Source organism: Marichromatium sp. AB31 (assembly GCF_003718685.1).
GTDB classification, from domain to species: Bacteria; Pseudomonadota; Gammaproteobacteria; order Chromatiales; family Chromatiaceae; genus Marichromatium; species Marichromatium gracile.
Window position 1 is genome coordinate 113,814 of the sequence record NZ_RHFI01000007.1, and the last position, 50,486, is coordinate 164,299.

Below are 50,486 nucleotides of genomic sequence, written 5' to 3' on the forward strand. Positions count from 1 at the left end.
CGGGCGCCCTCGGGGCGTGCTCGCGCAGCCCGAGCAGTCGGGCGAGTCGCTGTTCGAGCGCGAGCGGGGACGACCAATGCACGTGGACCCGGGCGAGGGTGGCGCGATCGAGTCCGCCGTAGCAGCTGCGCCAATAGTCCTCGACGGCCTGACGCAGCAGCGGCGCGGCATCGTTCTCCAGTTCCAGCTCGAACATGTTGCCGCTGTCGAAGGCGTGCTCGCGCAGCATCCGGTGACACCAGGCGTGGATGGTCGAGATCGCCGCCTCGTCCATCCACTCGGCGGCCTGTTCGAGATGACGGGCGCAGAGGTTGGGGTCGGTGTGCGCGCTCATCTCCGTACGCAGCCGGGCGAGCAACGGATCGCCGCTGTCCGTCTCCGGACAGCGGAAGGCGGCGGCGGCCTCGACCAGCCGGGCGCGGATGCGCCCGCGCAGCTCGTCGGTGGCGGCGTTGGTGAAGGTCACCACCAGGATCTCGGGTGGCTGCAGCCGGGTGCGTGCGCCGAGCGCGACACCGTGACCGAGCACCAGACGGAGATAGAGCATCGCCAGGGTGAAGGTCTTGCCGGTGCCGGCGCTGGCCTCGATCAGACGGGCGCCGCAAAGCGGGATGGCGAGTGGGTCGAGACGATTGGGTTCAGCTGTCATCCCAGGTGGCCTGGTCGGGGTTCTTGATGTCGGTGTGCAGGTCGGTATAGAGCCGCTCGGCCCAGTCGGTGAACTCGGGATGTCGCTGGAGGCTTGAGGCGTCGGGATAGCAGCGAGCGAGATAACCGCTGTGCTCCAGGGCCGCGGTGAAAGACGGTTCGAGGTCCGGGGCGTCGTCGCGGCGTCCGAGCCAGGCGATGCCGGTCTCCAGGGTCGCCGGCAGCGGCGCGCGCATCCCCGCCCACCAGGCCGCGAGCAGTCGTTGGAGACGGGTACGCGAGAGTTCGGGATCGAGCGGACGCAGGTGCAGCCGACCCGCCGGGGTGAGCACCCAGGTGGCGACCGGCTCACCGTTGAGCTGGGCGGCGAGATGGTGCAACCAGTGCTCGACGATCTGGTGCCAGCGGTAGTGCTTGTCCTTGACGATGCTGCTGGCGCTGAGCCGGAGCTGGATGCGTGTGTCCTGGTGCTCGGCGCCGAGCCGGGGGGCGAGCTGGTCCTCGAGACGCAGCGCCACATCGCCGTCGGTGCGGTGTTCGAGGCTGAGCGGTGAGGGGTGCCCGAGATCGCGTGGATACTCGCGACGCAGTGTCTGCCAGCGCTGGTGGAGCGGCAGCAGTCGCTCGCCGATGCCGGCGGCGAGCAACTCGCCCTGGGCGCCCGCGGGCAGTTCGCCCCGGGCCTGCAGCCGTTCGAGCGCGGCCTCCAGCCGGGGGGCGAGTGCGAGTTCGACGTCGGCGGGATCGAACAGTTCGGTGATCAGCTGGTCGCTGAGCTGCCAGTTGAGCAGGCCGTCGAGGGCGAAGGTCTCGACATCGGATGGCCGCTCGCTGGCGCGCGGGCGGTCGACTTGGAGACGCTGACGGAACAGCGCATCGACCGGGGCGCGGAGGAACTGGGCGAGTCGACGCAGGTCGAGCGGTCCTTCCGGGCTCCAGGTGGGGAGATCGCTGTCGTCGTCGGTGCCGGGTGTGTCGTGGATTGCGCGCCACTCGCTGGCATAGGTGAACAGCCGGGGGTCGCGACCGGGGCGGAAGTAGGCGCGACTGAAGGGCTGCAGCGGGTGCTCGGTGGTGAGCGCGGCGAGCAGCGTCTGACCGTCGCCGTCGGGGTTGGCGCAGCGCCAACCGGCGGCGAGGTGGTCGCGCAGCTGACCGACCAGGACCGAGGGGGTCTTGGGGGTGTTGTCGCGGATGTCGCGCCCGATCCAGCTGATCGACAGCCGCTCGCGTGCCGAGAGCAGCGCCTCGAGGAAGAGATAGCGGTCGTCCTCGCGGCGCGAGCGATCGCCCGGGCGGTAGTCGTCGGCCATCAGGTCGAAGTCGGGGGGGCGATGGTTGCGCGGATAGTCGCCGTCGTTCATCCCCAGCAGCCAGATCTGGCGGAAGGGGATGGCGCGCATCGGCATCAGCGTGGCGAAGTTGATCGCGCCGCCGAGAAAGCGCTGGGTGAGGCTGGGTGCGTCGAGCCCGCGCAGCAGGGTGTCGCGCAGCACCTCCAGCGGCAGGGGCTCGGCGCCGGCGTCGGCCTGACGACAGTCCTCGTCCCACTGCTCGAGGCTCTCGCGTACGCGCGCCAGGGCCAGCTCGTCGCTCTCGCCGCAGGGGCTGAAACAATCCTCGAGCAGTTGCTCGATGGTCGTGACCCAGTCGCCCGGGGTGCGCGGCTGGTCGAGTCGTTCCCAGTAGCGCTCCAGGGTCTCCAGCAGGTCGATCAACGGGCCGAGCAGTGTCGCCTCCAGGCCGCCGACCTCGGCGTGCGGCTCGATCCCGCGCCAGGCGCAGGTCGCGCCGGCGGCGAAGCCGAGCAGCATCCGCCGCAGTCCGAAGCGCCAGGTGTTGCGCTCGGCCGCGGCGGGCAGTCCGAGGTGTTCGCGCTGGCGCCCGTCGAGTCCCCAGCGCACGTTGGCGCCGATGATCCAGCTGCGCAGCCGGGGCAGCTCGCCCTCGGTGAGACCGAAACGCGCGCGCAGCGCGGCGATGTCGAGCAGATCGAGCAACTCGGTGACGGTGAAGCGCGCTCGCGGCAGGTCGAGCAGCGTGGCGACCCCGATCAGCAGCGGATTGCGGTGGCGCTCGCCCTGGTCGGCGATGTGGAAGGGCAGATGACGCGGATCCCGGCGCGGGATGCGGCCGAACACCGCAGCGATGTGCGGCGCATAGAGGTCGATGTCGGGGACCATCACCAGGATCTCGCGCGGGGCGAGTGGGCGGCCCTCGGCCTCGGCGGTGACGAATGCGGCGAGCAGCTGGTCGTGGAGGATCTCGACCTCACGCTGGGCGCTGTGGGCGATGGTGAAGCCCAGGCTGTGGTCGTCGGTGGGATCGATCGCCGTGTTCTGCTGCTGGCGCTCGCCGAGCGGTCGCAGGTCGAGGATGTCGTCCTGGAGCTGGGCGAGCAGATGGTGCTCGGTGGCGGACTCGAACAGGTCGATGTCGAGCGACTGCTGGCGGAACACGCCTTCGTAGTGCTCGCGCCGGTCGTGCTCGTCGAGCAGACGGATGTAGTCGCGCCCCTGCCGACCCCAGGCGGCGAGCAGCGGGTGACCGTGGAGATGGAGGGCGGTCTCGTCGACGTCCTCGGGGACCTTGCGCGCGTGGTTGCGCCCATAGGCGCGGGCGAAGAGTGCGCGACCCTCGATGATGTCGCCCCAGTAGTGTCGGCTGGGATTGTGGACGAAGAGCATCACCTGACTGTGGGCGGCGATGCCCTCGAGTACCTCGAGGGTCTGGCGCGGTAGCGAGGAGATGCCGAAGACGATCACCCGCCGCGGCAGCCGGGCCGGGGCGGCGTCCTCGACCGTGGCGAGGAAGCGACGGTGGATCTCGGCGCGGCTGGCCTGGGCGAGCGGGTCGTCGGTGGTCGTCCCGGCGAGGTCCTGGTGGAGCAGTCGCCACAGCAGCGGTTGCCAGCGCTGCTGCTCGGGCACGGGCTGTTGCGTGGCGTCGGCGCGGATCAGGACGTCCTTGCCGCATCCCCAGGCCTCGAGCCAGTCGGCGCGATAGACCTGGTACTGGTCGAAGAGGTCGGCGAGTCGTTCGGCGAGTTGATGACGTCGGCGCGCGCTCTCCTCGCCGTGCATGAAGGCGTGTAGCGGCGCGAGCACCGGATCGGCGGGGCGTTGCAGCAGCTCGCCGAGCAGCCGGTGGATGCGCCAGGTGAGTGGCGCCTTGTCATAGGGGGAGCTTGGCGGCAATGCGCCGAGCACGCCGCGGTAGGCCTCCCAGACGAAGCGTCCCGGCAGCATCACCCGCAGCGCGGCGGAGATGCCGCAGCCGCCACCGAGTTCGCCCCCCGCCGGTTCGGCGAGGGCGAGTTTGATCCACTGGGCGATGCCGTTGCTCTGCACCAGCACCACCTCGTCCTCGAGCGGGTGGAGCGGGTAGCGTGCCACCCAGGTGGTCAGCAGGTCGCGCAGTGACTCCAGCCGGTTGCCCTGGATCAGCATGAACCCGGTGGGCCAGTCCCCAGATCTCGTCACCCCGTGCGACTCCTCTCGTGTATCCGCTCGCCCTCGTCGGGCTTCGATGTTCCCGTCCCATCCTGCATCAGGAGCCGGGGGCGATCAATCCGCGGCTGCCGAGTCGCCGTGATCGCGATGGGACGATGACCGGCCGGGATGTCGTGGCAATCACGAAAAACTTTTCACACGATCGTTTGACAAGCTAGTTTTTGGGGTGATAGCGTCATTGCCGAATCGCAATCAGGCAGGCGCAGGCTTCCGGCTGAAAATCAGGGAAGCGGTTCTCAACACCATCGGAGTTACAGGAACGTATGTCCGAGCCAGTCGTTGATCTCTACGAGCAGGACCTCGAGCCGAGAGCGGCCAACCACGAGCCGCTCAGTCCGCTGAACTTCATCGAGCACACCGCGGCGATCCATCCTCGCAAACTGGCCATGGTGCATGGCACGATCAGGCGCGACTGGGCCGAGACCTATCGTCGCTGTCGCCAGCTCGCCAGCGCGCTCGAACGGCGCGGGATCGGCCGCGGCGACACCGTCTCCATCGTCGCCCCCAATATTCCGGCACACTTCGAGGCGCATTTCGGCGTGCCCATGGCCGGGGCGGTGCTCAACTCCATCAATACCCGACTCGATGCCCCGGCGATCGCCTTCATCCTCGAACACGCCGAGGCGAGGGCGGTACTGGTCGACTGCGAGTGCGCCGAGGTCGTCGGTCGGGCGCTGGCGCGCATCGAGCGCGAGATCCTGGTGATCGACATTGCCGACCCGGACTTCGCCGATGCCCAGGCGCCGATCGGCGAGATCGACTACGAGTCCTTCCTCGCCGAGGGCGATCCCGATCATCAGTGGTCGGTGCCCGACGACGAGTGGCGGGCGATCACCCTCAACTACACCTCGGGCACCACGGGTGATCCCAAGGGGGTGGTCTATCACCATCGCGGGGCCTATCTCGGCGCGATCAACAACGTGCTGAGCTGGGGACTGCCCAACCACGCGGTCTATCTCTGGACCCTGCCGATGTTCCACTGCAACGGCTGGTGCTTCCCCTGGACCATGGCGGCGATGGCCGGGGTCAATGTCTGTCTGCGTCATGTACGGGCACACACCATCGTCGAGACCATCGCCCGTGAGGGCGTGACCCATCTGTGCGGCGCGCCGATCGTGCTGAAGATGATCAACGAGGTGCCGGCCGAGGCGAAGGCCGCGATCACCCAGTCGGTGCGGGTGATGACCGCCGGTGCGCCGCCGCCCTCGTCGGTGATCGCCGGGATGGAGGCGATGGGCTTCGAGGTCACCCATGTCTACGGACTGACCGAGACCTATGGTCCCTGTGTGGCCTGTGCCTGGAACGACGAGTGGGACGGGCTGGCGCTGGAGGAGCGGGCACGGCTCAAGGCGCGCCAGGGGGTACGGATGCCGATGCAGGCGGCGATCATGGTCGCCGATCCCGCCACCCTGCAGCCGATCCGCCAGGACGGCGTGACCCTGGGCGAGATCATGATCCGCGGCAACCTGGTGATGAAGGGGTATCTGAAGAACCCGGACACCACCCGACGCGCCTTCGATCGCGGCTGGTTCCACAGTGGCGATCTCGCCGTCTGGCACCCGGACGGCTATGTCGAGATCAAGGACCGCTCCAAGGACATCATCATCTCGGGTGGCGAGAACATCTCCTCGATCGAGGTCGAGGAGGTGCTCTTCGGCCATCCGCTGGTGCAGGACGTCGCCGTGGTCGCCAAGCGCGACGAGAAGTGGGGCGAGGTGCCCTGTGCCTTCATCACCCTGGTCGCCGACGCCGAGCTTAGCGAGCAGGCGGTGATCGACTATTGCCGCGCCCGCATGGCCCATTTCAAGGCGCCCAAGTATGTGGTCTTCGCCACCCTGCCACGCACCCCCACCGGCAAGCTGCAGAAGTATCTCCTGCGCCAGTGGGCGAACGATGCCCAGAGCGAGGTCGCGACGGCCTGAACGCCGTATCGACCGAGATCGAGTGATGGAGAGAGACGAGGCGACGACCGTCGTCGTACCGGCCCCTGTCGATGACTGGGGCCCGAGGAGGAGCGTCATGAAGATACTGGTCCCGATCAAGCGGGTCATCGACTACAACGTCAGGGTCAGGGTCAAGTCCGATCACTCGGACGTCGACCTGGCCAACGTCAAGATGGCCATCAATCCCTTCTGCGAGATCGCCGTCGAGGCGGCCGTCCGGTTGCGCGAGGACGGCAAGGCCGATGAGGTGGTGGCCGTCTCGGTCGGTCCCAAGGCGGTGCAGGAACAGCTGCGGACCGCGTTGGCGATGGGGGCCGATCGCGCCATCTGGGTCGAGACGGCCGAGGATGCCGATCTCGGCCCGCTGGGGATCGCCCAGTTGCTCGCGGCGCTGGTGCGCGAGGAGCAGCCGGGGCTGGTGCTGCTCGGCAAGCAGTCGATCGACGGTGACAACAACCAGGTCGGGCAGATGCTCGCCGGTCTGCTCGGTTATCCCCAGGGCACCTTCGTCTCCGGACTCGAGGTGGTGGACGAGGGCATCGAGGTCGTCCGCGAGGTCGACGGTGGTCTGCAGACCCTGGCGTTGCGACTGCCGGCGGTGATCACCACCGACCTGCGACTCAACACCCCGCGTTTCATCCGTGCCCCCGACATCATGAAGTCCCGGCGCAAGCCGATCGCGCACACCGGAGCCGAGCAGCTCGGGGTCTCTCCGGCAGCGGGGCCGCGCCTGCTGGCGGTACATCCGCCCGAGCCGCGCGCCGGCGGGATCCGGGTCGAGTCGGTCGGCGAGCTGCTCGAGCGGCTGAGACAGGCACAGGTGATCTGAATGGAGGAGGGGATGATGCGCACTCTGGTGATCGCGGAACAGGACAGGGGCCGGCTGGCGCCGGCGACACTCAACGTCCTGGGCGCCGCCGGCGAACTCGATGGACCCTGCGACCTGCTGGTGGTCGGGCATGACTGTGCGGCGGCGATCGAGTCCGCCCGCGTGCTTCCTGGCGTCGAGCGCGTGCTGGTGGCCGATGCCCCGGTCTATGCCGATCGGCTCGCCGAGAATCTCGCCGAGCTGGTGGTGGCGGTCGCGCCCGGCTACAGCCATCTGCTGGCTGCGGCCAGCACCTCGGGCAAGGATCTGATGCCGCGGGCAGCGGCGCTGCTCGGGGTCAATCAGGTCTCCGAGGTGATTGCGGTCGAGTCCCCGGCGCGGTTTCGCCGACCGATCTATGCCGGTAACGCCATCGCCACGGTGGAGAGCGACGACCCGGTGAAGGTGCTGACGGTGCGTCAGACCGCCTTCGCCGCGGTCGAGCCCGCTGGCGGCACGGCCGAGGTGGTCGAGCTCGAGCAGGTGATCGAGGCGGTCGCGACTCGGCTGGTCGGCGAGCAGCTGGCCGAGTCCGAGCGCCCGGAGCTGACCAGCGCGCGGGTGGTGGTCAGCGGTGGTCGCGGACTCGGCAGTCGCGAGGGCTTCGAGCTGGTCTATCGGCTCGCCGATCGGCTCGACGCCGCCGTCGGCGCCTCGCGTGCGGCGGTGGACGCCGGCTTCGTCGCCAACGACCTGCAGGTCGGCCAGACCGGCAAGGTGGTCGCGCCCGAGCTCTATATCGCGCTCGGCGTCTCGGGGGCGATCCAGCACCTGGCGGGGATGAAGGATTCGAAGGTGGTGGTGGCGATCAACAAGGACCCGGACGCGCCGATCTTTGAGGTTGCCGACTACGGGCTGATCGCCGATCTGTTCGAGGCCGTGCCCGAACTTATCGAAGCACTCTGACTCCCTTGGTATAACCATGAGCAGCTATCAGCATTGCTATCGCGAGAGTGATTTCGTCCTTCGCCATCTGATCGATTTCGACGGACTCTGTGTCGAGAACGGCTTCGAGGGCGTGGATCTGGACCTTGCCAACAGCCTGATCGACGAGGCCGCGCGCTTCGGCGCCGAGGTGTTGGCGCCGCTCAATGTCGTCGGTGACCGTGAGGGTGCCCGGATGGGTGAGGGGGGCGTGGTGGAGACGCCCGGTTTCGCCGCTGCCTATCGGCAGTTCGCCGAGGGGGGCTGGCAGTCGCTCAAGGTCGACGAAGGCCATGGCGGACAGGGGTTGCCCGATGTGCTCAATGCCGCGGTCAGCGAGATCTGGCACGCGGCCAACCTGTCGCTGGCGCTCTGCCCGATGCTCACCGAAGGCGCGATCGAGGCCCTTGCCGAGCACGGCGACGAGACCCTGCGCGCGCGTTATCTGCCGCGTCTGAGCAGTGGCGAGTGGACCGGCACGATGAACCTCACCGAGCCCGACGCCGGCTCGGATCTGGCGGCGATCAAGACCCGCGCGGTGCCGGATGGAGAGGGTTACCGCATCAGCGGTCAGAAGATCTTCATCACCTGGGGCGATCACCGGATGACCGACAACATCGTCCACCTGGTGCTCGCGCGACTGCCCGATGCGCCGCCCGGGGTGAAGGGGATCTCGCTGTTCGTGGTCCCCAAGTATCGGCTGGACGCGCATGGCGACCCGGCCGAGGCCAATGGGGTGCGCTGTCTCTCACTCGAACACAAGCTCGGCATCCATGGCAGCCCGACCTGTGTGATGGCGTTCGACGACGCCTGGGGCGAGTTGGTCGGCGAGCCGCATCGCGGGCTCGCCTATATGTTCACCATGATGAACCGTGAGCGCCAGGTCGTCGGCCTGCAGGGCTTGGCGATTGCCGAGCGCGCCTATCAGCAGGCGCGTCTGTATGCGATGGAGCGGTTGCAGGGCACGCGTCGTGACGGCACGCGGGTGGCGATCATCGCGCACCCGGACGTGCGGCGGATGCTGATGACGATGAAGAGTGGCATCGAGGCGATGCGCGCCCTGGTGCTGGAGACCGCGGCCGAAGCCGACCGGGCGCGGGGCGCGAATGAGGGTGCGCGTCGGGCGCATCATCAGGCCAGGCTCGAACTCTTCACCCCGATCGTCAAGGGCTGGATCACCGAGTTCGCCCAGGAACTGACCTCGCTGGCGATCCAGGTCCACGGCGGCATGGGCTTCGTCGAGGAGACCGGGGTGGCGCAGCACTATCGCGACGCACGCATCCTCACCATCTACGAGGGGACGACCGGGATCCAGGCGCTCGATCTGATCTCGCGCAAGCTGCTCGCCGACGAGGGGCGGGCGATCGGGGTGTTGTTCGATGAGATGGAGGAAACGCTCGGCGTGCTCCGGCAGGCCGAGGAGGCGTCTCTGGTCGTACTCGTCGCCCCCTTCGCCGATGGGCTCGCCGCGGCACGACGGGCGTGCGACTGGGTGCTGCGCGAGGCGCCAGACGATCGCCAGTTGGCCGGTGCCGTCAGCGTCGAGTTGCTGATGCTGCTGGGCTATCTCTGTGGTGGCTGGATGCAGGTGCGCAGCGCACTGGCTGCGCATCGCGCGATCGAGGACGGGGAGGGCGATGCGCTCTTTTTCGATGCCAAGCTCAAGACGGCCCGTTTCTATTGCGAGCACGTGCTGGCACGGACCCAGGCGGCGCTGACCTCGGTGCTGGCCGGATCGACGACCCTGATGGCGCTCGATGCAGGGCAATTCTGAGGAGTCGTCGATGAGCGAACGCGATCTGATGGAGTTCGACGTGGTGATCGTCGGCGCCGGACCGGCCGGGCTGGCGACCGCGATCCGGCTGGCGCAGGCCGACCCGGCGCCGAGCGTGTGCGTGGTGGAGAAGGGGGCCGAGGTCGGTGCTCATATCCTCTCGGGCGCGGTGATCGAGACCCGGGGTCTTGATGAGCTGATCCCGGACTGGCGTGAACGCGGCGCGCCTTTGGAGACCCCGGTCGAGCGCGAGGAGCTGTATCTGCTGCGCGATGCGCAACGCAGCTGGCGGATCCCCGAGGCGATCTCGCCCCCGAGTTTACATAATGCAGGCAATTATCTGGTCAGTCTCGGCAACCTGTGTCGCTGGTTGGCCGCTGAGGCCGAGGGTCTGGGCGTCGAGATCTTCCCTGGGTTCGCCGCCACCGAGGTGCTGTTCGGCGAGCACGGTGAGGTGATCGGTGTCGCCACCGGCGACATGGGGATCGGCGCCGATGGCCGTCCCAAGGACAATCATGCCCCCGGGGTCGAGTTGAGGGCGCGCCAGACCGTCTTCGCCGAGGGGTGTCGGGGCCATCTCGGCAAGCAACTCTACCAGCGCTTCGGCCTGGATGCCGAGTCGACTCCTCAGCATCATGCCTTGGGCATCAAGGAGTTGTGGGAGATCGCGGCGGATCGGCACGAGCTCGGGCTGGTGCAGCACGGTACCGGCTGGCCCTTGCCAGAGGGAACCCATGGTGGCTTCTTCCTCTATCACCTGAGCAGGTGTCAGGTCGCCGTCGGGTTGATCGTCGATCTCGATTATCCCAATCCCTGGCTCAGTCCCTTCGACGAGTTCCAGCGGATGAAGCACCACCCGCTGTTCGCCGCCACCCTTGAGGGGGGAAGACGGATCGCCTATGGCGCACGCGCGCTGGCCAAGGGTGGTTTCGATGCCTTGCCCAGACAGCACTTCCCCGGGGGCTGTCTGGCCGGGTGCGAGGGCGGTACGCTCGACAACGCCAAGCTCAAGGGGGTTCATACCGCGCTCAAGAGCGGGATGTTGGTCGCCGAGGAGATCCTTGCGGCCTTCGCCGTCGGTGATCCCGGTGGGCGCGAGCTGACGGGTCTCGAGGCGCGGTTGCGTGCATCCTGGCTGTACGAGGACCTGCGTGTCGGTCGCAACTTCGGCCGATCGCTGCACCGTTTCGGGACCCTGCTCGGTGGGGCTGTCAACAGCCTGGATCAGCGCCTGCTCGGCGGCAGACGACCGATCCGGCGTCCGGGCGATGCGCCGGACCATACCTGGCTGGAACCTGCCGCACTGAGCGAGCCGCTCAGCTATCCCGGGCCCGATGGGGTGCTCAGCTTCGATCGGCTCTCCTCGGTCTATCTCGCCAATACGGCACACGAGGAGGATCAACCCTGTCATCTGCATCTGGCCGACCCGTCGATCCCGACCGGCTCGAATCTGGCCGAGTATGCGGAACCCGCGCAGCGCTACTGTCCGGCCGGGGTCTACGAGCTGGTGGGCGAGGGCGGTGATGACCCGCGTCTGCAGATCAATGCAGCCAACTGTGTGCACTGCAAGACCTGCGACATCAAGGACCCGGCGGCCAATATCACCTGGGTCGCCCCCGAGGGCGGTAGTGGCCCGAACTATCCGAACATGTGAATGAGGAACCAAGGATGCCGACCCTCGAAATCGGTCAGCGCGCAACCCTGACCCGGGCCTTCAGCGAGGCCGATGTGCGTTTCTTTGCCGAACTCTCGGGCGACTGTAATCCCGTGCATCTCGACCCCGTCTATGCAGCCGAGACGCGATTCGGTGAGCGGATCGTTCACGGGATCCTGGTCTCGAGTCTGTTGTCGGCCTTGCTTGGCCATCATCTGCCGGGCGACGGTGCGATCTATCTCGGCCAGGAGCTCAATTTCAAGGCGCCGGTCTATCTCGACATGCCGGTCACCGCCTCGGTCGAGATCACCGCAATCCGTACCGACAAGCCGATCGTCACCCTGGAGACGCGCTGTGTGGACGCCGAGACGGATCGGCTCCTGATCTCTGGTGAGGCGCGAATGTACGTACCCTGGTTGCAAGCCTGACCGCTCCGATTGGAGCGATATCGAGTACGGGAGATGCCGGTCAGGTGTCTCCCGTGTTCGTTTGTGTCAGATGATGCGTCGACTGCACGCCCTGGCGTACCATATCGAGCATGATGTCGGCGATCTCCTCAGGGGAGCGGATGCCGCGGCGGTACCACAGGCATGCCCAGTTCATCCCGCCGAGCAGGAACAGGCGCAACAGCGAACGATCGGTGTCCGGGGCGACCGGAAGATCCTCGATCAACTCCCTGAACAGATTCTCGTAGGTCTTGCGAAAGGGCGTGATGCGCTTGAGCAGGTTGTGCTTTCCCACCAGCGCCAGGTTGCGTCCGGTGATCCTGTCCACCGGTGATCCCTCGACGATTCCGGCGACATGGACCTCGCAAGCGACGCGCAATCGCTCCCAGGGGTCGTCTAGATCCGCGATGGCGGCCTTGATCCTGGCCTCGACCCTGGTGATTCCGGTGCGATGTACGGCGAGATAGAGTTCCTCCTTCGAAGGGAAATAGTGATAGACGGAGCCTGGCAACAGGCCCACCTTTCCGGCGATATCGCGGATGGAGGTGCCGTCGTAGCCGAGGTCGAAGAAGAGCTCTGCGGCCGCATCGAGGATACGGGTCTTGCGATCTCGTGGCGGAGCGTCCTCGGCGGGTTCGTCCTCGGACAGCGCGCCACGAGCGAGCAGGGCGCGTTGACGTTGGTCGAGTGATTCCATTCCTTTTGGTGAACTGCGTACCAGCGCCCTGAGACGCTTTACCTGGGTCTCGAGTCCGTGGCGTTGGAGGACATAGCGGACGCCGGATGGTGAGATTCTGAGCCCTGAGGCGCAGAGCAGACGTGAGATCGACGCCTGTCCGAGCTCAGGACGCTCGCGTGCCAACCTTAGGATTGCTTCTTCTCGAGCTGGGTCTGTTGGTGGGTTTGGTCTCATTCTGGATCGCTGCCGTTATGGGATGTTGATCGAGAGTAGCATGTTGCTTTTTACTTATAAACTATCTAAACGAATATTTGACAAGTCTAACTTATATGACTGGTTTCCGTCCTTTAGGTAGGCTTTTGAGGAAAGTCCAAAAAGAAACCAATGGGAATATCTTGCCCAAGAGTTAACATAATATATGTTATGCGCAATCAAGGGTGAGGGCCGCTCAGGCCCCGCTCCGCGTGGCGACTGGGCCGAACACGAAGCCATCGTCTTCTGCCGCCAGCAGAATGCCCGGCGCGGCGAACCAACCCCTCAGCGTCACGCCTGATCCACCTGCATGTAGCCCAACACGCATCAGCGCCAGCTCATCCAAGTCCGTAACCAGCGCCACATAGCAACCGAAGCGTGTTGCGTCTCCGTTTGCCCCGACGTTTGACAATCCTCTCACCCATGAAGAAGCTATCGAACGTTACCCGGACCAACCGGCCCCATGCTCCGCCCGCTGCCGGTTCGATCACTCACTCAGTCCATTATCGACTGCATTCATGGACGTACCTCAATATGTCGATCATCGAAGTCGAGCATCTGACCAAGGAGTTCAAGCTCGGTCAGCTACATAGTCTGAAGAGCTCACTCGTCAATCAGGCGCGCCGCATTCTTGGCCAAGCACCGACCGAGACCCCGCCCTTCAAGGCACTCGACGATGTCGGTTTCAGCATCGAGGAAGGTGAAGTCGTCGGTATCATCGGACACAACGGCGCCGGCAAGAGTACCTTGCTGAAGCTGCTTGCGAACATCACCAGCCCGACCTCGGGAACGATCAGAGTGGATGGCCGGATTGCGCCGCTGATCGAGGTCGGCGCCGGTTTCGTCCCGGACCTGACCGGACGCGAGAACGTCTATCTCAACGGCGCCATTCTGGGCATGTCGCGTCAGCGGATCGAGGAAAAATTCGACGAAATCGTCGATTTCGCCGAGATGTCGGCCTTCATCGACACCCCGGTCAAGCGTTACAGCTCGGGGATGAAGGTCAAGCTCGCCTTCGCCGTCGCCACCAGCATCGACTCGGAGATCCTCATCGTCGACGAGGTCCTCGCCGTCGGTGATCTCGCCTTCCAGCGCAAGTGTTTCGATCGTATGGAAGACCTGATCCGGCGGCGCGGCAAGACCGTTCTGCTGGTCAGTCACAACATTCGTCAGGTCTCGCGCATCTGCTCGCGGGTGATGCTGTTCGAACGCGGGCGCGTGCTGATGGATGATGCCCCTCAACCAGTCGTTGACCTTTACTACCAGAAGAGCAACGAGAAGGTCCTGGCCGATCACTCGGAAGCGATCCTCAAGCACGCCCGTATCGACACCTCCGGCGAGGCGGAGGTCCTCAGCGTAACCCTGCTCGACGACCAGGACAGCCCGACCGATGCCGTCGAGTCCGGCGGGCCGCTCAAGGTCCGGGTGCGCTTCAAGCTCCATGTCGCGCTCGAACAACCCGAGATCGTGATCGGCACCCATACCACGGACTTCGTTTATCTCGACTCGGGTTCGACCGCCGGGATCGCCGAACGGCCCGACCTCGCAGCCGGCGAACACGAGGTCGAATACCGGATCGATACCTATCCCCTCGCCCCCGGGACCTACAACATCCGTTTTGCCCTGCTCGATCGCAACCGACGGATGGTCTACATCGGCGAGGCGCTGAAGGTGTTCATGGTGAAGTCACAGGGTAACGAGGCCAATGAGGCCTCGGCGCGCATGCTCTCGTTGCCTGCTTCCTGGGTACTCGACGGTCGAGCCTATGTCGGCGCATAAGATGAGACGCATTATCAATTTCCATCGTGATGATCCGAATATCGGCGATCAGATGAGCGCGCCGACGCGCTATTTCGACTTCCCCGACCACGAGGTGGTGCGCGCGGATCTGATCGACGAGACGTCACTCGACCTCGACGAGGCCATCGTCATCCTCGGTGGCGGCGGTCTGCTCGACACCTTCTTCCTGCCCGCCATCGAGCGGATCAGGACCGCCACCAGGACGGGGCGGCTCATCGCCTGGGGGGTCGGCCAGCAACTCGATACCGGCCCCTGGTGGCAACGTTATCCCGAGTTCCCCTACGCTCGCTTCCTCGAGGGGTTCGACCTCGTCGGAATCCGCGACGACGGCTTTGCCCACCCCTGGGTGCCTTGCGCCAGCTGCATGCACCCGATCTTCGACGCCCCGCCGGCGCCGCATCACGAATTCGTGGTCTTCTCTCACCGTTCACGCCCACTGCCGATCCTGGAGTGGCCCAACCTGCGCAACGATCAGGCCGATTTCGAGGAGACCATCGCCTTTCTCGCCTCGGGCGAGACCATCATCACCAGCTCCTACCACGGCCTGTACTGGGGCATGCTGCTCGGGCGGCGGGTGCTCGCCTTCCCGTTCAACTCCAAGTTTCTCACCCTGCGTCATCCCCCAACCCTGTACCCGGCGATCTGGGAGCGCCCGGGGCGACTGCAGCGACTGCTCGGGCGGCTGCGTGCACGCACCCCCTCCCCCTATGTCTGTCGCGATGTCGAGGGCTGGCGGCTACTTGCGGGCGCCAGCCGCGCCCAACCAGAGATGCTGGAGGCCTGTCGGGCAAGCAATCGCGCCTTCCATCAACGGGTTCTGGAGCTGATCGACCAGGGTGACTGACCCCCTGCTCAACCGCCTTGGTCCAGGGCATGGATGAAGATCCGCCGCCCCTCCGGATCGACCTCTCGCGCCAGCTCGAGCAGGTGTCGGTGATGGGTGAAGAGGATCACCTGGGTCTGTGCGGAGAAGACGGCCAGGGTCTCGAGGGTGGCGCGGGCACGGGCGTCATCGAACTGCACCAGGATGTCGTCGACCACGAAGGGCAAGGGCTCGGCCTGGCGCAGATGGTGCTCCAGCCCCGCCAGACGCAGTGCGAGATAAAGCTGATCGCGCGTCCCGGTGCTCATCGCCTCGACCCGCACGCGTTCACCGTTGGCGCGAACCCCCACCAGCACCGCTTGATCGTCCTCGCCGAAATCGCTCTCCACCCCGCTGAAGGCGCCACAGGTCAGCCGCGCGAAGGCCTCGGCGGTGCGCGCCAGGATCGGGTCGCGATGGCTGCGCCGAAAGCCCTCGATGGTCTCGCGCAGCACCATCGCCGCCAGTCGGTAGCGTAGATAGCGACCGCACTGATCGCGCAGCTGCGCATCGATGCGCTCGATCTCCTCGGCCTCGGTGGCGGCGGCATCGGCGCCATTCATGGTCGCCAGACGATGCTCGGCCTCGACCCGTACGGCAAGCAGACGTTCGCGCTCGGGATCGAGCGTCTCGTCGAGACGGCGCTCGAGTCGGGCGAGCGCCTCGAGCAGCGCCTCCCCGGCGATCTCGGCGGCACCGGCCTCGGTCTCGAGCTGCTCGAGCGCGAGACCGTCGCCCGTCTCCATCAATCGCCCCTCGACGGCGATCAGCTGCTGTTCGAGCTCGCGTTGCAGTCGCGCACGTTCCTCGATCCCGGCCAGGGCATCGAGGCCCTCACAGCCGGCCAGGCGACAGAGTTCGGCGATCCTGGTCTCGGCGCTACTCGAGGCGCTACCGGCCTCCTCGAGTTGACGCCGCGCCTCGTCACGCTGGCGCAACAGCTCGTCGCGCCGCTCCTGCCGGGCGCGCATCCCCTCGAGCCGAGCATCCAGGGTATGGAGCGCCAGCTCCGCTGGCTCCTCGGCGAGATCCGGGGCGATCCGCGCGATCCGCTCGCGCAGCTGCGCGAGAAAGCCCCGGGCATCGGCATCGATATCATCGATGCGGGTCTGAAAACCGGCCGCCTCGCGAGCATCCTGCAACGCCTCGGCCAGTTCGGCGAGATGCTCCTGGGCCTCGCTCGGCAGGCTGTGGACGGCGAGGCCGACCCGCGCCATCGCCTCACCCCAGTCGCGTTCCCAGGCCGACCAGTCACGTTCGGCCTGCTCACAGGCGCTCCCAGCCCCCTCACGGCGCTGCCGGGCCCGCTCCAGCTCGGCGAGCAGGGTCTCATGCGTCCGGGCATGTCGTTGCAAGGCCTCGAGCACGGACGCCGCCTCACTCATCCAGACATCCATGCCCTCCCCATCCGGCCCCTGTCGATCGAGCGCCAGCAACGCCCTGCGCAAGGCGTCGACACCGTGCATCTGACGCTGCTCGAGCAGCTGACGTTGCTCGCGCACCGCGGTGAGCCGCTCGCCCTGCTCGCGCAGCCGCCGCGCCTGTCCCAGCCAGCCGCGCATCTGTCGCGGCGAGCGCGGCTCCTGCATCGAGCAGGCTTGCCAGAGCGCGCGCCAGGCGGCGTCGAACTCGCACTCGGCGCTCTCCAGCTCACGCCAGGCCAGATCGCAGGCCGCGCGCTCGCGCTCGCACGCCTCGCGCCGTATGCACAACGACTGATAACGCTGTACCCGGTCACTCTCGCGCCTGAGCCGGTCGGCCAGGACATCGGCCTCGTGCAGCGCCGTCTCGAATCGTCGCGCCAGCGCCGCCCCGGCCTCCAGTCGCAGTGATGCATCGTGCGCCTTGAGTGCTTGCCAGTGACGCTCACGCGTCTCACGCGCGGCGGTCAATGCCGTTTCGCTGGGAACCTCTCCAGCGATCCCGAGGGTGCGCGCCTCGGTGTCGATCTCGACCATCTCCCGTTCGCAGCCTTGCCGCCGCTCGCGCAGACGTTGGCGCTCCAGCGCCAAGGCATCGGCGCGCAGCATCCAGTGCTCCAGGGCGTCGAACTCCGGCAGCGGCGCACACAGCAAGGACTCCAGCCCCTGACTCCAGCCACTCAAGCGAGAGAGTTCGGCCGCGCACTGTTGCCCGAGGGCACGTTCCTGCGCCTCGAGCTCGGCCAGATCGGCGTCCAGCGCGCCGGCGCCACGCGCCTGCTCGAGCGCCAGCTCCAGGGCCGCGACCGAACGTGGCGGTGTACGCGCGGCAAGTTGACGCTCGCAATCCTCCACCGCCCGTGCGGCCTCGTCGCGCGCCAGCCGGGCGCGTTGCAACTCGCTCCACAGCGCCTCGCGCCGCTCCCCCAGGGCGTTGATCCGACGACGCGCATCGAGCCAGTCACGCAATGCCTCGGTCGGTGCCTGCGCAGCCCCGGCATCGACTCGGGCGACCCGTTCGACGACCCGGGCGTGCAGGGCGTCGCGTCTGGCGATCAGCATGGGGCGATCCGCCGCGGCCTTGCGATGGCTGCCGAGTCGTTCACGCAGCTCGACCAGTTCGGCGCCAGCGGCAAGCAACCGGGGTTCGATGACGATACCCGCCAGCTCTTGTTCGAGCGCCGTGAGCCGCGTCGAGACCAGTTCGCCCAACTCGATGGCGCGGATACGCTGGGCCTCGGCCTGCTGGCGACGCGCGCCGAAGTCCTCCGGCAGATGCAACCGCTCGCCCAACCCGTCCAATCGCGCCAGCAACCCCCGGCGCACCTCCAAGTCGGCGCGGGTGCGACGGATGCGCTCGAGCCGGGCCCGCTCGCGCAATACCCGGTCACGTTCGGCATCGAGTTCGGCGAGCGCCCGGCAAGCCGTCTCATGAGCGGCACGCGCCCGTTCCCAGTCCACTGCGCCGAGTTCGAGGTCGCGCTGACGACGCTGTCGCTCGGCCCGCTCGGCGAGCGCCATGTTGATCTGCTGCTTGCGCCCGCGGGGACGAAACAGCGCATCGGCCGAGGCGTCCAACCCCTCGAGCACGCGATGGACCGCCACCCGGCCGAGCCCGGAGCCGAACAATGCCTCGGCCTCGCGCCCCCGTTCCTCGAGCAGGGTACGCCCCCCGCTGACCAGGGTCTCGTGATCGATCCCGAACAGCCGCTCGAACAACGCCGCATCGACCCCGCCGAGCAGACGTTGCAAGCGCTGTTCGTCGAGCGCTTCGCCAGCGGCATCGAGCAGGGTGTGCTTGCGTCCCTTGCGGCGGACACAGTGGAGTTGCTCACCCGTGGCGCCGAGCAACAGCGCACCGACCCTCAGCTCGCGCGCAGGATGGAGAAAATCGTCACTGGTGCGTTCGGGGATACCGTAGAAGAGTCCGTGCAACGCACGCAGCGCCGAACTCTTGCCCGCCTCGTTGGGACCATGGATCAGGTGCACGCCGGCATCACCCGCGCTGAGATCCAGCACCCGATCGGTGAAGGGACCGAATGCGCGCAACTCCAGTCTCAGCACCCTCATCGCGGATCGCTCTCGAGCAGGCGTGCGCGTAACAGTGCGCGCACATCATCGAGACAGGCGCGCAGCACCGCCGGGTCGGTGGGGTCGTCCTCGCCTCGCCGGAGACCGGCCGGGAGACGTGCGGCGAGCGGTTCGAAGCCCTCGGCCAGACGCGCCAGCGCCTCAGGGTCGAGTTCGAGCGTCTCGATCGCCGCGAGCAGACCACCGAGGGTCTCGTCGGCCTCGCCCCTCCTCACCTGCGGACGGGTCTGCAGACGGACCTGCTCGAGCCAGAGCCGGTCGCCGTGGACGCTGGCGAGCCCGCGACAATCGTTGACCAGCTGTTCGTGTTCGGCACGCAGCCAGGCATCGAGCGCAGTCGCACCACTCAGCGCCAGCCGCACGGCAAGCAGCCGTCCCTCGGCCTGGTCGATGACACGCTCCAGCGCACACCCGATGCGGGCATGGACGGCATCGAGATCGGTACAGCCCTCGATCTCGACAGCGAGCAGGTGCCAGCGCACCACGTCCAGCGCACGATGCTCCAGACAGACCCCTCCTGCGCGATCGATCTCCACCAGGGTCGCACCCTTGGCGCCGCACTCGCGGATATGGCGCCCCTGCAGATTGCCGGGAAAGACGATCCAGGGGGATTCGGCGAGGACCTCGCGAGCATGGACGTGTCCCAGGGCCCAGTAGTCATAGCCGTGACTGCGCAGCGCCTCGAGCCTGCAGGGCGCATAGGGGGCATGACCGGGACGCCCGTCGAGCGAGGTGTGCAGCAGACCGATGTTGAACAGACCGGAGACCGGCGGTGGATAGGCCCGACTGAGATCGGTGGTGACCGCCCGGGTGGCGAACCCCTGACCATGCACGGCCACGCCGAGCGTCTCGAAGAGCCGGGTCTCGGGGCACTCGGTGGCGAAGACATGGACGTTGTCGGGCAGACGCAGGGTCCGGGTGATCTGGCTGGCGGCATCGTGATTGCCAGCGATCAGACAGACCGGAATGCCGGCGGCATGCAGGCGCTGTATCTGAGCGATGAAGAACAGCCCGGTGTTGTAGTCCTTCCAATCGCCGTCGTAGAGATCGCCGGCGAGCAGCAGCAGGTCAACCGACTCGGCAAGCGCCAGCTCCACCAGGTTGACGAAGGCGCGTCGGGTAGCGCCGCGCAGCGCCTCGAGCGGTGCGCCGGGATAACGCTCGAGCCCCTGTAACGGGCTGTCGAGATGAATATCGGCGGCGTGCAGGAATCTCACGCGTCCATCCCCTCCATGCGGGTACGAGTCCATCGATTTCGGGCATTCTCGCCCTGCTCCGCGAGCAGTGTCCAACACCGTTGTCATGTTCCCCGCGATCGCGCCGTTATTCGAGGTCGGCGGATGCCCTCGAAACTTCGCCACGTTATCCTAACCATATTGAGAAAGCGCAACAGCACCGACACAACCACCCGGGGAATCCCATGATGAGCAATCCCACGCCCACCCTTCGCACCCTGGCACGCCCCCGGACCCTCTGGTTATGCGCCCTGGCCCTGACTACCCTGAGCGGTTGCACCGAATGGCCACGACTTGCCGCCAAGCCGGAACCACAGCCGGCCCCGCCTGAGCCGGCGGAGCAACAGCCGCCACAGCCACAATCGACGCCCGTGATCCCCAAGGAACCCTCGCTCTACGAGTGGCGTGGCGAGGGACGACGGGTCTCGCACATCGTCGTCGACACCGACGACCAGAAGGCCAGGTTCTATGACGGCGACGTGGAGGTCGGTTGGGCGACCGTGGCCACCGGGGTGTCGCGTCACCCCACACCGACCGGCAGCTTCACGGTGATGGAGAAGGTCGAGAACAAGCGCTCCAACCTCTACGGTCGCTACTACGGCTCCGGGGGCAAGTTGATCCAGTCGAACGTCAAGGTCGGGCGCGACCCACTGCCCGACGGCGCCCGCTTCGTCGGCGCCAAGATGCCCTATTTCATGCGTCTGACCTATGACGGCATCGGCCTGCACGCCGGCCCCATCCCGCGTCCGGGCAGACCCGCCTCGCACGGCTGTATCCGCATGCCCGCCGAGGTTGCCCCGCTGCTGTTCGCCAAGGTCGACCAGGGCACAGCGGTGACCATCGTCGGGCGAGGCCCCAGCTACGGCAACTATGCCAAGCGCCAGCGTCAACTCGCCGCAGAGCGCGCGGCCAGCGCCCGGCGCGAACAGGCCGCCCGGGCGCAGAGCGCACCCGAGCCGTCGCCGCCGCAACCGGCACCGATCACCACGACGACGCCCAGGGTCACGGACACCACCGCGCCGACACCGCTCGCCCCCGCCCAGCAGCAGCCGGCCCAGTCGACCGCGCTCGACGACGCCCCGGCCACGGTGACGGACACGCCACAGACCGTCGCCCGTGACGAGCCGGCCCCCGCCACCGTGCAGGACGTCCGTCAACCGCTCGGCAGCTCGGCGTTGCGTCTGCCCGAATCGGGCATGGTCCAGCGCCTCTCGCCCGAACCCTCGACACCGACGCCGGAGGCCAACGAGGGATGAGCCTGCGCCAGCACCCACTCGCCGAGGAGTTCCCACTGGTCCCCGAGCTGTGCCACCTCAATCACGCCGCCGTCGGCCCCTGGCCGCGACGCAGCGTCGAGGTGGTGCGCCGCTTCGCCGAGGACAATGCCGCGCACGGCTCGCTGGCCTATCTCGACTGGCTGCAGGTCGAGACACGTCTGCGCGAGCGGCTCGCGCGACTCGTCGGCAGCGCCGACACGGGCAGCATCGCACTGCTCAAGAACACCTCCGAGGCGCTCTCGGTGATCGCCCACGGCCTGCCCTGGAGCGCCGGGGACAATATCGTCGGAATCGCTCAGGAGTTTCCCTCCAACCGGATCGTCTGGGAGTCACTGGCACCACGCGGGGTGGATTGGCGGGCGCTCGATCTGGAGCAGAGCAGCGATCCGGAGAGCGATCTCTGCGCCCTGTGCGACGAGCGCACCCGTCTGATCGCGGTGAGCTGGGTACAGTACGCCCGCGGCCTGCGGCTCGACCTGGCACGGATCGGTGCCTTCTGTCGCGAGCGTGACATCCTCTTCTGTGTCGATGCCATCCAGGGACTCGGCGCGCTGCCCTTCTCGCTCGCTGATAGTGGCGCCGATTTCGTCGTCGCCGACGGCCACAAGTGGATGCTCGGCCCGGAGGGGCTGGCGCTGCTCCATATCGGCCCGACCCAACTCGAGCGCCTCGCGCTGCACCAGTTCGGCTGGCACATGGTCGCCAACCCGGGGGACTTCGAACAGCGCGACTGGAGTCCGGCGCCCGACGCCAGACGCTTCGAATGCGGCAGCCCCAACCTGCTCGCCGCGCACGCGCTGGAGTCGAGTCTGTCGCTGCTCGAGGAGGTCGGCACGACAACGGTCGAGACCCTGATCAGACAGCGGACCGATTGGCTGATCGCGGCGATCGATCGTCACGGCCTCGAACTCTTGACCCCCCGCCCCCCCGAACGGCGCGCCGGGATCGTCACCTTCCGGGTCCCCGGCGTGGCGAGCGAGCATCTCTACCCGGCACTGATGCGCCATCAGGTGCTCTGTGCCCAGCGCGGCGGCGGGATCCGCTTCTCGCCACACTTCCACACCACCGAGGAGACGCTCGAGCGCGCCATCGACGCGGTCGTACGGCTCTCAGGCACCCTGTAATCGCCATCGCCCTTGCCCGCTCCGGCGGGCTCGGCGCACAATGTCGCACATTCGGTCCAACCCCGCTCAACCCCAGGAGTCGCAACGGCGTGAAGTGGTACGGAATCCTGCTGGGCGCCCTGCTCGGAACCCTCTTCGGGACCATCATCGGCTATCTGCTCGTGCCCGCCATGCTGCCCTGACTCGCCCCCGGCGTGCTGCCGTCCCCGGCGAGCGGCAACAAAGCGTGATCGACTTGCGCTTGCTCAAGGCGCAGGGTTCGGCTTTCGTGTTTATTTACCAGCCCTAAGCGGGCAATCCTCATCGGCTCGATCAGGTCCGCGAACGCCTTCCCCATCCAATCCGAGGTGCGAGATGTTCATCACCACCACACGACTGGTCGCCGTGGGCCTGATGCTGGTCGCCTGCTCGTCGTCGGCATCGCCCCACACGACGCCGCAGGAGACGACAGCGCAGGACACGCCGAGTCAGCAACGCCCCCAACGCTCCGGTCCACTCACCGGCGGCACTGCCGATCATGCCAAGTTCGAGGTGCTGCAGCAGGCCTTTGAGTCCGGCCCCGAGGTCACCGAAGCGTGTCTGAGCTGTCACACCGAGACCGGTGAGCACTTCATGCGCAACGTCCACTGGACCTGGGACTATGTCGACCCGGATACCGGTCAGCAGCTCGGCAAGCGTCACCTGATCAACAACTTCTGTACCAACGCCCGTGGCAACGAGGGGATGTGCGCCCAGTGTCACGCCGGCTACGGCTGGAAGGACGAGGATTTCGACTTCACCGACGAGACCAGGATCGACTGTCTGGTCTGTCACGACGGCACCGGTACCTATTACAAGACCCCGAACAACGAGGGCCACTCGGCCTGTTCGGTGATGTTCGAGGACATGGCCCCGCTCGATCTCGGCGAGATCGCGCGCAACGTCGCGCTACCGAGTCGGGAAAACTGCGGGACCTGTCACTTCAACGGCGGTGGCGGCGACAACGTCAAGCACGGCGATCTCTCCACCGCACTGATCGATCCTCCCCACGATCTCGACGTGCATATGGACGCTGCGGGACTCAACTTCTCCTGCACCGCCTGTCACATCACCAAGCAGCACGTCTGGGCGGGCAGCCGCTACAAGGTCGTCTCGCGCGACACCGAGGGCACCGGCCAGCCCGGCGAGCGCCGCGACGTCGCCACCTGCGAGTCCTGCCACGGCCTCTCGCCCCACCCGATCGACTCGATCCGCGCCTTCAAGCTCAACGACCATGTCTCGAGCGTGGCCTGTCAGACCTGCCACATCCCCGAGTTCGCCCGCGGCGGCGTGGCCACCATCACCGATTGGGACTGGCGCACCGCCGGCAGGACGCGCGACGGCGAGGGCTATCACGAGCACGGCTATACCCAGGGCAACGGCGAGCATCGCTACACCTACAAGTCGATCAAGGGCGATTTCGTCTATGACGAGGACATCGTGCCCGAGTACGCCTGGTTCGATGGCCAGATGCACTACACCACCATCGATACCAAGTTCGACGACAGCCAGCAGCCGATCGAGATCAACGGCTTCGACGGCTCGCGCGAGGACGCCGATTCACGCATCTGGCCGTTCAAGCGGATGCGCACCTGGATGCCCTACGACGCCGGCAACGCCACCCTGGTCTACACCCATCTCTGGGGCGTCGATGACGCCGCCTACTGGGGCAATTACGACATGGGACGGGCCATCGCCCGCGGCATGGCCGATTTCGGGCTCGACTACTCGGGCGAGTTCGGCTTCGTCGAGACCCTCTCCTGGTGGCCGATCACCCACATGGTCGCCCCCAAGGAAGATGCTCTCGCCTGTCGCGACTGCCATGCCGCCGAGGGCCGGCTCGCCGGACTCGAAGGGGTCTATCTGCCCGGCCGCGACCACAGCCGCTGGCTCGACATCATCGGCATCATCGCCGTCGGCGCAACCCTGCTCGGCATCCTCATCCACGCCCTGATCCGGCTCTTCTCGAAGGGGGAACAACACTGATGGCCATGCGCAAGGTTCTGATCTTCGGACGCTTCGAGCGCTTCTGGCACTGGAGCCAGATGGCGCTGATCGTGATCCTGATGCTCACCGGCTTCGGTCTGCACGGTTTCCACGACCTGTTCGACTTCGAGGTCGCGGTGACCATCCACATGTATGCCGCGAGCGCCCTGCTGATCCTCTGGATGTTCAGCGTGTTCTGGCTCTTCACCACCGAGACCTGGCGCCACTTCCTGCCGACCGGACACGGGCTCTGGCAGGTGCTGCGCTTCTACAGCTTCGGCATCTTCAGGGGGGAGCGCCACCCCTACCGCAAGGCCTTCTGGCGCAAGCACAACCCCCTGCAGGCGCTGGCCTATCTGATGCTCAAGGTGGTGCTCTTCCCGCTGATCTGGGTCACCGGGCTGCTCTATATCTTCTACTTCCTGTGGCGCGACATCCCCCACGCCACCGGCTGGCTGGAGGCCGTGGCGATGATCCACACCGGCGCGGCCTTCGCGATCCTCGCCTTCGCCTTCATCCATGTCTACATGCTCACCACCGGACATTCCTTCCGCGAGCATGTCACCCCGATGATCACCGGCTTCGACCTGGTCGAACTCACCCCCGAGGAAGAGGCCTATCTGGAGAAGGATCAGCCGGCGATGATCCGCTGACCCGATGACGGCCAGGGATGGCCACCAATAACGCACTGATGAGGATCAGCACGACACCGCCCCACTGCGTCGGCGAGAACCGCTCGCCGAGACAGAGCACGGCACCGAGCACCGCCACCACCGGCTCGACGGTAGCCAACACCGCCGCGCGCGAGGCGTTGACCCGTCTCAGTCCACGGGTGAACAGGGCATAGGCGAGCAGGGTCCCGAGCAGGCCCATCGCCAGCAAGGCGCCCCAGATCGCCCACTCCCCCCGGTGAACAGCCACTCCTCCGAGCGCCTGCCAGGTCACGGGCAACAGGATCAGGATCAGGGCGCTGAGGATGAATCCACTGGCCATCACCGGATCCGGCCCGAGCCGTGCAATCAGGCCGCGTCCGAGCACCGGATAGAGCGCATAGCACAGGCCCGCGGCGAGCCCGAACAACACCCCGGAGAGCGCCCCCGTTCCGGTCGACAGGGTCTGGCCGAGCAACACCACCACCCCGCACAGGGCGCCGAGCGCGGCGGCGACCCCGCGTACCGTCACCGACTCGCCATCGAACAACACCGCAAAGACCAGCGCCCAGAGCGGTGCGGTATAGAGCAGCACCACCGCCACACCGACCCCGACCTTATCGATCGCCTGGAAGTAGCAGAGGTTGTAGCCGAGCACCCCGATCAGGCCATGGACCACCAACCGCGGGGACTGCGCCGCCAACACCCGCAGATCGACGCCACGCAGCAGCCAGCGCGCGCCGACGACGAGCAGCAGTGCGGCACAGAGGATCCTCAGGATGGCGACCTGCTGACCGTCGAACCCGGCGGCATTGAGGGTCACGGCGAACAGGCCGAGGAGGCCCCAGAGCGCCGCGGCGGCAAGGATCATCGACATCGCGAATCCTGGTCGTTGACGATAAAGCGCGACAGCCTAGTGCAGCAGCGCCCGCGGTGTCGTTCGGCAAACCGCGCAAAGGATTCGGAAATCGCTCACCCTGCTCCAGTTGCTGCGCGTCGGTAATCGCTCGGGGTCATCCCGAGATGCTCTTTGAACAGGCTGCAGAAGGAAGACGGATTGCGATAGCCGAGCAGGTGGGCGATGGTCGCGACCGAGTGATCGGTCTCGCGCAGCAGCCGAGTGGCGCGTGCGAGTCGCTCGGCGATCTGAGCCTGCTTGGGAGAGCGTCCATGACGGGCCCGATACAGCCGATTGAGCTGACTGACCGAGAGTCCGACGCTGGCTGCAATCTCGGCCACATTCGGCCCATCGGCACCCTCTCCGGCGAGCAGGCGTTCAGCGCGCAGCAAGCGCGAGGGCGGCCCGATCTCGCCGTCGATGGCCTCGGCAGCAGGCTCGGCAAGCAATTCGCACGCCGTAGTGATCGCCGCGCGCGAGCAGAGGCGCCGTCCGCCCTGTTCCAGCTCACCGGCGAGCAGGGCGAGATAACGCGAAGCCGTGGAGCCCAGGGTTCGCACCGGCGCCGCATCATCGTCCAGACAGCGTTCGATCAACAGCGGATCGGCGAGGTCGAACACCAGGAATCGATTGCGTGCGCTGCCGCTGAAATCATGCCGGGTGCCGGGCGCGAGCACCGCGACCATACCGACGGCGAGCCGGGTCTCACGGCTGGCGATGGCGAGATCCATGGTGCCCTGCAACGGGATCACCACCTGGGCATGGGGATGGTGGTGGCGTGTCTGGCGGGGGGCGTAGTGACGCAGCTCGATCAGATAGGGTTGATCATCGTGCATGGTGTCGGGACACACCGGAGGGTCGATGAGAAACGGGCACCGTGAGGATCACGATGCCCGTCGAGCGGTCTCAGCTGGAGACTGCGACCTGCAGGGAGGGCGCGCTGGCATCGTCGTCATCGACGACGTCGGCCTGCGCGGCCCGGTCCCGCTGGAATGCCTGGTTGACGCGATCCCGGAGTTCCTTGCCTGGCTTGAAGTGCGGGACGTGCTTGCCGGCCAGGGCCACCGATTCCCCGGTCTTCGGGTTGCGACCGATACGGGGTGGACGGTAATGGAGCGAAAAGCTTCCGAAGCCACGAATCTCGATTCGTTCACCGGAGGCGAGCGCGCTGCTCATGCGCTCGAGGATCTTTCGAACCGCCTCTTCGACATCTTTGTAGGGAAGATGATCCTGCTCGGCGGCCAGAACGTCGATCAGCTCGGATTTCGTCATGGTATCGACTCCTGGAAAAGCATGCGGGGCCCGCCAGACGACGGGCCCCGGAGGGTCATGGAAGCGTCAAGCCGGCATTAGTTGCCGCGCTGGGCCTCTTCCATCTGCTCCTTGAGGATGTCGCCGAGGGTGGCGGTGCCACTGGAGGACTCGCGGGCATAACCCTTGATTGCCGCCTGCTCTTCTTCGACGTCCTTCGCCTTCATCGACAGCGACAGGGTGCGGTTCTTGCGATCGACACCGAGGAACTTGGCCTCGATCTCCTCGCCGGCCTTGAGCACGGTGCGCGCATCCTCGACGCGGTCACGCGAGATCTCGGAGGCGCGGAGGTAGCCCTCGACACCATCGGCCAGCGCGATGGTCGCGCCCTTGGGGTCGACCTCGGTGATCACGCCGGTGACGATGCTGCCCTTGTCGTGCAGCGCCACGAAGCTGGAGAAGGGATCCTTGTCGAGCTGCTTGACGCCGAGCGAGATGCGCTCGCGCTCGGGGTCGACCGAGAGCACCACGGTCTCGAGCTCGTCGCCCTTCTTGTAGCGACGCAGGGCCTGCTCGCCGGACTCGTCCCAGGAGATGTCGGAGAGGTGCACCAGACCGTCGATGCCACCCTCGAGACCGATGAAGATACCGAAGTCGGTGATCGACTTGATCTTGCCGGTGACGTGGTCGCCCTTCTTGTGGGTCGCGGCGAACTCGTCCCAGGGGTTGAGTGCGCACTGCTTGATGCCGAGCGAGATGCGACGACGCTCCTCGTCGATGTCGAGCACCATGACCTCGACCTCGTCGCCGAGCGCGACGACCTTGCTCGGGTGGATGTTCTTGTTGGTCCAGTCCATCTCGGAGACGTGGACCAGACCCTCGACGCCCTCTTCGATCTCGACGAAGCAGCCGTAGTCGGCGATGTTGGTCACCTTACCGAAGACGCGGGTGCTCTCGGGGTAGCGACGCGAGATGTTGACCCACGGATCCTCGCCCATCTGCTTGAGGCCGAGGGAGACGCGCTGACGCTCACGATCGAACTTGAGCACCTTGACGCTGATCTCGTCACCGATCTCGACCACCTCGGAGGGGTGCTTGACGCGACGCCAGGCCATGTCGGTGATGTGCAGCAGGCCGTCGATACCGCCGAGATCCAGGAACGCACCGTAATCGGTGAGGTTCTTGACGATACCCTTGATCTCCATGCCCTCTTCGAGGTTCTTGAGCAGCGCCTCGCGCTCGGCGCTGTACTCTTCCTCGACCACCGCACGGCGCGACACCACGACGTTGTTGCGCTTGCGGTCGAGCTTGATGACCTTGAATTCCTGCTCCTTGCCTTCGAGGTAGGTGGTGTCACGCACCGGACGCACGTCGACCAGGGAGCCCGGCAGGAAGGCACGCACGGTACCGAGGTCGACGGTGAAGCCGCCCTTGACCTTGCCGTTGATCATGCCCTTGACGGTCTCGGCGGCCTCGAAGGCCTTCTCCAGGTGATCCCAGGCCGCGAAACGCTTGGCCTTCTCACGCGACAGACGAGTGACGCCGAAACCGTCCTCGACCGCGTCCAGGGCGACCTCGACCTCGTCGCCGACGGCGACCTCGAGCTCGCCTTCGGCGCTGATGAACTGGCTGCGCGGGATCACGCCCTCGGACTTCAGCCCGGCGTTCACCATCACGTTGTCGGACGTGATTTCGATCACGGTACCAATGACGATGGTGCCCGGCTGGAGCTGGGTGGTGTTCAGACTCTGTTCAAAAAGTTCGGCAAAGCTTTCGGTCATGAGATCCAATTATCCTGAAGAACGGCGCGCGTTCCACTCCGTCCGGAGCGGTGGGTGATGAATTAAACGACAAGGCCGATGCAGCGCGCACCGACCCGACCAAGTGTCGACCCGTCCCGAGAGACGGGATCGACGTCAAGAGACCAGCTCCGGGAAGACGCGCCTTACCTCTTCCAAGACCCGATCGAGCACTTCCTGAATGGACATCGCGGTCGAATCCAGCGTCACGGCGTCCGTTGCCGGACGCAGCGGCGCGACCGCGCGGTTGCGGTCGCGCTGATCGCGCTCGCGAATATCCTTTATGAGGTCCGGGAGACTAGCATCCAACCCCTTTTCTTTCAACTGTTTATAACGCCGTTCGGCGCGCACCTCGGGGCTGGCATCGAGAAAGACTTTCAATGGAGCCTGAGGGAAGACCACGGTGCCCATGTCGCGACCATCGGCGATCAGCCCGGGCTCGCGCGCCATGCGTCGCTGCCATTCGAGCAACGCCTCACGCACCGGGGCGTGCGCGGCGGCGCGTGAGGCGGCCATGCCGGCCTGCTCGGTGCGGATCAGGTCACTGACGTCCTCGTCGGCGAGCAGCACCCGGCGCTCGACGAAGCGTAGCTCGAGCCCGGCGGCGAGCGCCGCCAGTCCCTCGGCATCCTCGAGGTCCACCCCGGCGCGCCCGGCGGCGAGCCCCAGCACCCGGTAGAGCGCCCCGCTGTCGAGACAGTGCCAGCCGAGCCGTTCGCCGAGCAGCGCGGTCAGGGTCCCCTTGCCGGTCCCCGAGGGACCATCGACGGTAATTACCGGAATCATGCGCGTTGTTGCTCCTCGATCTGCAACCCGGCGCTCGCCGCCAGCCGTGGGAAGCCGGGGAAGGAGGTCTCGACGTTGGCGCAGTCGTGGATCTCCACCGGCCCGGCGGCGCGCAGTGCGGCGATGGCGAAGGACATGGCGATGCGGTGATCGCCGTGGGCCTGGATCGGTGCACGCCCGAGGTTCGAGCCGAGCGCGCCGCCACGGATGCGGATGCCGTCGGGCAGCGGCTCGGCCTCGATGCCGAGCGTGGCCAGACCATCGGCCATCACCTGGATGCGATCGCTCTCCTTGACCCGCAGCTCCTCGGCGCCGCCGAGCCGGGTCTCGCCCTCGGCACAGGCGGCGGCGATGAACAGCGCCGGGAACTCGTCGATGGCCAGGGGGACCTGGTCGCGCGGGATCTCGATCCCGTGGAGCGGCGCATGACGCACGCGGATATCGGCCACCGGCTCGCCGCCGGCCATGCGCTCGTCGCGCAGCTCGATGTCACCGCCCATGGCGCGCAGGATGTTGATCACGCCGATCCGGGTGGGGTTGATACCGACCCCCTCGAGCAGCAGATCCGAGCCCGGCGCGATGCTCGCGCCGACGAGGAAGAAGGCCGCCGAAGAGATATCGGCCGGCACCACCAGCTCACAGCCCCGCAGCCGTCCGCCACCGCTCAGACAGACCCGGGCGCCGTCGCGACGCAGCCGATAGCCGAAGGCGCTGAGCATGCGCTCGGTGTGATCGCGCGTCGGCGCAGGCTCGGTCACACAGGTCTCGCCCTCGGCAAAGAGCCCGGCGAGCAGCAGGCTCGATTTGATCTGGGCGCTGGCCACCGGCAGTGCGTAATCGATCCCGGCGAGTGTCTCGACCGGGGTGATGCGCAACGGCGCGGTGCCGGTCTCCGAGGTCTCGATCCGCGCGCCCATCCGCGCCAGCGGTTCGGTCACCCGACGCATCGGACGCCGCGTCAGCGAGGCGTCGCCGACCAGGGTGGTGGCGAAACGCTGACCGGCGAGCAAACCGGCGAGCAGCCGCATCGAGGTGCCGGAGTTGCCCATGTCGAGCACCGCGTCCGGGGCCTCGAGCCCATGCAGACCGACCCCGCGCACCCGGACCCTGCCCGCCTCCGGGCCTTCGATCTCGACGCCCATGCGGCGAAAGGCCGCGAGCGTGGCGAGGGCATCGGCGCCCTCGAGAAAACCGCTGATCCGGGTCTCGCCCTCGGCCAGCGCCGCGAGCATGATCGAGCGATGCGAGATCGACTTGTCGCCCGGTACGCGCAACCGCCCGGTGAGCGCCCCGCCGGGGCCGACCAGATAACGGATATCCTCAAGCTCTGCCAAGTGTCCCTCCGCGTCGTGTCGACCGGGTTTTTATGGATAAACGGTTAATTTTACGCGCCCGAGCACAACCGGGTAAACCGCCATGTCGGGTTGAACGCGTCCCGAATCACCACTCTCAGTCGAGCAGGCGGTCGATCTCCTCGACCAGACGACGCATCTCGGCATCGGTACCGATCGAGATGCGCAGGTGCTCATGCAGACGTGGCCGATCGAAATAACGCACCAGCACCCCGACCTCGCGCAGCTGCTCGAAGAGCGCGCGGGCCCGGCCGTTCGGCACCCGCGCCAGCACGAAGTTGGTCTGCGAGGGCAGCACCGCAAAGCCGCGCCGGGTGAGTTCGGCGACCGTCCACTCGCGCGTGGCCATCACTCGCGCGATGCAGTCGCGGAAGTAGTCCTCGTCCTCCAGCGCAGCGAGCGCGCCGGCCTGCGCCAGCCGATCGAGCGGATAGGAGTTGAAGGAGTCCTTGACCCGCTCCAGACCCGCGATCAGCTCGGCCGAGCCATAGGCGAAGCCGACCCGCAGCCCGGCCAGCGAGCGCGACTTGGAGAAGGTCTGCACCACCAAGAGCTGCGGGTGCTCGGCGAGCAGCGCCACCGCGCTCTCGGCGCCGAAGTCGACATAGGCCTCGTCGATCAGCACCACCCGCTCGCGGTTGGCCGCGAGCAGGCGCTCGAGCTGTTCGAGCGGCAGCGCCCGACCGGTCGGGGCATTGGGGTTGGGGAGCACGATCGGACCGCTCTCGGCGACATAGTCGGCCGGGTCGACCTCGAAGGCGGCATTGAGCGGGACGATCCGCGAGGCGATCCCAAAAAGCTTGCAATAGACCGGATAGAAACCGTAGGTCAGATCCGGGAAGCGTAGCGGCTCGGGCTGTTTGAAGAAGGCCATGAAGGCGAGCGCCAACACGTCATCCGAACCGTTGCCGATGAAGACGTTCTCCGGCGCCAGCCCCGCACGCGCGGCGAGGGCGGCCTTGAGCGCGCCGCTGTCGGGATCGGGATAGAGTCGGAGCGCGTCGACCGCCGCGTCATCGAGCACCGCACGCACCCGCGGCGAGGGCGGATAGGGGTTCTCGTTGGTGTTGAGCTTGGTCAGCTCGACATGCCTGGGCTGCTCACCGGGGACATAGGGCTGCAGGGTGTGGACCAGGTCGCTCCAGTATTGACTCATGTTCGGCGGATCGCGGGATTGGATGGACAATCGCTCAGTTTATCCGCTGGGCCGGCTCACTGTCAGGCTCACCCTGTCAATCACCGACCAACGCCCATAGCCTGGGGACCAGGGACGTCACGAGGAGAGGACCATGCCGAGATCGAACATCCGGCGCGCGACGCTCGCCGCCCTGGCGCTCGCGCTGATCCTGGGCAGCATCGGAGGAGTGCTGATGGCCACCGAACAACCCGCCTATACCCTGATCGAACAACACCGCGGCTTCGAGCTGCGCCGCTATCCGCCATTGCTGGTCGCCGAGGTCGAGGTCGAGGGCACCTTCGATGCCGTCGGCGGTCGCGCCTTTCGCGTGCTCGCCGACTACATCTTCGGTAACAACCAGGGGTCACGGAAGATCGCCATGACCGCACCGGTCAACCAGCAACCGCTGGGGCGCGGCGAGCGCATCGCCATGACCGCACCGGTGACCCAGCAGCCGAGCGGTGAAGCACGCTATCGCATCAGCTTCATCATGCCCGCACACTTCACCCGCGACACCCTGCCCCGCCCCAACGACGGGCGCGTCCACATCCGCGAGATCCCGGCACGACTGCTCGCCGCGCACCGTTACTCCGGCGGCTGGGGCGAGGGACGCTATCGCGAGCATGAGTCGCAGCTGCTCGCCGCCGTGGAGGGCGCCGGCCTGAGCCCGGTCGGCACGCCGATCTATGCCCGCTACAACTCGCCCTTCTCGCTGCCGTTCCTGCGTCGCAACGAGGTGCTGGTCGAGGTCGAGCGCGCACCGACAGCGCTCGGGGACTGAGCCGATCCGAGGCGGCAGAGCGCCGCCGGGACTGCTATCATCGCCCCCCATCGGGGCCGGTCCTGCACCGGCCCCGACCCGTTTCGCACAACACAGCCAAGGCCTTCATGAGCATCACCGAAAAACAGAAACGCTGGCTCAAGCAGCAAGCGCATCATCTCAAGCCCGTCGTCATCGTCGGTCAGCACGGCATCACCGATGGGGTGATCGCCGAGCTCGAGATCGCGCTCGATCATCACGAGCTGCTCAAGACCAAGATCAGCGCCGGCGATCGTGAGCTGCGCGACGCGGCCATCGCCGAGCTTATCGAGCGCACCGGGGCGATGCTGGTCAATCGCATCGGCAACATCGCCATCCTCTATCGCGCCAACCCGCGCAAGCGCGACCCGCTCACCCTGCCCCGGATCTGATCAGCCGCGCCGGCGCTCGAGCAGCGCCAGCGCCGCGCGGCCGATCGCGCGCTCGGCCGCGCGCAGGATCGCCACCCGATCCGGGGTGTGCCGATCCTCGCTCACGCTGACCCCGAGCGCGGCCAGCGCCTCGCTCTCCTCCCCGCTCAGCGCTCGCCGACCGAACACCGAGATCACCATGCCACCGGGGACCGGCGGTGGCGGCACGAAGGGCGCGCCGTCGACCAGCGCCACCCAGGCGGGGACGAACCCCGGGCCATAGAGATCGAAGAAGCCGTTGGAGCCGCGCAGATGGATCTCCACCGGCCGCCTCCCGATCAGCTCGATGTTGCACAGCCCGGTGTAGTCGGCGAGATGGCGATCGACCAGTTGCGCCAGCTCCGGCTCGATCTCCGGGATCGCGACCCCGACCTCCCAGACGCAGGGTCGTCCCTGGTCACGCCACTGGCCGGCACGGGTGTGCGCCTGCCAGCGGATGCGTCCGGACTCGAGCAGCAGATCGCTGCTGGTCTGCTCGCCCTCCAGCCGCTCGCACCAGAAGCTCCCGGGACGCACCGGCACGGCATCGGCGCGAGACACCCCGGCCTCGAGCGCCATCCCCGCAAGGTTGACGATCGGCTTGACGAACACCGGCGTCTCCGGCGCGAGCCCGAACGCCATCGGCGACACCCCGCAGGGCGCGGCCAGCAGGCCCTCGGTCAGCGCCAGGGCGAGCTTGTCGTAGACCCCGCGATGCACCGGGTTGAGTCGCCAGGCGGCGGCATCGCTCACCGCCACCACCCGGCGCGGCTGGGGCCGGAACAGTGATTCGCGCTCGGGGAGGACACCGATAAAGGGCACGGCCCGACCTCAATCGAGCGGTCGGATCTCGCACAGCCCCGACTTGAACGGCGGGAAGCCGCTGATCGGGTCGAGGTGCACATCATCGGTGAGCAGATTGACGTTGGCCTCGTTCCAGCCGTGCACACAGTGCACCACGCCCGGCTTGATGCGCTCGGTCACCTGGGCATAGAAGCGCACCTCGCCACGGGGCGAGCCGACCATCACCGCATCGCCATCGTCGATGCCGCGCACCATGGCATCCTCGGGGTGGATCTCGACCAGCGGACGGGGAATGGCCCGGCGCATCCGCGCGCTGTGCTGGTGTTGCGAGTGGGTGTCGAACTTGGTGCGCGCGCCGCTGGTCAGCACCAGCGGGAAACGGCAGGCCAGCGCCGGGGTGGAGACCGGCCCCTCGGCCGGTTCGCGATAGACCGGGAGACCGTCGTGACCGGCAGCGCGCAGCGCGTCCGAGTCGAACTCCACCTTGCCGCTGTCGGTGGGGAAGCCACGCAGCCGATAGAGCCGATCGGCGTCCATGAAACCATGATCGACCAGGTCGTCGATCGCATCGGCATAGACGGTCACCCCCTCGGGGCTGGCATAGATCGCCTCGCGTACCGCCTCGGGCAGCCCCTCGGCGGCCTCCGCCCAGGAGGCCTCGAGGTCCCCGTCCCAGAACAACGCCCCCATCCCCAGCCGCACCCCGAGCTGGAGGAAGATCTCGCCGTCTGCACGGGCCTCGCCCCGCGGGGCGAGCAACGCGCGCCGATAGCGCACCTCGCCCTGATAGGCGCAGCCGGGATAGGCGATCAGCGCCGGGCGTTCCAGGTTGGTCGCCGCCGGCAACACGATATCGGCCTGACGGGTCGCAGGGTTGTGGAAGAAGTCGCTGGCGGCGAAGAAATCGAGCGCGCCGAGCGCCCGCTCCATCCGCGCCGAGTTCGGCCACATCGCGGTATTGATCCCCATCGCCAGCAGCGCGCGGATCGGCTGCGGATCGCCCTCGAGGATGCAATCGGGCAGCAGCATGCTCTGCGCCGCCGGCCAGTAGCGGGTCCAGATCGGGAAGCGCTCGCTGCCGACACGCGGCGGCAAGGCCGCCAGACAGTGATCGAAGCGCTCGATCGGCCGGGGCAGCGCCTTGTCGTTGAAGAAGCGGTTGCCGCCCTCGCGATCGAGGTTGCCGGTCACCGCGCTGAGCAGGATCAGCGCGCGATGGTTCTGGAAGCCGTTGCTGTGCTGCACGGTGGCGGTCGGCGACAGGGTGATCTGCGCCGGGGCGGTGGTGGCGTAGCACTCGGCGGCGCGCTCGATATCGGCGGCCGCCACCCCGCAGATCGCCGCCACCCGACGCGGGTCGAAGTCGCGGACATAGTCGCGGAAGGCATCCACGCCCTGCCCCCACTGATCGAGAAAGACCTGATCCTGCCAGCCGTTGGCGAAGATCAGATGATGGAAGCCGAGGGCGAGCGCCCCATCGGTGCCCGGGCGGATCTGCAGATGGACATTGGCGCGCTCGGCCAGCGGCGTGCGCCTGGGGTCGACCACGATCAGCGCCCGCTCGGGGCGTGGACTGGCCAGCGGGTGCTGGTCGAAGGGCGGGATCGAGCCGCGCGGATTGGTCGACCAGATGAGATGACAGCGCGTCTTCGGCGAGACCACGGTCGAGGTGGTCTTGATCTTGTAGCCGAGGGTGAGCTTCTCGGCGACCATGGTGGCCGAGAAACAGCAGCCGCTCTCGGTCATGTAATTGGGTGAGCCGAAGCTGTGGGCGAGTCGCTGCAGCTGCGGTCGCGCCTCCTTGGTATAGCCGGCGAAGAAGCCCACCGCCGGCGCACCGTGACGTTCACGGGCACGCGTCAGCTCGGCGGCGATGGTGTCGAGCGCCTCGTCCCAGCCGATCCGCTCGAAGCGTCCACTGCCTCGTGGACCGACCCGGCGCAGCGGATGGAGCAGTCGTTCGGGGTGATCGCGCCGTTCGAGCTGGACATAACAGCGCGGGCAGTCGGGCCCGCGGACCTTTACCGGCTCGCCGGCGGTATCGAGCTCGACCTCGATCGGGCAGTTGGCGTCACACTCGTAACAGGTCGTCTGCGCGCTCGGCATCTCCTTCGTCCCCGCTCGGGCTGGCATGATCCGGGGATGTGCGCCGGGCGCGGCGAATTCAACCCGAGGCCTCCTCCGGCGCGGCCAGCGCGCGCTCGATACGCCCGCCCAGCCGGGGCGCGGCGCGCTCGATATAGCGCAGCGCCGAGCGCGCGTCACGCCAGCCGACATAGTCCATCAGCTCGCGCAGCTGCCACTGACTGGCGCTCGCCCAAGAGGCGAAGCCCCGTCTGAGCGAGTGGGCGCTGTAGCTCGCCGCATCCGCCACCCCGGCCTCCTCGAGCAATCGGCGCAGCAGCGGGATCAGGCTGTTGGGGTGCAGCCCCTGCTCGCGCACCCGCCCCCAGCGATCGATGCCACGAAACACTGCGCCGCGCTCGATCCCGGCGCAGCCGACCCAATCGGCATAGGCCGCGACCGGACACAGCCTGGAGAGCCGGGGCAGCGGATAGTCGCGGGTCTCGCCGCGCGAGGTCTTGGTGCGCGCGAGCCGGATCAACAACCCGCCGTCGTGTTCCCGGCGAACGTCCTCGACCGCAAGCCTCAGCAGCTCATCGCCACGGAAGGCCCGCCAGAAGCCGACCAGCAGCAGCGCCCGATCGCGCCGCGCGCGCAATGCCTCACTGATCCCAGCCTCGCGGATCCGCGCCTCCAGCATGGTATCGACCCGCACCAGGTCCTCCAGCCGCAATGCCCGCGCCTGGTGCTCGCGTGCCGGGTGCAGCTCACTGATACCGCGCATCACCTGACGCACCACCGGCGCCTTGGTCGGGTCGGGGAAGCCCTGGTCACGATGCCAGCGCGCCAGTGCCGCCAGGTGCAGACGCAGGGTATTGAGCGCGAGCTGCTCGGCGTGATCGGCCAGATAGCGGGCGACGGACTCGGCAGTCGCTGGCAACAACCCGCCCCAGGTCTCCTCGTAATGACGGATCGCCGCGCGATACCCGCGTCTGGTGTTGTCGCGGGTGGCCGCCTCGATATAGCGCTCGATCCGCTGCATGCCCGGTGTGCTCCTTTTCTCTCCATCGTCTCTGACGGCCCGTCTTCGATACCGGGTCCGTACCGCTTGTACCCAGCCTGTTCAGACCGGGCCTGATTGCGGCCCTCATCCCGGTCTGACATGGGATAAGTTATATTATCCCGCCTTTTATTTTTCCTGAACACAAAAATTGACGCTCAAAAATAATACGTATATACATACTACGTAATACAGTACAAATAAACCGGAGAACCACCCCATGGCACGCGGCGGCATCACCAAGGCGCTGGTCAAACAGGCGCGCGACACCCTGCTCGCACAGGACCGACACCCCTCGATCGACGCCGTCCGCGTCGCCCTCGGCAACACCGGCTCGAAGAGCACGATTCATCGTTATCTCAAGGAGTTGGAAGAAGAAGAGGCACGCCGGATCGGCGACACCAAGGGCCTGAGCGAGCCGATCCAGCAGCTCGTCGCCGAACTCGCCCGCACCCTCGAGGCCGAGGCCGAAGAGATCGTCGCCACCGCCGAGCGCCGTCATCAGGCGCAGCTACAGACTCAGCGTCAGCAGCTCGAAGAGATCGAGACAGTCCGCGATGGACTCGCGACAGAGGTCGAGGGATTGCGCCAGGGAATCGCCGCGCGCGAGACGACCCTCGCCGAGCAGGCCGCGCGCATCATTGAACTGGAGCAACGGAGTCAGGGACAGGCGATCGCCTTGGCGACCCTAGAGCAGGAAAAACTGGGACTACAGGAGCGGCTCGAGGTCCAGGCGCAGCATCTCGCCTCGATCGAGGAGAAGCACCGTCATGCCCGCGAGGCGCTCGAACACTATCGCGAGGCCAGTCGCCTCCAGCGCGAACAGGATCAACGCCGCCACGACCAACAGGTTCAGCAATTACAGGCGGAACTACGCCAGCAGGCGCAGACCCTGATCGTCAAGCAGGACGAGATCACCCGGCTCAACCGTGACAACGCCGCCCTCGCCGGCGAGCTGCGCGAGCGCGAACGGGACAATCAACAACAAGCGCAGGCGTTGGCGAAGCTGCGCGAGGCGCAGCAGAGGGGCGAACGGATACGTAATCAGCTGGAGACACAACTCGCGCACAGCGAGGAGACGCGCGCAGCGCTCGACGCGCAGCACCGCCAGCTCACCGACGCGCACGCCCAGCTCGAGGCACGACTAGGGCGCAGCGAACGGGGACGCGAACGACTCCAGACCCGACTGCTCGCCGAGCACGCGCGACGTCGCACCCTCGAACAGCAGCTCGAGCGCTTGGTTGCGCGCACGACGACCTCGGGCCAGGACGCTGAGACATCCGATCAACCCGTGTCGGACGCCGATTCACCGAGCAGGCAAAAAACGGATGAATGATGAAGGATGCGCCTGAATCAGCAGGCAGCGGGAGGAGTCGTCAGGGAGAGGAGTCTTGCTGGACGAGACGACACCTGCGATCGGGGCCGGGGCCGAACGGCCCCGGCGCCCCCATGCTCAGCCCGAGAGCATCTCGACACGAATGCGGATGATCTCGCCCTGCACCGAGTCGAGCGCCTCGATCTGGGCGAGCGCGGCGTTCATCTGGCGTTCGAGCACCCGGTGGGTGAGCATCACCAGCGGCACATGGGTCTCGCCCTCGCCCGGCTCCTGCTGCTTGATCGCCTCGATGCTGATGCCGTGCTCGCCGAGGATGCTGGCGATGCGCGCCATCACCCCGGGCTGGTCGAGCGCCGAGAGACGCAGGTAGTAGGCGGTCTCGACCGCCTCCATCTCGAGCACCGGCGTATCGGCCAGCTCGTCGGGTTGGAAGGCGAGATGCGGCACCCGGTTGCTCGGGTCGGTGGTCAGCGTGCGCACCACGTCGACCAGATCGGCGACCACCGCCGAGGCCGTCGGCAGGGCGCCGGCGCCAGCACCGTAATAGAGCGTCGGGCCGACCGCATCGCCCTTGACCAGCACTGCGTTCATCACCCCGTCGACATTGGCCAGCAGGCGACGCTCGGGGATCAGCGTCGGGTGGACGCGCAGCTCGATGCCCTGCTCGCCGCGACGCGCGATCCCCAGGTGCTTGATGCGATAGCCGAGCTCGGCGGCATAGGCGACGTCGAGCGCGCCGATCTTCGAGATCCCCTCGGTGAAGCAGCGATCGAACTGCAGCGGGATGCCGAAGGCGAGCGAGCCGAGGATGGTGAGCTTGTGCGCCGCGTCGATCCCCTCGACATCGAAGGTCGGATCGGCCTCGGCATAGCCGAGCGCCTGCGCCTCGGCGAGCACGTCGGCGAAGTCGCGACCCTTGTCGCGCATCTCGGTGAGGATGAAGTTTCCGGTGCCGTTGATGATGCCGGCCACCCACTCGATGTGGTTCGCGGCCAGTCCCTCGCGCACCGCCTTGATGATCGGGATGCCGCCGGCCACCGCCGCCTCGAAACCGACCGTCACCCCGTGTTCGCGGGCGGCGGCGAAGATCTCGTTGCCGTGCAGTGCGATCAGCGCCTTGTTGGCGGTGACCACGTGCTTGCCGTTCTCGATCGCGCGCAGTACCAGCTCGCGGGCCGGCGAATAGCCGCCGATCAGCTCGATGACCACCTCGACCTCGGGGTCCTCGACCACCGCGAAGGCATCGTCGCCGATGCGTCCGACCCGCTCCAGCCCATCGATGGCATCGGCGTCATAGGCACGCGCTGCGGCATGCGCGATCTGGATCTCGCGACCGGCGCGGCGCGCAATCTCCGCGGCATTGTTGGCCAGCACGCTGACCGTGCCGCCACCGACGGTTCCCAAGCCCAAGAGTCCGATTTTCACCGGTTTCATCATAGTACCTCTTCGTCGCCCGCCCGCCGGACGGGGCGCTGTGTCCTGGTTGGAATCGGTCCGGACGCGCCCATCCATGATGGGCGCGTCACCGTGAACGGCTCAGGCGCCGGCCTGGGCGTCGTGGCGGAACATCTCCTTGATGCCACGGATCGCCTGACGAGTGCGATGCTCGTTCTCGATCAGGCCGAAGCGGACATGGGTGTCGCCGTACTCGCCGAAGCCGATACCGGGGGCCACGGCCACCTTGGCCTCGCGCAGGAGCTTTTTCGAGAACTCCAGCGACCCCATCTCGCGATAAGGCTCGGGGATCGGCGCCCACACGAACATCGTCGCCTTGGGCGGCTCGACCGCCCAGCCGGCGGCGTTGAGACCGCTGCAGAGCACGTCGCGCCGACTCTGATACATGTCGCTGATCTCGCGCACGCACTCCTGCGGCCCCTCCAGCGCGGCGATCGCCGCGACCTGGATCGGGGTGAAGGTGCCATAGTCGAGATAGGACTTGATCCGCGCCAGCGCGGAGACCAGAGTCGGGTTGCCGCACATGAAGCCGACGCGCCAGCCGGGCATGTTGTAGCTCTTGGACATCGAGAAGAACTCGACGGCGATGTCCTTGGCACCGGGTACCTGGAGGATCGAGGGGGCCTTGTAGCCGTCGAAGACGATGTCGGCATAGGCGATGTCGTGCACCACCCAGATGCCGTGCTCGCGGGCGATCTCGATGACCTTTTCGAAGAACTCGAGATCGACACACTGCCCGGTGGGGTTGCCGGGGAAGTTGAGCACCAGCATCTTGGGCTTGGGCCAGGACTCCTGGATACCGCGCCGCAGCTCCTCGAAGAAGTCCACGTCCGGGGTCAGGCGCACATGGCGCACGTCGGCACCGGCGATGATGAAGCCATAGGGATGGATCGGATAGGCCGGGTTGGGCACCAGCACCGTATCACCGGCATCCATAGTCGCCAGCGCGAGGTGGGCGAGCCCCTCCTTGGAACCGATGGTGACGATGGCCTCGGTCTCGGGATCGAGATGGACGTCGAAGCGATCGCGATACCAGTGACAGATGGCGCGACGCAGCCGCGGGATGCCGCGCGAGACCGAATAACGGTGGGTGTTGCCGCGCTCCGAGACCTCGATCAGCTTGTCGACGATGTGCTGCGGCGTCGGCTGATCGGGGTTGCCCATGCCGAAATCGATGATGTCCTCGCCCCGCGCTCGCGCCGCGGCCTTCAACTCGTTGACGATGTTGAAGACATAGGGCGGCAAGCGCTTGATGCGATGGAAATCTGACTCGGGGGCGACCACGGGGGGACCTCGTTGAAGATGAAGTTGGAAAAAGGTTCAGAGTGTACAGCCAGCGGGGAAAGAAGCAAGCCAAACGGCGCAGCCCCCCTCTGGACACCCGGCACATCGACACCGCCCTCCCCCTCGACCGACGGGCAGGATGCGGCGCTCGACAGTGCCAGCGCGATCTTCAAGGCCGTGGGTCTCGCCGCCGAGTACTTCGGTTGCGCGAACTGGGGGGAATACGTACCACGGATGCTCGAACACCTGGCGCGAGCGGCCCATGCCAGCCGCGCCTATGTCTTCGAGAACCATCTCGGTATCGACGGGATACTCTACACCAGTCAGCGTCACGAGTTCTCGGCACCCGGCGTCGCGAGCCAGATCAGCAACAGCCAACTGCAGAGCTTCCCCATCGAGACCGGCTTCGGCCGCTGGTGCCAGACCCTGCGTGGCGGCGGCGTGGTGCAGGGCTGTGTCGAGAGCCTCCCCGAGGGTGAGCGCGAGATCCTCCAGGCCCAGGGGATCAGCTCATTGGTCGTGGTGCCGGTCTTCGTCGCCAAGCACTGGTGGGGGTTCATCGGTTTCGACGACTGCACTCGCAGGCGCCACTGGAGCGAGGTCGAGATCCAGGCGCTGCGCGCGGCGGCCAACGTCCTCGGCGCCTCGGTCCAGAGCGAGCGGCTGAGTCGGCTCGAACAGCGCATGTTCCAGATGGCCACCCATGACGAACTCACCGGCCTGCCCAACCGACGCGCGCTCAACGGCTATCTGCGACTCGAGCAGGCGCGCAGCGAACGCTCGGGCAGCCCCTACTGTCTCGCGCTGTTCGACATCGACCGCTTCAAGCTGATCAACGACATCCACGGTCACAGCGCCGGCGACCACATCCTCAAGCAGGTCGCCATCGCGCTCAGACGCAGCATCCGTCAGGGCGACTGGGTGGGCCGCTGGGGCGGCGAGGAGTTCCTGGTGGTGCTGCCTGCCACCCGCATCGAGCAGGCCTACCAGGGTATCGAACGGATGCGCCAGGCCGTCGAGCGCGCGCCCCCCGAGTTCGCCGAGCGCCGCTTCGAGGTGACGGTGAGCGCCGGGGTGGCCGAGTGCGCCGCCGGCCACGACAGCCTCGACGACGTCCTCGCCCGCGCCGACGCGGGTCTCTACGAAGCCAAGCTGCGCGGACGCAACCGCACCTGTGTCACCAACGCCGAGCAGGCCCACAACCTCTCCACCGCGGCCCTGGTGCAACGGGCCATCCGCGATGGCCAGCTCCACCCGGCCTATCAGAGCATCGTCGATCTCGCCAGTCGCACCCAGGTCGCCGAAGAAGCGCTCGCCCGCATCGTTGCCGGCACCGAGCAGGTACTCTGCGCCCAGGAGTTCGTCGAGATCGCCGATCGACTCAACCTGCTCCACCGTATCGACGACATCCTCGGACGCCGCGCCATCGCCCGCTGCGCCGTCGAGGGCGGTCAGCGCCCCGCCATCAAGCGCTTCATCAACCTCTCCGGTGACCTGTTGCGCCGCCCCGAGCGGGTCGCCGCACTCGCCCAGCACGCCGCGGCACTGTGCCCCCGGCTCGGCCCCGGGCGACGCACCCGCGCGCTGGTCCTGCAGATCACCGAGCGCGAACCGCTCGGCCAAGCCCATCAGCTCCGCTCCACCCTCGCGCCCTTTCTCGACCAGGGCTTCCGGCTCGCCATCGACGACTTCGGCGGCGGCTATTCCTCGCTCGGCTATCTCGCCGAGCTGCCGATCTCCTTCATCAAGATCGATCGTGAACTGATCGCCCAGGTCCGCACCAGACCCAAGTCGCGCGCCCTGGTGGCCAGCATCCAGTACACCGCCGACTCGCTCGGCATCACCACCATCGCCGAATGCGTCGAGGACGAACCCACCGCCCAGGTCCTCGGCGAGCTCGGCGTGCACTGGGCGCAGGGGTATCTGTTCGCCGCACCGACGCTCGAACTGGAGCAGGCCGGATGAGTCGTCACCTCGGGATCATGGTGCTGGTCGCACTCGGTCTGCTCGGCGGCGGCTGCAGCCGGGTCTCGCTGGTCTACGACAATGCCCCCTTCCTCACCGGGGTCTATGTCGATCACCGCATCGACCTCGCGCCGCAACAGCTGCGCGGTTGGACGCGCGCACTGCAGGAGGTCCAGACACGCCATCGGCGCGAGGCGCTACCCCGGCTCATCGCCCTGCTCGACGGATTGATCCTGACGAGCGAGCGCGGCTTCGTCCGTGACGATCTCGCCTGTCTGATGCGCGCCGCCGAGCCAGTCTATCGCCAGCATGCCGAACTCTTCGTCGACGCGACAGCGCCGCTGCTCGTCACCCTCACCCCGACACAACGCCAGCGGCTCGAACGACTGTGGCGCGAGCGCGACGCCGAGCGCGCCGCACCCGCCGACCCCGAACGCGAGCGGCGCAAGCGCGCCCGGCGCTATATCCGCAACCTCGGCGACTGGACCGGACCGCTCAACGCGAGCCAGCAGCAGCTGGTGCGCGAGCTGACCGCGGCGATGCCGCGCAGCCAGCCCGCACTCGACGCCTATCGCGCCAGCCAGCGCACCCGGCTGATGACACTGCTCGACGAGGGCGCCGGAGAGGCACGGATCGCCGCCTTCCTCCATGGCTGGCTGGTCGAGTTCGACGCCATGCCGGCGGCGCTGCGCCGCGACGGCGAGCGCCTGACCGAGCAGCTCGTCACCCTCGCCGCCCGGTTCGGCGCCAGCCTCGATGCGACCCAGCGCACGCGGCTGCTTGAGCGTCTCGGCGAGCTGCGCGAGACCCTGCAGCGACTGCAACGCGAACAGCGCGCGATCGTCCCCTTGCCCTGCGCCGGCTGAGCCGACGCCTCAGAACAGCTCGTCGAGCACCCGCGGCGAGCTGTCCTCGATCACCGGCGCGGGCGCCGCGCGGATCGGGTCCGGGCCGAGCAACATCAGGCGATACTCCTCGCGCACCAGCTCGGCGATACTGCCCGGCCCTCGCGACTCGATCCCGCGCGCCGGGTCGATCCGCACCCGCACCATCCCCGGCGGCGGCTTCAGCGTCGCCACCGGGCGCTCGGCGAGCGCCTGGCGCATGAACTCGACCCACATCCCCAACGCCGCCACGCCGCCGTACTCGCCGCGACCGAGCTCGGAGAAGTCGTCGAAGCCCATCCAGGCGATGGTGACGAAATCGGCCTGATAGCCGGCAAACCAGGAGTCGCGCAGGTCGTTGGTGGTGCCGGTCTTGCCGACCACGTCGGCGCGCCCGAGGGCGCGGGCACGCCGCCCGGTGCCGACCTCGATGACGTCGCGCAACATCGAGGTCATCTGATAGGCGATGCGCGGGTCGATCACCCGCTCGGCCGCGGCGCCGGTGGCGGCGAGCGCCCGGGTGCGGGTCTCGCCGCCACCACGCCGGTACCAGCAGTCGTCGCAGGCGCGCGGTGGCGCGGCGACGAAGACCTCCCGACCCTCGCCGTCCTCGATCCGGCTGATGAAGTGCGGGCGCACGTGATAGCCGCCATTGGCGAATACCGCATAGCCCTCGGCCAGACTCACCGGAGAGAGCTCCACGGTGCCGAGCGCCAGCGACAGTCCGACGGGGTTGTCGATCAGGGCGAAGCCGAAGCGCTCGAGATAGCGCTTGGCGCCCTCCAACCCGACGCTCTGCAGCAGATTGATGGTGGCGAGGTTACGCGAGCGCGCCAACGCCGGACGCAACCGGATCGGACCGAGCGCGCGGCGATCGGCGTTCTGCGGGTTCCAGCGCGAGCCGCGCGGCAGCTCCACCGGAGCGTCGCGCACCAGGCTCGCCGGGGTCCAGCCCTCGGCGAGCGCGGCGGCATAGATGAAGGGCTTGAAGCTCGAACCGGGCTGGCGACGCATGTCGAGCGCGCGGTTGAATTTGCTCGCGGCGAAGTCGTAGCCCCCGACCAGCGCCAGCACCGCGCCGTCGCGCGGATCGATCGAGACCAACGCACCGGCGACCGCCGGGAGCTGATCGAGTCGCCAGTCGCCGTCCTCGGCGCGCGAGAGTCGCACCAGGTCGCCGACGGCGAGCACGTCGCTGACACGTCGAGGACGGCGCCCGCGCCGGTTCTCGTCGATCAGGGGCCGCGCCCAGGCGACCGCCCCGAGATCGAGCCGCGCACGCTCGCCCCGCCCGAGATAGAGTTCGGCCGCGCGCGCCGAGACCGCGGTGACCAGCGCCGCGCGCAACCCACCGAGCGGCGGGTGAGCAGCGAGCAGCGCATCGAGCGCCGACTCGGAGCGCCCGGCAAGCTCGATGCGCGCCTCGGCGCCGCGATAGCCGTGACGCCGGTCGTAGTCGTGCAGCGCCTCGCGCACCGCACCCTGCGCGGCGCGCTGCAACCGGGTGTCGATGGTGGTGAAGACCCGATAGCCGTGCCCAAGCGCGGCCTCGCCGTAGTGCTCGATGATCTCCTGGCGCGCCATCTCGGCGACGTGTCCGGCCTCCAGGTCGGGCAGGCGGCGATGCAACCGCGCCCGGTCGGGGGTGCGGATCGCCTGCTCGTAGCGCGGCGTGTCGATATAGCCGAGTGCGTGCATCCGCCCGAGCACATGGTTGCGCCGCTCGAGCGCCCGCGCCGGGTCGGTCACCGGGTTGTTGCTCGAGGGCGCCTGGGGGATGCCGGCGAGCATCGCCACCTCGGGCAGGGTCAGCGCATCGAGCGACTTGTCGTAATAGAGCGCCGCGGCCGCCGAGATGCCGTAGGCGCGATGACCGAAGAAGATCTTGTTGAGATAGAGCTCGAGGATCTGCTGCTTGGTCAGGGTACGCTCGACGCGCAGGGTCAGCAGTACCTCGGCGAGCTTGCGCGCGAAGGTCTTCTCCGGCGAGAGGAAGAAGTTGCGGGTGAGCTGCATGCTGATGGTGCTGCCGCCCTGCGCCTTCTCGCCGGTCAGGGCATAGCTCAGCGAGGCGCGCGCCAGCCCCACCAGATCGACGCCACGGTGCTGGAAGAAACGGCTGTCCTCGGTGGCGAGCACCGCCTGCACCACCAGCGCCGGGACATCGCGATAGCGCACCGGACGGCGCCGCTGCACGCCGAACTCGCCGATCAGCGCGCCATCGGCGCTGTAGACCCGTAACGGCTCCTGGAGCTGGACGTCGCGCAGCTGCTCGACATCGGGCAGCTCGGGCAGGGTGAAGTGGACGAAGGCCGCGGCACCGAGCAGCCCCAGCAGCATGAGCTGCAACCCGGCACCGAGCAGCGCGCTCGACAGGCGCAACAACCACCCCCCTGGCGCAAGACGCAGGCGGGTGGGCGAGGCGGGTTGTTCCGGGTCGGGCTCGTTCCCGGCGGGCTGATCGGCTGCGTGTTCCAAGGGCGACTCCAGGGCGCGCGCGCCGGGCACGCCTCATCCCGATACCTCATCAGCGCGGCACCGGCGGCGACATCCTGCGCGATCGCATCGCGCCTCGCAAGGCCGCGCTCAGCGCAGCCGCTCGAGATAGGCGATACCGCCGAGCTGGCGCATCTGGGCGAGGATCCAGCCTACACGCCGCTCCCGCCGCTCGCTGGGACGATCGAGCCGATAGCCGCGTGGATCGGGCAGCACCGCCGCGAGCCGGGCGGCGCGAGACCGCCCGAGGTTGGCCGCGGAACGGTCGAAATAGCGGCGGCTGGCGGCCTCGGCGCCATAGACCTCGGGGCCGAACTGGGCGATGTTGAGATAGACCTCGAGGATCCGCCGTTTCGGCCACAGCGTCTCGATCAACACCGTGAACCAGGCCTCGATGCCCTTGCGCAGATAGTCCCGCCCCGGCCACAGGAAGAGGTTCTTCGCCGTCTGCTGGGTCAGCGTGCTCGCACCCCGGCTGGGACCCCCCTCGCCCAGCTCGGCGAGCACCTGGCGCAGCTCGACCAGGTCGAAGCCGTGGTGCTCGGGGAAGCGCTGGTCCTCGGCGGCGATCACCGCCAGCGCCAGCTCCGGGTCGATGTCGTCGAGATCGACCCAGCGATACGCCAGTCGCGGCGCGCGGCCCTCGGTCCACAGCCCGGCGAGCCGGTGCTCGAGCATGAACGCCGAGCTCGGCGGATCGAGCCAGCGCAGCGCGCCGACCAGCACCACCGAGAGCGCCGCCAGCACCAGCGGCACCAGCACCAGCAGTCGCAACAGCCCCGAGCTGCCGCGCCCTGTCGTCTTGCGGGCACTCCCCTTGCTCGTACGCCTGCGCGTCTTCCGTGCGCTCATGACCGGGCCAAGACCTCCATCATCGCGAAACCGCTGCCGATCGTCAGCGACGCGCCCCTCGCGGACCCCGCCGCTGCTCCGGTCATCCATTCTGACACAGCACCAGCCTCCCGCGTATCGCCGGCGGGGATCTCAACGCCCGTTACGTCTGGACATCGACTACGGGTGCCCCGACCATGGGGACACAAGGGACAACCTGGTGCCAACGAGGAGAACAAGATGCCGACCCGAATCTATCTGGTGCGCCACGGCGCCACCGAACTCACCGCCGAGGACCGCTTCGCCGGCTCCACCGACGTGCCGCTCTCCGAGCAGGGCCGCAACCAGGTCCGGGCGCTCGCCGCACGGCTGCGCTGCGACAGCCTCGATGCGGTCTTCGCCAGCCCGATGGGGCGCACCATGGAGACGGCGCGGATCATCGCCGAGTCACACGGTCTCGAACCCACCCAGGAGCCAGGGCTGCGCGAGATCGACTACGGTCACTGGGAGGGACTGACCCGCGAGCAGGTCGCCGCCGACTTCGCCGAGGAATACAGCGCCTGGCAGGAAGACCCGCTGACCAGCGCGCCCAAGGGCGGCGAGTCGGGGATCGACGTGCTCGCCCGCGCCCTGCCGGTGATGCGCCGCATCGTCCACGACCACCACGACCGCTCGGTGCTGGTGGTCGCGCACAAGGGCACCAACCGGCTGCTGGTGAGCAGTCTGCTCGGCTTCGATGCGCGTGGCTACCGCGACCGACTCGACCAGAGCCCGGCGGGGCTGACCATCCTCGACTTCGCCAGCGAGGTGCGCGCCCGGTTGCGGCTGTTCAACGACATCTCCCACTACGAGGGGCTGCCGGCGCGGGAACTCGAACAGCGGCTCTCGCACTGGTGGAGCGACCCCTGCCACTGAGCGCGCTCAGCGCCAGCCCGTCAGCAATCGCCACCCCGCCTGGAGCGCGCTCGCGCCCCAGGCCAGCAACACCAGCACCGCCACCAGCACCGGGCCGAACGGCTGATCGAGCGCCAGCGCCAGCACGAAGGCGCCGAGATAACCAGCGACCCCGATCAGCCCCGCCACTACCCAGGTCGCGCGCCAGCCGCGCGCCACCCGGAAAGCGACCCAGGCCGGCACGAACACCAGCGCAAAGGCCCCCATCAATCCAACCGTGGCGGTGCCCACCGCCATGCCGAGCGCGGCGACGAGATCCATCCCCAGGTGGGTGCGCCAGGCCGCGCGACCATTGGCGCGGTCGAGCCGGGGCAGCAGACGCGCGCGCAACAGCGGCCAGGCCAGCCGGGGCAACGACCACAGCAGCGCCAGCGCCAGCACCAGGGCCGCGATCAGCTCGGGCCAGCGGGCGAAGTAGAGCTGGCCGTCGATCAGCGCCTGCCCCAGCCCCTCGCCCACCGCGCTGTTGGCCGCAATCAGCAGCAGCAACGCCCAGCCGATCAGGATCATGAAGCCGTAGACACCGTTGCCACGCCGGCCCAGCGCGCCCTTGACCAGGCCACCGCCGAGTGCACCGAACCCGGCGCCTGCAAGCCCCGGCGCGCCGAGCGCGAGCCCACCGAGGGCACCGGCGGCCGCCAGATGCGCCAGTCCCAGCGCCGCCAGCCACTCGTCGCGGAGCATCAACAACACCCCGATCGGCGCGAGCGCGAGGCTCGCCGCCAGCCCGGTGAGCAGCGGTACCCGAAACAACGGATCGACGAGCAGCGCGAGCCCCTCGTTCATGACCACCCCCCGGCATCGAGCGCCAGCACCCGGGTGCTCACCGCGTCGAGAAAGGCGCGCTCGTGACTGACCAGCAACACCGCCCGGTCTGCGCGCGCCGTCTCCAGCAGCGCGCGCAACGACCGCTCGGCGCCGGGATCGAGATTGTTGGTCGGTTCGTCGAGCAGCACCAGATCGACCTCGGCGCCGAGCGCGCACCACACGCAGAGCAGTTGGTACTGACCGCCGCTGAGCCGATCGAGCCGCTGCCCGAGCAGCGCACCGAGGGGCGCCGGCGCGCGGCGCAGGTCGAGCCCGGCGGCACGCAGCAGGTCGGCGCCGGTCATCGGCATGGGCTCGAGGCGCACCGGGCGCTGCTCCTGATAGCTCAGGCGCAACCCCGGGGCGCGCCGGATCGTCCCGGCGAACACCCGCGCGGCGCGGGCGATGGCGTTGAGCAGGGTCGACTTGCCGCTGCCGTTGCCGCCCCACAGCCCCAGCACCTCGCCACGCCCCAGGGCGAACGAGAGCGGACCGACCACGGGCGCGCGATGGCCCGCGACCAGTCCGTCGAGCCGCAACAGCGACTCGCTCATCGCCGCCCCGCTCCGGCGAGCGCCTCGACCCAGCGGTCGATGTGCGCCAGATAGGCTGCGCCGTCGGCCTCTCGCGCCGGCTCCAGCGCCAGCACCGCCACCGGCCAGTCGAGCGCGGCGGCGACCCGCTCGGCCGGGCGCGCCGGTTGATAGGGGGTGTGGATAACCACCCCGGCGCGGCCCCGCAACCGCTCGGTGAGCGCGCTCAGCTGCCGACCGCTCGGCGGCACCCCGGGCACCGGCTCGATGGTGCCGAGCAGCGGCACACCGAAGCGATCGAGCAGATAGACGCCGTCGCGGTGGTGGAGCACCGCGCCCGGCGCGCCGTCGAGCCGCGCCGACCACGCCGGCAGCCG

Annotated in this window: 39 protein-coding genes and 1 pseudogene (1 of these 40 only partly in view); 18 read left to right on the forward strand and 22 right to left on the reverse strand. The window is 67.6% G+C overall.

Going from position 1 to position 50,486, the window contains the following annotated elements:
• Window positions 1-649, reverse strand: the beginning of a protein-coding gene (recB, locus tag EBL84_RS07595) for an exodeoxyribonuclease V subunit beta (RefSeq protein WP_123140262.1). 3,068 nt of this gene lie to the left of the window's left edge; only the first 649 of its 3,717 coding nucleotides appear in the window; the start codon lies at window positions 647-649; its stop codon lies off the left edge, out of view.
• Window positions 639-4,130, reverse strand: a complete 3,492-nt coding sequence (gene recC, locus EBL84_RS07600; RefSeq protein ID WP_123140263.1) for an exodeoxyribonuclease V subunit gamma — start codon at window positions 4,128-4,130, stop codon at window positions 639-641. The genes recB and recC overlap by 11 nt, the downstream gene beginning before the upstream one ends.
• Window positions 4,131-4,423: 293 nt before the next feature.
• On the opposite strand from recC, the gene EBL84_RS07605 reads away from it, so the two are divergent.
• The 6 genes from EBL84_RS07605 to EBL84_RS07630 all read left to right on the forward strand — a co-directional run bounded on the left by EBL84_RS07605 (window position 4,424) and on the right by EBL84_RS07630 (window position 11,751).
• On the forward strand, window positions 4,424-6,082 hold the full coding sequence (locus EBL84_RS07605; RefSeq protein ID WP_123140264.1) for an acyl-CoA synthetase: 1,659 nt from the start codon (window positions 4,424-4,426) through the stop codon (window positions 6,080-6,082).
• Window positions 6,083-6,179: 97 nt separating this feature from the next.
• Entirely contained in the window at window positions 6,180-6,932 is a 753-nt protein-coding gene (locus EBL84_RS07610) for an electron transfer flavoprotein subunit beta/FixA family protein (protein ID WP_123140265.1), read from the forward strand.
• 15 nt (window positions 6,933-6,947) lie between these two features.
• A complete protein-coding gene (locus EBL84_RS07615) occupies window positions 6,948-7,877 on the forward strand; it encodes an electron transfer flavoprotein subunit alpha/FixB family protein (protein WP_123140302.1) in 930 nt (309 codons plus the stop codon).
• 16 nt (window positions 7,878-7,893) lie between these two features.
• The gene (locus EBL84_RS07620) at window positions 7,894-9,669 is read left to right on the forward strand and encodes an acyl-CoA dehydrogenase (protein WP_123140266.1); all 1,776 of its coding nucleotides are present in this window, start codon (window positions 7,894-7,896) and stop codon (window positions 9,667-9,669) included.
• A gap of 10 nt (window positions 9,670-9,679) precedes the next feature.
• Window positions 9,680-11,323, forward strand: a complete 1,644-nt coding sequence (locus tag EBL84_RS07625; RefSeq protein ID WP_123140267.1) for an electron transfer flavoprotein-ubiquinone oxidoreductase — start codon at window positions 9,680-9,682, stop codon at window positions 11,321-11,323.
• A gap of 14 nt (window positions 11,324-11,337) precedes the next feature.
• Window positions 11,338-11,751, forward strand: coding sequence for a MaoC family dehydratase (locus EBL84_RS07630; RefSeq protein WP_123140268.1), 414 nt, complete (start codon window positions 11,338-11,340; stop codon window positions 11,749-11,751).
• Window positions 11,752-11,791: 40 nt separating this feature from the next.
• On the opposite strand, the gene EBL84_RS07635 is transcribed toward EBL84_RS07630, so the two are convergent.
• Window positions 11,792-12,466 (reverse strand): TetR/AcrR family transcriptional regulator, encoded by a 675-nt coding sequence (locus EBL84_RS07635; RefSeq protein ID WP_223806074.1) that lies wholly within the window; start codon window positions 12,464-12,466, stop codon window positions 11,792-11,794.
• Between the two features lie 768 nt (window positions 12,467-13,234).
• On the opposite strand from EBL84_RS07635, the gene EBL84_RS07640 reads away from it, so the two are divergent.
• Window positions 13,235-14,479 carry an ABC transporter ATP-binding protein gene (locus tag EBL84_RS07640; protein ID WP_123140270.1) on the forward strand — a complete coding sequence of 415 codons (1,245 nt, stop codon included), beginning with the start codon at window positions 13,235-13,237 and terminating at the stop codon, window positions 14,477-14,479.
• Window positions 14,480-14,531: 52 nt separating this feature from the next.
• Window positions 14,532-15,344, forward strand: a complete 813-nt coding sequence (locus EBL84_RS07645) for a polysaccharide pyruvyl transferase family protein (protein ID WP_223806972.1) — start codon at window positions 14,532-14,534, stop codon at window positions 15,342-15,344.
• A gap of 8 nt (window positions 15,345-15,352) precedes the next feature.
• Here the strand turns inward: EBL84_RS07645 and EBL84_RS07650 are convergent, their stop codons facing one another.
• The gene (locus tag EBL84_RS07650; protein ID WP_123140272.1) at window positions 15,353-18,853 is read right to left on the reverse strand and encodes a YhaN family protein; all 3,501 of its coding nucleotides are present in this window, start codon (window positions 18,851-18,853) and stop codon (window positions 15,353-15,355) included.
• Window positions 18,850-20,091: a DNA repair exonuclease gene (locus tag EBL84_RS07655; protein ID WP_123140273.1), complete on the reverse strand. Its 1,242-nt coding sequence runs from the start codon at window positions 20,089-20,091 to the stop codon at window positions 18,850-18,852. Before EBL84_RS07655 ends, EBL84_RS07650 begins: the two co-directional genes overlap by 4 nt.
• A 389-nt stretch (window positions 20,092-20,480) precedes the next feature.
• On the opposite strand from EBL84_RS07655, the gene EBL84_RS07660 reads away from it, so the two are divergent.
• From EBL84_RS07660 to EBL84_RS07675, 4 genes are all read left to right on the forward strand, one after another.
• On the forward strand, window positions 20,481-21,365 hold the full coding sequence (locus EBL84_RS07660; protein WP_190287908.1) for a L,D-transpeptidase: 885 nt from the start codon (window positions 20,481-20,483) through the stop codon (window positions 21,363-21,365).
• Entirely contained in the window at window positions 21,362-22,510 is a 1,149-nt protein-coding gene (locus EBL84_RS07665; protein WP_123140275.1) for an aminotransferase class V-fold PLP-dependent enzyme, read from the forward strand. The genes EBL84_RS07660 and EBL84_RS07665 overlap by 4 nt, the downstream gene beginning before the upstream one ends.
• Before the next feature lie 354 nt (window positions 22,511-22,864).
• Window positions 22,865-24,514, forward strand: a complete 1,650-nt coding sequence (locus EBL84_RS07670) for a tetrathionate reductase family octaheme c-type cytochrome (RefSeq protein ID WP_123140276.1) — start codon at window positions 22,865-22,867, stop codon at window positions 24,512-24,514.
• Window positions 24,514-25,167: a cytochrome b/b6 domain-containing protein gene (locus EBL84_RS07675; RefSeq protein ID WP_062276155.1), complete on the forward strand. Its 654-nt coding sequence runs from the start codon at window positions 24,514-24,516 to the stop codon at window positions 25,165-25,167. The genes EBL84_RS07670 and EBL84_RS07675 overlap by 1 nt, the downstream gene beginning before the upstream one ends.
• Here EBL84_RS07675 and EBL84_RS07680 read toward each other — a convergent pair.
• The 7 genes from EBL84_RS07680 to hisC all read right to left on the reverse strand — a co-directional run bounded on the left by EBL84_RS07680 (window position 25,112) and on the right by hisC (window position 32,406).
• Window positions 25,112-26,041: a DMT family transporter gene (locus EBL84_RS07680; protein ID WP_123140277.1), complete on the reverse strand. Its 930-nt coding sequence runs from the start codon at window positions 26,039-26,041 to the stop codon at window positions 25,112-25,114. The two genes, EBL84_RS07675 and EBL84_RS07680, sit on opposite strands and share 56 nt — an antisense overlap.
• 95 nt (window positions 26,042-26,136) lie before the next feature.
• Window positions 26,137-26,898, reverse strand: a complete 762-nt coding sequence (locus tag EBL84_RS07685; RefSeq protein ID WP_123140278.1) for an AraC family transcriptional regulator — start codon at window positions 26,896-26,898, stop codon at window positions 26,137-26,139.
• Between the two features lie 70 nt (window positions 26,899-26,968).
• Window positions 26,969-27,334 (reverse strand): integration host factor subunit beta, encoded by a 366-nt coding sequence (gene ihfB, locus EBL84_RS07690; protein WP_005223924.1) that lies wholly within the window; start codon window positions 27,332-27,334, stop codon window positions 26,969-26,971.
• 77 nt (window positions 27,335-27,411) lie between these two features.
• Entirely contained in the window at window positions 27,412-29,094 is a 1,683-nt protein-coding gene (gene rpsA, locus EBL84_RS07695) for a 30S ribosomal protein S1 (RefSeq protein ID WP_062276163.1), read from the reverse strand.
• Between the two features lie 135 nt (window positions 29,095-29,229).
• Entirely contained in the window at window positions 29,230-29,898 is a 669-nt protein-coding gene (gene cmk, locus EBL84_RS07700; RefSeq protein ID WP_123140279.1) for a (d)CMP kinase, read from the reverse strand.
• On the reverse strand, window positions 29,895-31,232 hold the full coding sequence (aroA, locus tag EBL84_RS07705; protein WP_123140280.1) for a 3-phosphoshikimate 1-carboxyvinyltransferase: 1,338 nt from the start codon (window positions 31,230-31,232) through the stop codon (window positions 29,895-29,897). The genes cmk and aroA overlap by 4 nt, the downstream gene beginning before the upstream one ends.
• Before the next feature lie 115 nt (window positions 31,233-31,347).
• Complete coding sequence (gene hisC, locus EBL84_RS07710; RefSeq protein WP_123140281.1) at window positions 31,348-32,406, reverse strand: histidinol-phosphate transaminase; 1,059 nt, start codon at window positions 32,404-32,406, stop codon at window positions 31,348-31,350.
• Window positions 32,407-32,539: 133 nt separating this feature from the next.
• Between hisC and EBL84_RS07715 the strand changes: the two genes are divergently transcribed.
• Together EBL84_RS07715 and yhbY are read left to right on the forward strand one after the other, a co-directional pair.
• Window positions 32,540-33,208 (forward strand): heme-binding protein, encoded by a 669-nt coding sequence (locus EBL84_RS07715; protein WP_123140282.1) that lies wholly within the window; start codon window positions 32,540-32,542, stop codon window positions 33,206-33,208.
• Between the two features lie 107 nt (window positions 33,209-33,315).
• On the forward strand, window positions 33,316-33,618 hold the full coding sequence (gene yhbY, locus EBL84_RS07720) for a ribosome assembly RNA-binding protein YhbY (RefSeq protein WP_123140283.1): 303 nt from the start codon (window positions 33,316-33,318) through the stop codon (window positions 33,616-33,618).
• Here the strand turns inward: yhbY and EBL84_RS07725 are convergent, their stop codons facing one another.
• From EBL84_RS07725 to EBL84_RS07735, 3 genes are read right to left on the reverse strand one after another with little or no spacing between them, the layout of a single operon-like run.
• A complete protein-coding gene (locus tag EBL84_RS07725) occupies window positions 33,619-34,458 on the reverse strand; it encodes a hypothetical protein (RefSeq protein ID WP_123140284.1) in 840 nt (279 codons plus the stop codon). It abuts the gene before it with no gap.
• A 9-nt stretch (window positions 34,459-34,467) separates the two neighbouring features.
• A complete protein-coding gene (locus EBL84_RS07730; RefSeq protein ID WP_123140285.1) occupies window positions 34,468-36,546 on the reverse strand; it encodes a molybdopterin-dependent oxidoreductase in 2,079 nt (692 codons plus the stop codon).
• A gap of 58 nt (window positions 36,547-36,604) precedes the next feature.
• Entirely contained in the window at window positions 36,605-37,546 is a 942-nt protein-coding gene (locus EBL84_RS07735; protein ID WP_123140286.1) for a site-specific integrase, read from the reverse strand.
• Window positions 37,547-37,784: 238 nt separating this feature from the next.
• Here EBL84_RS07735 and EBL84_RS07740 point away from each other — a divergent pair, with 238 nt between their 5' ends.
• On the forward strand, window positions 37,785-38,900 hold the full coding sequence (locus EBL84_RS07740) for a DNA-binding protein (protein ID WP_123140287.1): 1,116 nt from the start codon (window positions 37,785-37,787) through the stop codon (window positions 38,898-38,900).
• A gap of 117 nt (window positions 38,901-39,017) precedes the next feature.
• Here EBL84_RS07740 and EBL84_RS07745 read toward each other — a convergent pair whose 3' ends face one another.
• Both EBL84_RS07745 and alaC read right to left on the reverse strand, forming a co-directional pair.
• Window positions 39,018-40,334, reverse strand: coding sequence for a homoserine dehydrogenase (locus EBL84_RS07745; protein WP_123140303.1), 1,317 nt, complete (start codon window positions 40,332-40,334; stop codon window positions 39,018-39,020).
• A 102-nt stretch (window positions 40,335-40,436) separates the two neighbouring features.
• The gene (alaC, locus tag EBL84_RS07750; protein WP_123140288.1) at window positions 40,437-41,639 is read right to left on the reverse strand and encodes an alanine transaminase; all 1,203 of its coding nucleotides are present in this window, start codon (window positions 41,637-41,639) and stop codon (window positions 40,437-40,439) included.
• A gap of 177 nt (window positions 41,640-41,816) precedes the next feature.
• Here alaC and EBL84_RS07755 point away from each other — a divergent pair, with 177 nt between their 5' ends.
• Together EBL84_RS07755 and EBL84_RS07760 are read left to right on the forward strand one after the other, a co-directional pair.
• Window positions 41,817-43,604 carry a bifunctional diguanylate cyclase/phosphodiesterase gene (locus tag EBL84_RS07755; RefSeq protein ID WP_190287909.1) on the forward strand — a complete coding sequence of 596 codons (1,788 nt, stop codon included), beginning with the start codon at window positions 41,817-41,819 and terminating at the stop codon, window positions 43,602-43,604.
• Window positions 43,601-44,470, forward strand: coding sequence for a DUF6279 family lipoprotein (locus EBL84_RS07760; RefSeq protein ID WP_123140290.1), 870 nt, complete (start codon window positions 43,601-43,603; stop codon window positions 44,468-44,470). Before EBL84_RS07755 ends, EBL84_RS07760 begins: the two co-directional genes overlap by 4 nt.
• Window positions 44,471-44,479: 9 nt before the next feature.
• On the opposite strand, the gene EBL84_RS07765 is transcribed toward EBL84_RS07760, so the two are convergent.
• Both EBL84_RS07765 and mtgA read right to left on the reverse strand, forming a co-directional pair.
• A complete protein-coding gene (locus EBL84_RS07765) occupies window positions 44,480-46,966 on the reverse strand; it encodes a penicillin-binding protein 1A (protein ID WP_123140291.1) in 2,487 nt (828 codons plus the stop codon).
• A gap of 108 nt (window positions 46,967-47,074) precedes the next feature.
• The gene (mtgA, locus tag EBL84_RS07770; RefSeq protein ID WP_123140292.1) at window positions 47,075-47,836 is read right to left on the reverse strand and encodes a monofunctional biosynthetic peptidoglycan transglycosylase; all 762 of its coding nucleotides are present in this window, start codon (window positions 47,834-47,836) and stop codon (window positions 47,075-47,077) included.
• A 219-nt stretch (window positions 47,837-48,055) separates the two neighbouring features.
• On the opposite strand from mtgA, the gene EBL84_RS07775 reads away from it, so the two are divergent.
• The gene (locus EBL84_RS07775; protein WP_123140293.1) at window positions 48,056-48,730 is read left to right on the forward strand and encodes a histidine phosphatase family protein; all 675 of its coding nucleotides are present in this window, start codon (window positions 48,056-48,058) and stop codon (window positions 48,728-48,730) included.
• Window positions 48,731-48,736: 6 nt separating this feature from the next.
• Here EBL84_RS07775 and EBL84_RS07780 read toward each other — a convergent pair whose 3' ends face one another.
• From EBL84_RS07780 to EBL84_RS07790, 3 genes and pseudogenes are all read right to left on the reverse strand, one after another.
• Complete coding sequence (locus EBL84_RS07780; RefSeq protein WP_123140294.1) at window positions 48,737-49,555, reverse strand: metal ABC transporter permease; 819 nt, start codon at window positions 49,553-49,555, stop codon at window positions 48,737-48,739.
• Window positions 49,552-50,130, reverse strand: coding sequence for an ATP-binding cassette domain-containing protein (locus EBL84_RS07785; protein WP_123140295.1), 579 nt, complete (start codon window positions 50,128-50,130; stop codon window positions 49,552-49,554). The genes EBL84_RS07780 and EBL84_RS07785 overlap by 4 nt, the downstream gene beginning before the upstream one ends.
• Window positions 50,127-50,486, reverse strand: a pseudogene (locus EBL84_RS07790) (zinc ABC transporter substrate-binding protein); the annotation flags it as partial. The gene EBL84_RS07785 and the pseudogene EBL84_RS07790, both read right to left, overlap by 4 nt.

What these genes read in the sequence shown, in the direction of transcription:
- EBL84_RS07610 (WP_123140265.1), top strand. Translation starts at nt 6,180, where the DNA reads ATGAAGATACTGGTCCCGATCAAGCGGGTCATCGACTACAACGTCAGG.
- EBL84_RS07740 (WP_123140287.1), top strand. Translation starts at nt 37,785, where the DNA reads ATGGCACGCGGCGGCATCACCAAGGCGCTGGTCAAACAGGCGCGCGAC.
- EBL84_RS07730 (WP_123140285.1), bottom strand. Translation starts at nt 36,546, where the DNA reads ATGCCGAGCGCGCAGACGACCTGTTACGAGTGTGACGCCAACTGCCCG.
- mtgA (WP_123140292.1), bottom strand. Translation starts at nt 47,836, where the DNA reads ATGAGCGCACGGAAGACGCGCAGGCGTACGAGCAAGGGGAGTGCCCGC.
- EBL84_RS07665 (WP_123140275.1), top strand. Translation starts at nt 21,362, where the DNA reads ATGAGCCTGCGCCAGCACCCACTCGCCGAGGAGTTCCCACTGGTCCCC.
- ihfB (WP_005223924.1), bottom strand. Translation starts at nt 27,334, where the DNA reads ATGACGAAATCCGAGCTGATCGACGTTCTGGCCGCCGAGCAGGATCAT.
- EBL84_RS07715 (WP_123140282.1), top strand. Translation starts at nt 32,540, where the DNA reads ATGCCGAGATCGAACATCCGGCGCGCGACGCTCGCCGCCCTGGCGCTC.
- EBL84_RS07615 (WP_123140302.1), top strand. Translation starts at nt 6,948, where the DNA reads ATGCGCACTCTGGTGATCGCGGAACAGGACAGGGGCCGGCTGGCGCCG.
- EBL84_RS07620 (WP_123140266.1), top strand. Translation starts at nt 7,894, where the DNA reads ATGAGCAGCTATCAGCATTGCTATCGCGAGAGTGATTTCGTCCTTCGC.
- EBL84_RS07675 (WP_062276155.1), top strand. Translation starts at nt 24,514, where the DNA reads ATGGCCATGCGCAAGGTTCTGATCTTCGGACGCTTCGAGCGCTTCTGG.
- EBL84_RS07745 (WP_123140303.1), bottom strand. Translation starts at nt 40,334, where the DNA reads ATGAAACCGGTGAAAATCGGACTCTTGGGCTTGGGAACCGTCGGTGGC.
- EBL84_RS07650 (WP_123140272.1), bottom strand. Translation starts at nt 18,853, where the DNA reads ATGAGGGTGCTGAGACTGGAGTTGCGCGCATTCGGTCCCTTCACCGAT.
- EBL84_RS07630 (WP_123140268.1), top strand. Translation starts at nt 11,338, where the DNA reads ATGCCGACCCTCGAAATCGGTCAGCGCGCAACCCTGACCCGGGCCTTC.
- EBL84_RS07780 (WP_123140294.1), bottom strand. Translation starts at nt 49,555, where the DNA reads ATGAACGAGGGGCTCGCGCTGCTCGTCGATCCGTTGTTTCGGGTACCG.
- EBL84_RS07760 (WP_123140290.1), top strand. Translation starts at nt 43,601, where the DNA reads ATGAGTCGTCACCTCGGGATCATGGTGCTGGTCGCACTCGGTCTGCTC.
- EBL84_RS07625 (WP_123140267.1), top strand. Translation starts at nt 9,680, where the DNA reads ATGAGCGAACGCGATCTGATGGAGTTCGACGTGGTGATCGTCGGCGCC.
- EBL84_RS07735 (WP_123140286.1), bottom strand. Translation starts at nt 37,546, where the DNA reads ATGCAGCGGATCGAGCGCTATATCGAGGCGGCCACCCGCGACAACACC.
- hisC (WP_123140281.1), bottom strand. Translation starts at nt 32,406, where the DNA reads ATGAGTCAATACTGGAGCGACCTGGTCCACACCCTGCAGCCCTATGTC.
- rpsA (WP_062276163.1), bottom strand. Translation starts at nt 29,094, where the DNA reads ATGACCGAAAGCTTTGCCGAACTTTTTGAACAGAGTCTGAACACCACC.
- EBL84_RS07605 (WP_123140264.1), top strand. Translation starts at nt 4,424, where the DNA reads ATGTCCGAGCCAGTCGTTGATCTCTACGAGCAGGACCTCGAGCCGAGA.
- yhbY (WP_123140283.1), top strand. Translation starts at nt 33,316, where the DNA reads ATGAGCATCACCGAAAAACAGAAACGCTGGCTCAAGCAGCAAGCGCAT.
- EBL84_RS07775 (WP_123140293.1), top strand. Translation starts at nt 48,056, where the DNA reads ATGCCGACCCGAATCTATCTGGTGCGCCACGGCGCCACCGAACTCACC.
- EBL84_RS07645 (WP_223806972.1), top strand. Translation starts at nt 14,532, where the DNA reads ATGAGCGCGCCGACGCGCTATTTCGACTTCCCCGACCACGAGGTGGTG.
- EBL84_RS07685 (WP_123140278.1), bottom strand. Translation starts at nt 26,898, where the DNA reads ATGCACGATGATCAACCCTATCTGATCGAGCTGCGTCACTACGCCCCC.
- EBL84_RS07670 (WP_123140276.1), top strand. Translation starts at nt 22,865, where the DNA reads ATGTTCATCACCACCACACGACTGGTCGCCGTGGGCCTGATGCTGGTC.
- EBL84_RS07785 (WP_123140295.1), bottom strand. Translation starts at nt 50,130, where the DNA reads ATGAGCGAGTCGCTGTTGCGGCTCGACGGACTGGTCGCGGGCCATCGC.
- EBL84_RS07640 (WP_123140270.1), top strand. Translation starts at nt 13,235, where the DNA reads ATGTCGATCATCGAAGTCGAGCATCTGACCAAGGAGTTCAAGCTCGGT.
- EBL84_RS07635 (WP_223806074.1), bottom strand. Translation starts at nt 12,466, where the DNA reads ATGGAATCACTCGACCAACGTCAACGCGCCCTGCTCGCTCGTGGCGCG.
- cmk (WP_123140279.1), bottom strand. Translation starts at nt 29,898, where the DNA reads ATGATTCCGGTAATTACCGTCGATGGTCCCTCGGGGACCGGCAAGGGG.
- EBL84_RS07680 (WP_123140277.1), bottom strand. Translation starts at nt 26,041, where the DNA reads ATGTCGATGATCCTTGCCGCCGCGGCGCTCTGGGGCCTCCTCGGCCTG.